Source organism: Thermostichus vulcanus str. 'Rupite' (genome assembly GCF_022848905.1).
In the GTDB taxonomy this organism is placed as follows: domain Bacteria; phylum Cyanobacteriota; class Cyanobacteriia; order Thermostichales; family Thermostichaceae; genus Thermostichus; species Thermostichus vulcanus_A.
In genome coordinates this window covers 54838-112077 of sequence record NZ_JAFIRA010000007.1, presented here as the reverse complement: position 1 = coordinate 112077, position 57240 = coordinate 54838, and the positions used below count along the sequence as shown (strand labels likewise).

Sequence of the window (57240 nt, the reverse complement as noted above, 5' to 3'; positions counted from 1 at the left end):
CCGCCCTTACCCTGGAGCGGCGTTGGCATGTGCGTTTCATTGAGTTTATGCCCATTGGCAACGGTCCTTTGTTTGACCAGATCGGTTGGGTGGACTCAGAAACTTTGCGGCAACGGATTCGTGCTCGCTTCGGCTTAGAACCTGGGTTTGTAGCCGGCAATGGGCCAGCGGATGTTTTTCGAATCCCGGGGGCACAAGGCACGTTGGGGTTTATCAGCCAGATGTCGGAGTGCTTTTGTGATCGCTGTAACCGGATGCGCCTGTCCAGTGAGGGTTGGTTACGACCTTGTTTATTGAATGAATCCGGCCAGATTAACCTTCGGGATCCGCTGCGAGCGGGGATCCCTATTGAGCATCTCCGGCAACAGGTGCAGGATTTGCTGGCCATTAAGCCAGACATTCACTTCAAAGGACGGGACAAAGGGATTCAGGGAGCCTACCGCCGCACCATGTCTCAAATTGGGGGCTAGCCTAGTAGCCCAATAGGGGATCCACCTGCCCAATCAAGGGTTCCCCCAAGGCAAAGCGACGTACATTTTCCCGCACCCGCTCCGAAAGCATCGGGATAGCCATGGCTTCCGTGTTGGCGGTGTGGGGGGTGATCAAGCAATTGGGCAAGCTCCACAGCGGGTGCCCATCCGGTAGAGGTTCGGGATCCGTCACATCCAAGCCAGCCCCTCGGATCTTTCCCTGCTGGAGCGCTTGAACCAGATCTTCAGTCACGATGTGTTTACCCCGCGCCACATTCACCAGCCAGCACTGGGATCCCATCACCTCCAGTTCCGGTCGGGCAATGATTCCTTGGGTTTCTGGGGTCAGGGCCAGAGCCAAGATCACCGCATCTGCAGCGGCCAAGACCGTTTGGCGCTCTGGCAGCGTCACCACCCGCGTTGCCCCCACCACCGGATCAGCCCGGCGCCGTACCACCTCAATTTCACCCTGAAACGGCTGCAACAGGCGAATCAACTCTTGGGTAATCCCCCCGGCACCGAAAATCACCACTCGTCGCCCAAACAGGCTCACTCCCGATCCGCGATGCCAACTTTGGGCCAAAGCCCGGATTTTGAAATCTCGCAAGCCTGCCAACAATAAGGCCAGCGCATGTTCAGCCACCGGCTTGGCATATACCCCCTTGCCACAGGTCCACACATAGGCTGGATCCAAAACCCCCGCTTGAGCAAAAGGTTCAACCCCTGCCCACGGCAACTGGATCCAACGGATCCCAGGGCCTGCCGCCAAACAGCGCTTCAGGTTCGAGACATCAAAAGCATCCGCCCAAACCAAAGCCTCGGCTTCTGCCACAGAGACGATCTGCCCGCCGCCGGCCAAAACAGCCTCTCGGATCCAGGGGCGGATCCCAGCGGGTTCTACGGCAATACGGGTGCCCTGTATGCCCATCCTGCTGGTGCTGATCTCATCCTTTGCCAGAATACTGGAGGATGCCCCAAACAACAGCCTTCCCAGTTAAAGAAAACAGGGCCTCAGAAACAAGCAAGGGATCCCTTACTTTTCCATATCCATCGACAAAACCGCCACCTGAGCCGGTTGAACCGGGAAGGGAAAGAAAGGTTGCTGCACAATTTCGGTTGGCAAGACACTGCGCACCTGTGAAGCCACTGCCACCGCCGTAACATCGTAGGTTTGGGTAGCCAGACGCGGATAGAGGCCAATGCCGATGATCGGCAAGAGCAAACAGAGGGCAACCGCCATCTCCCGCGGGCGCACATCCCCGAGGTAGCTCTCGACCACCAACCCCGGATCCTGAGCACCATAGAAGACTTGCCGCAGCATGGAGAGCAAATAAATCGGGGTGAGAATGATCCCGACCGCCGCCAACAGGGCAATCCCAGCTTTGAAGGCAGGCGTATAGGCATCGCTAGTGGTCAGGCCCAAGAACACCGTCAGCTCGCCGACAAATCCACTCATCCCGGGTAGGGCCAAGGAAGCCAGGGATCCCGCAGTGAACAGGGCGAAGGTCTTCGGCATTTGCTTAGCCAAGCCCCCCAATTTGTCGAGGGAGAGGGTGTGGGTACGCTCGTAGGTAATCCCTGTCAAGAAGAACAGAGCCGCCGCGATCAATCCGTGGGAGATCATCTGTAACAGTGCACCGTTGATGCCCAGCTCCGTGAAAGCAGAGATGCCGATCAACACAAAACCCATGTGGGCAATGGAAGAATAGGCCAAGCGCCGCTTCAGATGGCTCTGACCAAAGGCCGCCAGCGCCCCGTAGATGATGTTCACCACACCCAATACGGCCAAAACCGGTGCAAAGTACACATGGGCTTCTGATAGCATCCCGACATTCATGCGGATCAGGCCATAGCCCCCCATCTTTAGCAGGACCCCAGCCAGAATCATGGAAATGGGGGCAGAAGCTTCACTGTGGGCATCCGGTAGCCAGGTGTGCATCGGGAAAATCGGCAACTTTACCCCGAAGGCAATCAGTAAACCGGTGTAGACAAACAATTCCAGGGCAATGGGATAAGACTTGGTACTCAGCTCGGCCATATCAAAGCTGAAGCCCTCCCCGTAGAAGGCCATCGCCAGGGATCCCACCAAAATAAAGATGGAGGCAGCTGCCGTGTAGAGAATGAACTTAGTCGCCGCATATTGCCGCTTCGGCCCGCCCCAAATGGAGATCAGCAAATACACCGGCACCAGCTCGATCTCCCACATCAAGAAGAAGAGGAGCATGTCCTGCGCCAGAAACACCCCCACCTGTGCGCTATACATCAACAGCAACAGGAAGAAAAACAGGCGCGGCTTATTGGTCACATTCCAGGCCGCCACAACCGAGAGGGTGGTGATCAACCCCGACAGCAGCACCAAAGGCAAAGAAAGCCCATCTACCGCCAGTGACCAGTCAAAGCCAATTTGAGGAACCCAGGCGAATCGCTCCGCCAACTGCAGCGAGAAGTTCTGTAGGTCGTAGTGGCGCCCAAAGGCATAGATCATCAGGCCCAAATCCAAAACCCCCACAGCGAGGGCGTACCAACGAACCCAACGGCTCTGGGGGATCAACGGGATCCCGAAGGCTGCCAGCAGCGGCAGGAGCACCAGCGTTGTCAGCCAGGGAAACTCAAGGGGATTGCTCATGACCAGGAATAAATACTTATGCTCAGTATCCTGATTATATGAAGCTCTGTAAACAAATGGAAAGCGATGTTTACGGAAAAGGCTGCGCTATTGCGCAGATCTCAAGAAGGGTCTTCTGATGGTAACCAGTGAGGGATCCCTATCGATGGCCGCAGTTCAACGAAGTCGGCAGCCGAGCAGCCAACTTTAACAGGGGTTGCCTGCGAGTTACTTTGACACTCCCCCGGTTAGAAACCGGGGGATTCTCCCTTCTAGCTCCCCACAGCTTGAAGCTGTGAGGGATTCATGGAGTTCAGGGGATTGCCAAATACCCCATCCCCTGAGCCGACCCTACCTATTACGGGCAGGGCTTCTTTTAGACTCAAAGGACACGAAAACCCGTCCCACTGGGCAATGTTCATTGCGGCATTCCAGTCGGCATCACAGCAATACCCGTCCTGCCCGGTGAACAAATGCCCACTCCTTTTCCCAATCAATCCTGTCCTGTGGTCAGTTTTGGATGTGTAGGCAGCAGGGCGCTTGTGCAGCGTCCTACCCGCCATTTCCAGTTTGTAGGCAACCTTCCACTCCAGGTCGTAGTACGACCAGGTATGGCGCGATTTCCCGGCATCCGAACGCGCCTTCTGGCTCTGTCTGGATTGGCGGATACCCGATAGGTCTTCCATCCACACATCCGCATTTACCGCATTGGCAAACCGCACAATGCGACGGCTAACGGTGTGGTTGACCGCCCTCATCCAACGGGCTTCTTTGCGCTCCAGTCGCTTGAGTGCTCGGTATTTACCCGCCTGTTGCAACTGGGCACGACGCTTCTGGAAACGACGACGACGGTGGGCTACCTCTCCACCCCCAAAAAACACCGCCCGACCCCAACGGGTGGCCGCCACTGCCAAACGGTTCTGCCCCCGGTCAACACCTAACCGTTCCGTACTCTTCACTTCGGGAACTTCCCAAGTGATAGATACAACCGCGTACCAACAGCCCCGTAGCTTCATGAGTTTCAAGGTTCCCCGTTCACAATCCTGTTCGGCCAGGATGCGCTCAAGACGCTCGGCATAGTAGGAACTGCCAACCTCAAGGGGAACCCGCTTGTCACCCTGAATCGTGGGAAAACTCACCGAGTAGGTGCTGCCTATTTTGTGCAGCTTCCAGTTTTGGTTGTTGACCTCTGGCCAGAACACTTTGAAGTGTTTGACCCGCTGGCCGGCTTTCCCCTTCAGGACACGAATCACCTGGTTGGAGAGGGCCGACTTGAGTGGTGTCACCACTTTGGCGGTTGTTAATGCTTTTCGTTCCTTTGGACTGATGCGGAGCAGTTCGTTTGCCAGTTCGGTTGTCGCACAAACCGTCTGGTCGAACATCTCTGCTTTGACCGCATTGAGGTCAAGAAACTTGAGCTTGAGTGTGGTGGTGACCCGTTTCATGGGGACTATTGTATGTACTATTTCTGTTGCTGAATAAATTCAGCCTGTGCGCTTATATCCCCCGGTTGGAAACCGGGGGCTTTACGCTGCTCTTCGTAAAGATACTTTGAGGCCCACTGTGCAGTTAGAGTTAGGGACAAACTCTAACTCCAGGTCGTGACCGCAGCCCACTCAGCTAGCGACCGCCTCACTCGTCCTCTGCAAAAACAAAGCGATAAAGCTCATCCAAGGTAGGCTCTGGGCTTTCCAGGGCAAAGGTGACGGCATCTTCAATCAGCGCCGTGGTCTCCGCTTGAATGGCTTGAAACTCGGCTTCGCTCATCAAGTTGTGCTCTAGGGCATAGCGTTCCAGTTGTTTAATCGGATCCCGTTGCCGCCAAAACTCCTTCTCCTCAGGGCTGCGCAGCTCGTCTGGATCCGCCAAAGAGTGTCCCCGAAACCGATAGGTAATGCACTCTAGCAGGGTGGGGCCTTCTCCCGCGCGGGCCCGCTCAATCGCCTGTTGGGCCGCTTCTCGTACCGCCAGCACATCCATCCCATCCACTCGATAACCAGGCATGCCGAAGGCCGGGCCTTTGCGATAGATATCGGTATCGGAGGTGGCGCGTTCGTGAGCCATACCGATGGCCCAGAAGTTATTTTCCACCACGTACAGAATCGGTAATTTCCAGAGGGCGGCCATATTTAAGCATTCGTAAAACTGGCCGTTGTTACAGGCTCCATCCCCAAAGAAGCAGGCGGTGACTTGGTCGGTACCCCGGTACTTGGCGGAAAAGGCTGCCCCTGTGGCCACCGGGATCCCTTCCGCCACAAAAGCATAGCCCCCCAGGAAGTTGTGTTCTGAGGAGAACAGGTGCATCGAGCCTCCTCGCCCCTTGCTGCACCCCGTGGCCTTGCCAAAGAGTTCTGCCATCACCGCCCGAGCCGGGATCCCAGTGCTAAGGGCATGGACGTGATCCCGATAGGTACTGCAGACGTAGTCGCTGGGTTTCAGAGCTTTGATCACCCCAGTGGAAACCGCCTCCTGACCGTTGTAGAGATGCACAAAGCCAAACATCTTGCCCTTGTAGTACATCTCGGCGCATTTGTCTTCGAACAAACGGCCTAGCGTCATATCCTGATAGAGCATACGGGCCTCTTCGGCAGAAATGCGAGCCGTAGACAAGGGGGGCGTAAGTTCCTGAACCATGCTGGGAAAGGGCCAAAGGTGACAAATCTTTGCAGTCCATCAATTATCACATGCCCCGGCCAGATTGCAGCCTCACGAAGGGATCCCTTGCCTGGTGGGATGGAGAGGTTGTCCGGCGACCGAGAAGGTTAAACTGAGAGGCTAAGGTAAGGGGCTTTTCCATTGCAGCAGCGGTACAGCTTTTCCCGACTTGATGGAGGATCTGAGGCAGCCTGGAATCCTTCGATTCACGCGACCGGATGCGCATGATGGGAGCACGTTTGGTCAGCGGCGCTGCGGCGATGCTGTTTGCTCTGATGGTCACCCTGCTAGGGGGTTGGTATTTTACGGCGGCGATTGGGCTGATCATTTTTTTGGCGCAATTGGAGTTTTTCCGCTTGGTGCAGGCGAAGGGCAATGCCCCGGCCATGCGCACCACCATGTTTTCCAGCCAGATTTTGGTGATTTTGCAGCAGGTGAAGCCGGAATGGACAAGCCCTGCTTTCATCGTGGCCGGATCCGTGATCTGCTTTTATTTGCTCTTCAAGCCGAAGGTGGCCACCATTGCCGACATTGCCACCTCAATTTTGGGGTTGTTTTACTGCGCGTTGTTACCCAGTTTTTGGATTCGGGTGCGGGCCTTGCCCTTCTCAGAAGCAACCGGAGAAGGCTTACGGATTACCCTGTTGGCGATGGGCTGTGTGATCGCGGCGGATGTGGGGGCCTACCTGTGTGGGCGGGCCTTCGGGCGCACCAAATTGTCCATCCTCAGCCCGAAAAAAACTGTTGAAGGGGCGGTGGCAGGTATTGCCGCCAGTATGTCGCTGGCGGTGGCGGGAGCTAACTACTTGGGCTGGCCTTGGGGCTGGCTCAGCGGTGGAGTCCTGGGTTTTTTGATCGGGTTGACCAGTTTGTTGGGAGATTTAACGGAATCCCTGATGAAGCGGGATGCCGGGGTCAAGGATTCTGGGGATCTGATCCCTGGCCACGGCGGCATTTTGGATCGGGGGGATAGCTATGTGTTCACCGCACCCTTGGTGTTCTACTGCATGGAGTTGCTCAACGCTTACTCTGGATCGTAGGGTCAGCCTGCAAACCTTACTGAACTGGGGAGGGGTTGATGATAGGGTTGCACCCAAATGTGAGCGATAGCAGCACCCGCGCCTGGGGTGTTTCTCTTCTAGGTGAGCTGGATCAATACTTCAGCTCACAGCTGGGTCACCCCATCCCAAAGAAGAGTAGGGTGTTGGACTGCTAATCTATAGGGTGATTCCACACTTTACAACCCTTTACCTGCTCTCCTCATGACCGTCGCGACTCCCCAAGTCTCTAACTTGCCCAGCCAATACAACCCTTTTGAAACCGAGCCGAAGTGGCAGAGCTTTTGGGAGGAGCAGGGCTTTTATGTGGCGGATCCGAGGGCACCAGGGGATCCCTTTAGCATGGTGCTGCCCCCTCCCAACGTGACGGGCAACTTGCACATGGGTCATGCCTTTGCCTTTACGTTGCCGGATGTGGTGACTCGCTATAAGCGGATGCGGGGCTACAACGTCCTCTGGGTGCCAGGTACCGACCACGCCAGCATTGCTGTTCATACCATCCTAGAGAACCAACTGCGCCAGGAGGGCAAAAGCCGTTTTGATCTGGGCCGGGAAGCGTTTCTGGAGCGGGCCTGGGCCTGGAAGGAGCAGTCTCAGGGCATCATTAAGGGCCAGCTGCGGCGCTTGGGTCTATCGTTGGATTGGAGCCGGGATCGCTTCACCATGGATGAGGGCCTCAACCGGGCGGTGATCGAGGCATTTGTGCGGCTGCATGAGGCGGGGCTAATCTACCGGGGCGAGTATTTGGTTAACTGGTGTCCGGCCACCCAGTCGGCGGTATCGGATATTGAGCTGGATGACAAGGAAGTGAAGGGCCACCTGTGGCATTTTCGCTATCCCCTGGCGGCGGATCCCGACCACTACTTGGTAGTAGCCACCACCCGCCCCGAAACCATGCTGGGGGATACTGCCGTGGCCGTGAACCCCTCCGACGAGCGCTACAAGCACCTGATCGGTCAGCAGATCAAATTGCCCATTAAGGATCGGCTAATCCCGATCATTGGCGATGAGTATGTGGATGCCAGCTTTGGCTCCGGCTGCGTCAAGATCACCCCGGCCCACGACCCGAACGACTTTGAGATCGGCCAGCGACACCATTTGCCCATGATCAACATTCTCAACAAGGACGGCACCCTGAACGAGAACGGGGATCCCTTCACGGGGCTGGATCGCTTTGTGGCCCGTCAGAAGGTGGTGCAATGGTTTGAGGCGCATGGCCTCTTGGAGAAGGTGGAGGACTACACCCACACCGTGCCCCACAGCGACCGGGGGGGTGTACCGATTGAGCCGTTGCTCTCCATCCAATGGTTTTGCGATGTGTCGGGCATGGCGGCCCGTTGCCTAGAAGAAGAATACCGCAACAACAGCCCCCGCTTTGTGCCGGAGCGCTGGACGAAGGTTTATACCGGCTGGCTAGAAAAGCTGCGCCCCTGGTGCATCTCGCGGCAATTGTGGTGGGGCCATCAGATCCCGGCTTGGTATCCAGTCATTGAGGGTCAGATTCCCGGGGATCCGCAGGCTTTTGTGGTAGCTCGTCATGAGCAGGAGGCCCTTGTCAAGGCACGGGAAAAATTTGGTCCTGAGGTGGAGGCAGTACAGCAGGATCCCGATGTGCTGGATACCTGGTTTAGTTCCGGGTTGTGGCCCTTTTCCACCTTGGGCTGGCCGGATGACACCGAAGATCTCAAACGCTACTACCCCAACTCCCTGATGTCTACGGGCTTTGACATCATTTTCTTTTGGGTAGCCCGCATGACCATGATGGGATCCCAGTTCACCGGCCAGATCCCCTTCAAGGATGTCTATATCAATGGTCTAGTGCGGGATGAACATGGGGCGAAAATGTCCAAATCTAAGGGCAATGGCATCGACCCATTGGAGCTATTGGACAAATACGGCACCGATGCCCTGCGCTATGCCCTCGTCAAAGAAGTGGTGGGAGCGGGGCAGGATATACGCTTAGCCTACGACCGCAAAACGGGAGAGAGTGCCAGCGTTGAGGCAGCCCGCAACTTTGCCAACAAGATCTGGAACGCCTCCCGCTTTGTGTTGATGAACCTGGAGGGGCAAACCCCCGCCCAGTTGGGATCCCCCTCCCCAGAGCAGCTGGAATTGGTAGACCGTTGGATCCTGTCGCGGCTACACTCCTGCACGGCCCAGGTGATTGAGGAACTGGAGGCTTATGGCCTGGGGGAAGGGGCGCGGCTGCTCTACTCGTTGATCTGGGATGACTTTTGCGATTGGTATATTGAGCTGGTTAAGCCCCGCCTGCGGGGGGAGGATGTCACCTCCAAACGCACCGCTCAACAGGTGTTGGCCACGGCATTGGAAAGCATCCTTAAGCTATTGCACCCCTGGATGCCCCACATCACGGAAGAGATCTGGCAGATTTTGACCCAAGCCCAGCAAACCACCTCAATTTCAGTCCAAGCCTACCCTGAGCCGGATTTTGCTTGGGTGAATCCTACTCTGGAGCGGGAGTTTGCTTTGGTGATCCAGACCATTAGCAGCCTGCGTAACCTGCGGGCAGAAGCGGGCCTCAAGCCCAGTCAGAGCATCACGGCCATCTTGCTAACCACCGATTCAACGGAGCAACGGATCCTCACCGAAGCACGGGCCTACATTCAGGAGCTGACCAAGGCCGAATCCCTGGAAATCACGGGATCTCTGGCCTCCGAACCCAAACAGGTGGCGGCGGGCGTGGTGGGTACCATTCAGGTGTTGATGCCGTTGGCGGGGCTGGTGGATGTGGAGGCGCTGCGGGCCAAGCTGCAAAAAGACATCGCCAAAATTGAGAAAGAAGCCCAAGGGATCCGCTCTCGCCTAGAGAACCCCCATTTCATCAGTCGGGCCAACCCAGAGGTGGTACAAACCCATCGGGAGCAGTTGGCGGAGCTGGATGCCCAGATCACCCTGCTGAAGTCCCGGTTGCAAAAGTTGGGTTGATCCGGCCATCGGAGGGGTCATGTTGACCATTTGTAAAACGGGGTGGGTGAGGTTCTGGCTCTGTGTTATGCTGAGAGTTGAGATTTTTGTCGGTTGCAGTGTTCGTTTCTTCTGGTCTTGACGGGTTTTCACGTTTTGTATTGGCAGACGGCTCTCCGAACATCTCAGTTGTTGGTACTCTCTCTCTTTCGGAGATCTGTTCATGTCGATTTATGTCGGTAACCTTTCCTTTAAGGTAACTGAGGCGGATTTGACCGCTGTTTTTGCTGAGTATGGTTCTGTGAAGCGGGTGCAGATCCCTGCTGACCGTGAAACAGGCCGCATTCGGGGTTTTGGCTTTGTGGAAATGAGCTCGGACACTGAAGAAGAAGCTGCCATTGCTGCTCTGGATGGAGCGGAGTGGATGGGGCGTGATCTGAAAGTGAACAAGGCTCGTCCACGGGAGGAGCGCCCTGCCTTTGGTGGCGGTGGCGATCGTCGTCGCAACTTCCAAAGCCGCTATTGATCTTGCTGGCGGCTGCTACTGGCTCAATCGGTTACTCGTAACCTAGTTTGCTGATAGCAAAGTACTGATCACGGAGGGGTTGATTGAGGGATCCTCGTCAGCCCCTTTGTTCGTTGCTATTGATTTGATTTTTCACTCTGGCTTCGTAGAATGTGTCCCCCAGGGATCCGTTAAATTGGCGGTCAGGGGATCCCATTCCCAGCCCCAGTCTTGGGCAATGGCTTGAGTCAGACCCAGTTGACCGTTGCCGGGGTAGCGCGCCAAAGCCACTAGCAAATCGATCAGTTGATCTCCTGTTGGGATCCGGCCCAAAATATGTAACCCATCCCGAATCTGGGATTCTTTCAGCTCACACAGATAGCCATCCAACCGATTCAGATCTTCCTCTGTTTCCAGATTGAACTGCTCATGTAAATGTTCGGTCTGGGCTAATTCCTGGATTTGGGCACGAATCAGAGGGCAACGTTTGGGATCCAATTGTTCCGCTTGCACATATTCATCCATTAGCCGCTCCAATTCCGCCAAGGGGCCATACAACTCGGCGCGGGTGAGGGGTGGCGTGAGATGGTCAATGATCACTGCTTGGGCACGCCGCTTGGCTTGGGATCCCTCCCCCGGATCATTGACAATAAACGGGTAAAAGTGAGGCATTGGCCCCAAGGCAATCTCTGGGTAACACTCGGCAGACAGAGCGGATCCCTTGCCCGGTAGCCATTCCAGGTTGCCGTGCTTGCCCACATGCACGATGGCCTGTGCTCCAAATACCTGCCGTAGCCACAGGTAAAAAGCCAAGTACTCATGGGGAGGCACCAAATCGGGAGCATGGTAATTCAAGGCCGGATCCCGGTCATACCCCCGTGGCGGTTGGATGCCGATAAACACCTGTCCCAACGGTAAACCGACAACCGGAATATCCTCAGGGGACGGCTCCCCCCATTGCTGGATGAGCTGGGCTTGGATCCCGTCCGGCAGTTGCCGGAACCACTCTTGATAAATCTGGGCAGAAAGAAATTGCTGGGCCGGTCGCAGGGATCCGAGGGGATCGTAGGTGTAGCTCTGGGTGAGCCAGCTGATCAGTTCATCCCCACTTTGGGGGAGATGGGGGATCCCGTAGCCGGCTGCCTGAAGGGCCTGGAGAATCTGGACACAGCTGGCGGGAGTATCCAAGCCGACGCCATTGGCCAGCCGCCCATCCCGATTGGGGTAATTGGCCAAGATCAAGGCCAGCCGCCGCTCTGGAATGGGAGTACGCCGTAACTTCACCCAGCGGGCCGCCGACTCTGCGACAAACTCCACCCGATCCGGCACAGCCTCATAGGCCATCACCTCCGTTTGTAGCCAGGGATCCGCTTGCCGCACCGTCTTGAAAGAAACCGCCCGGCTGATAACTCGCCCATCCACCTCCGGTAGGGCTACATTCATAGCCAAGTCTCGCGCCCCCAGCCCCTGGGGGGAGGCTTGCCAACTGGGCCGGGATCCACCACTTAAGATCACCTGCAACACCGGTACATCCAGTTCTTGCCATAGGCTGACATCCGGTTGGTCCCTGTCCAAGCGGGCCAAAGAAAAACTGGTGGTATTTAACAAAACTTCAATTTTGCCGCCAAAATGATCCCGTATTGCTTGGGGTAGGTCGGGTTCCTGGAGACCGTAGGTGTAGAGGCAAAGGGGCTGTAATCCCCGCTGGGCCAAGGCTGCCGCCAGTTGATCCACCGGCTCCGTATTGCCCGCCAACACATGGGCGCGATAGAGCAAAATCCCCACCTTCGGGGCAGCCGCATCCTGGACGGGGGGTATAGAGGGCCGGTAAATCCCCAGCCGGGGTAGCACCTGGGGATCCCGCACCGGATAGGGATAGCCCAAAAGTTCCGTAGCCAAGAAGGTAAGACAGGCGGCCACGTTCTCGGATCCCCCCTCCAGCCAGTACTGCCACACCCGATCCGCCACAGCCAAGCTGACGGTGGAATGGCTGACCAAATCCCAATCGGGACGATCATCCCCCGGTATCACAATCAGATGGGATCCCTGCTCGGCAGCCACCTGTTTGACCACCTCCAGCCCATAGCTCCAGTAGGCCCGCCCCCCCAACAGCCGAATCAGGATCAGCCGCGCCTGCCGCAAAACGGTCTCGGCATAGTCGTCTATGCTCAAGGGCTGCTGCAACTGCAACAAATTGGCCGCCCGCACCGCCGGGAATCCCTCCGGCAACAGCTGCATCGCCCCAGCCAGTGCCCCCAAGTCGGTATCCGCTGCCGTCAGCACCACCACAGGAGCCGGATCCTGCTCTAGGAAAATCACCCCAGCTTGGGAGGGATCCCATCCCCCCGGTATGGCTGCAATTCGATGCATCGTGAGGAGAGAGGGCTACTGCTGAACTGACTTGATGATGGATGAAAGGGTTCCCTTTCCCACCCCCCTTAACCTGGCTGAGGAGGAGGGCAAAGTTCTTTCCACCCCTTGCCCTTGCTTGGATCGCCTGACCGTTCCCAGTGTCCCCAAGGATATCTCAAGCCCCATCTCCTGATGGGTTCCAAATCCGTGCCGAACTGATAAAACCCCAGGGCTGGCTGGTGATCTGCAAGTGCAAGCAACTTCAATCGTTTCGTCCGGCGTAAGCCAGCACCAGAGCTGGCGTTTTTTGGGGTTGGGAAAGGTTGGAAAAGGGAAAAGTCAAAACCCTGTCTAGGCCACCTGGGGTGTTACCTGGCTCATCAAGCGTGGCGAAAACTGACGGGCTGCCTGCACAAATGCTTGAAACAAACGAAAATGCTCCGCCTCTTCAAAGGTAAACTCCGGGTGCCACTGCACGGCGACTGCCCAAGGGTGGGTTTCGTGCTCGATCGCCTCAATCAGCTCATCAGTAGAGCAAGCGGACAAACGCCACCCCGCCGGTACATCACAAATGGCCTGATGATGCCAAGATACTACCGAGATTTCCTGAGCACCGATGATTTGCTGCAGTCGGGTTGAGTTGAGAAGGCTGACTTTGTGTCGAATCGGCTTGCGATCTTCGGGGTTGAAATGATCCAACTCATCGTACACATCCGGTATGTGCGGGATCAGCTTGCCCCCACTGACCACATTCAACAACTGCATCCCCCGACAAATGCCCAACACAGGGATCCCTTGCATCATCACCGCTTCAGCTAGCGCCACCTCAAACCGATCCCGTTCTGAGTTGACATAGCGCACTTTGGGATGTTCTGGATCCTCACCATAGGTGCTGGGGCAGAGATCGCCACCCCCCGTCAACACCAATCCATCCACCAAAGACAACAAAACCTGGGGTTCACTCTCGCCTGGAGGAAAGAGGACGGGGATCCCGCCGGCAGCTCGAATGGCGTCGATGTAACGGCCCGGCGCGATAAAGTTGCCCTCGTCGTTACGATTGCGAGTGGTAATGCCGATCAGTGGTCGATCCGAGAGAGGCGGTGTTCCTTTCATCTCTATACGATAACCCTATCGTGTGAGCGGTGCGGAGCACCATTTTCTGATGTTGTTAGTGGGTTTTTAGAACGGTGTGCGTCCGATCACAACTTATGGATGGTCCAGACGGGTTGAATCGTTGTCGAACTTGGCTCATCCTTCTGTAGAAGAACGGGATCCCTGCATGGGTGGCGCTCCCCGAGAAATGCCCTATGATGGCGGGGTCGAAGACTGGGGGCAGCATGAATTTGGCTGGACGGGATCTGCTCAAACTCAGTGACCTCACCCCGGCGGAGCTATTGGCTTTGCTGACGCAGGCGGCTGAGCTGAAACGGGATCCCTATCGGGTGGATCTGCGGGGTCGCGTGTTGGGGTTGTTGTTCCAAAAGGCTTCCACCCGCACTCGCGTCAGTTTCACAGCGGCTATGGCCCAATGTGGCGGGAGCACAATCGATTTATTGCCCACCGTCATGCAGGTGAGTCGGGGAGAACCGCTACAGGATACGGCCCGGGTGCTCTCCCGCTACTTGGATGTGATCGCCATCCGCACCTATGAACAGAAAGAGCTAGAAGCCTTCGCCGACTACGCCGATATTCCGGTGATCAACGCCCTCACCGATCAGTTCCATCCTTGTCAGATTTTGGCGGATCTGCTCACCATTCAGGAAACCTTTGGCCAGTTGGCGGGCTTGACCTTGGCCTATTGTGGCGATGGCAACAATGTTGCCCATTCCCTGATGTTGGGCTGTGCCATGAGTGGCATCCATATTCGAGTGGCGACACCGGCAGGCTATGAACCGGATCCAGGGGTAGTGCAGCAAGCCCGTACTTTGGCCCGTAATTCTAATTCTGAGGTGCAGGTCTTACAGGATCCCCAGGAGGCCGTCTCGGGATCTCAGGTGGTCTACACCGATGTTTGGGCCAGTATGGGACAAGAAGCGGAAGCCGAAGCCCGCCAAGCCAAGTTTTTGCCCTACCAAGTGAATGCCGACTTAATGAAACGGGCGGATCCCGAGGCAATTGTGTTGCATTGCTTGCCTGCCCACCGCGAAGAGGAGATCACCACAGAAGTTTTGGAGGGATCCCAGTCGCGGGTCTGGGAGCAAGCAGAAAATCGGTTACACGCACAGAAGGCATTACTGGTGCAGTTGCTGGGAGCTGAATGATGTAGGCATCTGCTCATGCCTTTTTCTTGAGAGCCGAAGGGGCTTTTCCGGCTGGCCCAGCGCCGTTGGCGGGATCCCTGCCAGGATGAGGCCAAACAACGACCTCTCACCCGCGCCGATTTACATTCCAGCACTCAAGAACGCTGGCGGCAGGATCCCACCTATCGGCCTGAGAATCTTAAAGCGTTGCCGGAGTTGGTCAGAGATTTGGAGCAAAGACCCTCTTGAACAACTGCAGAACGCGCACCCTCAACTGCCACTGCTAGGCCGACGAGCCGCAATCGCCAAGCTGACATTGGGCACCCGTTGCAGGGCATCCATCACCTCTACCACTTTGCCGTGAGACAGCGCTAAGTCGGCATTGATCACCACTAGGCGCCGGCCTTCACCAGTTTTTTCCGCCAGGATCCGCTCCACGGCTGGGATCAAACCCGATACATCAGCAATGGTTTCCTGGTTAACCGCGATCTCGCCCTCAGCCGTCACACTCACGGTTACATCCGGTTGAATGCGAGTTTCTGCCGTAGTCGCATCTGGTAGATTGACATCCAGGGCTTCCGAACGGGTGAGCACCAAGCTGGCAATCACGAAAAAGACCAAGATCGAGAAGATGACATCGATCAAGGGCACGATGTTGATCTCGGCGGGTCTAAAATTCTCTTCCGGGATTCGCATAAGGCTCCTGTACCGATTGCTCAAGGGACGAGTAAGGGGGAATGGTCGAGCCACTGGTGGGGCCGGGTTTGATGTAGGGCCGCTGAGAAGACTGTTGGGCTTGCAGCTCCTGCCGTTGCCGATGCAGCAACTCCAACTCGCCACCGTACTCTTGAATTTTGGAGAGTTGCCGCAGGTAGAGAGAGCGGAAGGTGTTGGAAATCAGCAACGTGGGAATGGCAACGATCAACCCAAATGCCGTTGAGTAAAGGGCTTCGGCAATCCCCTGCCCTACCCCCTGCGTATCGGTACCACCAATATCCCCCAACTGGATGGAGCTGAGAATCTGGATGATGCCCGTAACGGTGCCCAACAGACCCAAAAAGGGTGCGATGGTGATCACCGTATCAAAGACCGTATTAAACCGCTTCAACAGAGGTACCTCTGCAGCCAAGGCGGTTTCTAGAGCCAACTTAAAATCTTCCGGGCTAGCTTCGTTCAGGTCTAAACCCGCCAAAAAAATCCGCGCAATGGGAAGATCGGCATTTTGCTCCAGCAGGTACTGAGCAGCACGCGGATTGCGGCGGTACTGACTCAAAGCTTGGCGCACTATCTCCTCTTGTCGGTGGGTGACTTTCCACCAAAACAGGCCCCGCTCGATACAGCAGGCCACTGAGAAGACCGAGAACATCAGCAGCGGGATCGAGAAGTACCAACCCCGGATCAATAACTGTAAAACCGTATCCATCGACCCTCACTCACCCGCGCCCTAGCGGAATTTTACGCTCATCTTGTCATAACATTTTCCCCGAAGGGCTGGGATCCCTTCTTGCGCGGCCAAGGTTGCACCTTTGGGTAATCTTGCCGGAATCCTTCCGGGTGAATTGGCTTGTTCACCTCGTCAATTGCCAATCTAGAGGGCATACTGGTTCCAAACAATCGGATCCCGAGGGCGTGAATTATGAAATTCGGACGCTGGTTGGGTCTTTGCTGCGCCTGTCTGATGGCATTGCTGTTGACGGCTTGTGGCAAGGGATCCACCCCCTACGACAGCATCGTGGTCAATTTTGTCAACACGGCCACCCCCAGTCAGATCTCCGCTATTGCTAAAGAATATGACGTGTCGCTGCGCCCTAGCAGTGCCAGTTCCTTTGCTCGTCAAGAAGCCATCTATCTGTTCGACGTGGATGCCAACCATCAGGGATCCACGCGACGCTTGATGAAGCGACTCACGGATGAGGCGTTGATTGAATATGCCCATCCCAACTACCAGTTCCAGGCGGCGTTTGTGCCCAATGATCGCCTCTATCCTCAGCAATGGAACCTAAAAGCCATCAATATGCCGGAAGCCTGGGATATCTCCCAGGGAGAAGGGATTACGGTGGCGGTGGTGGATACCGGGGTCACCCGAGTCTCTGACCTAGCCCAGACCGAGTTTGTCAAGGGCTACGACTTTGTTGATGACGACGAGAACCCTGAAGATTTACAAGGGCACGGCACCCATGTAGCGGGAACCATTGCCCAATCCACGAACAATGCTTTTGGAGTTGCCGGGATTGCCTTTAAGGCCAAGATCATGCCGGTGCGGGTCTTGGATGCCAATGGTTTTGGATCCCTGTCGGATGTGGTGGAAGGAATCCGCTACGCTGCCGACCATGGCGCAACCATTATCAACCTCAGCTTGGGGAGCCGTGCCTCTGCCCAGTTGATGCAAGAGGCGGTGACCTATGCCCACAACAAAGGGGTGACGATAATCGCGGCGGCGGGCAACGAAAACTCTAACCAAGTCAGCTACCCAGCCCGTTATGAGCATGTGATCGCGGTGTCGGCGACAGGCCCGAATGGGGAAAAAGCCCCTTACTCCAACTACGGCGTGGGTGTCGATATTTCCGCTCCTGGCGGGGCGAAAACCCAAGATCACCCGGAATACGGCATTCTGCAGCAAACCATTAATCGCCGCAATCCGAATGAAGCCCTTTTCGCCTACTTCCAGGGCACCAGCATGGCCACTCCCCATGTGGCTGGTGTAGCCGCGTTGATCCAGGCTCAGGGGGTGAAAGACCCCGACAAGGTGGAAGAAGTGCTGAAGATGTCCGCCACGCCGGTGCGAGACGACAAGCAAAACTTCTACGGTGCCGGTCGTTTGGATGCAGCCAAGGCTTTGGCACGGGCCACCGGTCAGCAGGAGGAAAATCCCCTGGTGCTCTGGTTCAAGGATTTCCTACAGTACCTGAACAACAATGGCTACCTGAATCCCCGCTTCTGGTTTGATGGCGGCCCGATTGCCCTGGTGCCGAAGCTGCTGATGGTGGTGGGTGGCTACATCATCATGGTGCTGATCCGCTGGTGGCTGGCTCCGAAGCGTCTGATCCAATCGGTGCCGTTGGTGGCGGGGATCCTCTTGGGCAGTGCTGGCTTGTTCCCCTTGCAGGGGTTGGCGATTGTCGGTGCTCCCCGTTGGCCCTTCCAGTTGGCGGGTAGTTCCCTGCCGGAGTTGGGTACAGCCTTTGCCCAGAGCAATGCCTTAAACCCACTGTTTGCCAGTGTCTTGATCCCTGGTTTACTGATGCTGCTGTTGCTGGGGCATCGACGCTGGCGCTGGGGGGTGATTGGCCTCTGCATAGGGATGGCCTCCCACTTGCTCTTGTCCGGATCCCTGTTCTATGAGGGGGTGGTATGGTTTGGATCCTCTGCTTGGTTGGGTCGCTCCTTCTTGCTTCTCAATGGGGTGCTTTGCCTGGGCTTGGCCTACTTGGGAGCACAAGCTTCTCTGGAACAGCCCTCTACAGCTACCGGGCTAGCGCTGAGGAAGTGATGCAGGAGTACACAGGTAAAATCGAGTTCCTGGATATTGAGTCGGGGGTGTGGGTGCTGACGGTGCCTTCCGGCGAACACTACGCCCTCTTCCGTGCCCCCAAAGATCTCCTGCAGGAGGGATTGGAGGTGACAATCCAGGGACAGGTGAAAGAAGACATGCTGACGGTGGCACAAGTGGGGCCGGTGTTGGAAGTGAAGAGCTTCAAACTACAGCCCTAGTGCCTATCGGATTACTCTATCGGTTGCACTATCGGCTGAATGAGTCTCATTGGGGATCCCTTCTGGCTGGGTGAGAGGGGATCCTGATTTTTTAAGCTGTTTTCAGCTGAGTGTCTGGCTGGGTGGATCCCAAGAAACATCTCGCTGTTCAAGAGAAGGCTGCTTGCTCTAGAGGATCCTCCCCAGCCCCTAGGAGAACAAAGCCTCCAACCTATCCAAAGCCTTTTTGACTTTGGCCTGGGCGGCTTCTACCTCCGGCTGATCGTAGCCTTTGGCGGCAAAATCCAATTTTTCCAGGCTTTGACCCAATTCCTTGGTCAGCCGAATCACCTCTTGCTTTTGTTCTTTCGGCAAGGTGACGGCCAGCCCCGTCAAGTTTTTACGAGTCAAGCCCATTGGCCCATGAATGTAGGAGCGGATCTCCAGCCAATCTTCCGCATCCACCAACCTTTGCAATTGGCTGACTTGCTGTTCCAGTTCTTGGACTTGAGGGGGCAAACTGGCTGCCTGCACAGGGGATCCCAGCCACAGCCCCAAAGCCACAAACAGCACCAGCAAAAGACTGCGCCAACAGCTCATCATCACACACCTCCAACATGCTTGATTTTTCTTAGCAATAGTTTACCTGTCGGTAGGCCCTTGGTTGGTGGAGCCTTAGGGATGAGATGAATGGAACAGAAAATCGGATCTGTCCTACGCGAACCCAAAACAAACGGTCTCTTAACCTGTACCGGATGGCTCAACAAATGGGCTAGGCTGGGAATGTAAATGTAAAAGAATGTAACTGGCGCTCTCATGCAACGCATCATCCTCATGACCGGCAAGGGTGGAGTCGGCAAAACCTCGATGGCGGCGGCGACTGGCTGGCGTTGTGCTGAGATCGGCCTGAAAACTCTGGTATTGAGTACGGATCCGGCTCACTCCTTAGCGGATAGCTTCGATCAGCCCCTCGGGCACGACCCGATTGAGGTCAAACCCAATCTTTGGGGGGCAGAGCTGGATGCCCTCAACGAGTTGGAGCTGAACTGGGGATCCGTCAAAACCTACATTACTCAGGTGTTGCAAGCGCGCGGACTGGATGGAGTGCAAGCGCAGGAGTTGGCGATTTTGCCGGGGATGGATGAGATTTTTTCCCTGGTGCGGGTGAACCGCCACTACGACGAGGATGATTTTGATGTGTTGATCATCGACTCGGCTCCTACCGGAACCGCTCTGCGGTTGCTGAGCTTGCCAGATGTCTCCGGTTGGTACATGCGCAAGTTCTACAAGCCTCTGCAGGGGCTAGCCCAGATGCTGCGTCCCATTGCCGAGCCGATTGTGAAGGGACTCACCGGGATCCCTTTGCCGGATAACCGGGTGCTGGATGCCCCCTACGAGTTTTACGAGAAAATCGAGCGTCTGGAGCGGATCCTTACCGACAACCGCATCACCTCGGTACGATTGGTGACCAACCCGGAAAAGATGGTGATCAAGGAATCCTTGCGGGCCCATGCCTACTTAAGCCTGTACGGGGTGGCAACCGATTTGGTGGTGGCCAATCGCATTTTGCCGGATACGGTGGTGGATCCCTACTTTGCCACTTGGAAAGCTGCTCAACAAAAATATCGCCGGGAAATTCACGAAAATTTTGCCCCCCTACCCGTCTTTGAGATCCCGCTGTACTCAGAGGAGTTGGTAGGCTGGGAGGCCCTGGCCCGTCTGAAAAAAGACCTCTGGGGGGATCGCAACCCGGCGGAAGTGCTCTACGCTGAGCAAACCATGAACGTGGTTACAGACAATGGCCAATATCGGCTGGATCTCTACCTGCCCGGGATCCCGAAAGAGCAGGTGGAACTGAGCAAAACGGGGGATGAACTGAATATCCGTATTGGCAATCACCGGCGCAACCTAGTGCTGCCCCAGACCCTGGCCGCCATGAACCCAGCCCGCGCCAAAATGGAAGAAGACTACCTGCGCATTCACTTTGCCGCTTGAGGGTCTCTCCTCTCGATGCCTTCACGATCCAAGCAGGATCAGTCAGGATTCTTTTGGAGCAGGACTCTGTGCCAAACCCATCGTGATCCTGGGAGTATCCTGGGAAAAGCCAAAAGGGCATGACTGCGGAACGTTTTCGCAAGAAGCACCTGGATTGGCAGCTTTTAGGACGGAACGGAATGCTTGACCAAGCCGATACATCTGAACCCTCAACTCTTGCCCCCATCCATGTCATTGGCGGAGGGCTGGCAGGAACGGAAGCAGCGTGGCAAATTGCCCAGGCGGGATTGACGGTGATCCTGTCGGAGATGCGCCCTGTGCGTCAAAGTCCGGCCCACCACACAGAACATTTGGCGGAACTGGTATGTAGCAACTCCTTTGGAGCCTTGGCGAGTGATCGGGCTGCCGGGTTGCTCAAGGAAGAATTGCGACAACTGGGATCCCTGGTGATTGGGATGGCGGATCGACATGCTGTCCCAGCAGGAGGAGCCCTAGCCGTAGATCGGGCGGTGTTTAGCCAAGCTCTCACTGAAGCGATTCAAGCCCATCCGCGCATCACCTTACGGCGGCAAGAAGTCACCCACATTCCCGAAGGAATCACCGTCCTCTGTACCGGGCCCTTAACCAGTGATCCCTTGGCAGAAGCGCTCCAAGCCTTCACGGGGTTGAGCTACCTGAGCTTTTTCGATGCTTCCAGCCCGATTGTAACAGGGGACTCTTTGAACCGAGAGGTGGTGTTTCCGGCCTCCCGCTACGGCAAAGGAGAAGCCGCCTATCTGAATTGCCCGATGACCGAAGCAGAGTACGAGCAGTTTTGGCAAGCTTTGGTACAAGCGGAACAAGCTCCCTTGAAAGCCTTTGAGCAAGAAGAACGCTCCTTTTTTGAGGGCTGCCTACCAATCGAAGAAATGGCCCGCCGGGGTAAAGAAACCCTCTGTTTTGGCCCTCTCAAGCCGGTGGGATTGGTGGATCCCCGCACCGGATCCCGGCCTTATGCGGTGGTACAACTGCGGCAAGAGGACAAGGCAGGGCAACTGTGGAACTTGGTTGGGTTCCAAACCAACCTGAAATGGGGAGAGCAACAGCGGGTGTTTCGTCTCATCCCTGGCTTGGAACAGGCCGAGTTCGTGCGCATGGGGGTGATGCACCGCAATACGTTTTTGAATGCGCCGCAGTTGCTGGAACCAACCTTACAATTTCGCAAGCGACCGAGCTTGTTTGCTGCCGGTCAGTTGGTGGGCACAGAAGGCTATGCCTGTGCCGTGGCGGGTGGGTGGCTAGCGGGATCCAATGCGGCTCGTTTTGCCCTAGGTTTACCTCTGATTCAGCTGCCCCCTGAAACGATGATCGGATCCTTGTTTCAATTCATTAGCAGTGCGGATCCCAAATATTTTCAACCGATGCCGGCAAACTTTGGAATTTTGCCCAATTTGGAGGGGCGCAGGATCCGTAGCAAAGCGGAGCGCTATGGTCGCTATCGGGATCGGGCTTTGGCCGCGCTAGCGGCAACGGGGTTGACCCGACAAGTCCAAACCGCCTGAGGAATCCGTGAACCGTTTAAGTCTGTTCCCAACTGTTGCAGGTTACAGTCAAAACTCAGGTTGGCGGTTAGGTTGAAATCAATAAGACCTGCGGAGGCCGATGCGGAAGACGCTCTGTGAATATTCTTGTCATTAATGCCGGTTCTAGCAGCCTGAAGTCCTCCCTTTTTCAGGTGGTTGAGGGCAAGGTCGATGCCACTCCTCTCTGGCAAGCCCAGGTGGATTTCACCTACAGGCCAGAGGAGACCCTGATCCAGACGCGGCGGCGAGGCGGTGGCTGGGTATCTTTTCCTTCTATTCCACCTCAGGCGGGCATCAACGGATTGGCCCCCTTGTTTCAAAGCCTTTGGCAAGGAGAAGAAGCCCTACTGCCAGGGGCCAAGGCCATCGATGCTATCGGTCATCGGGTGGTGCATGGGGGATCCCTTTATCAGCGGCCCACCCAGATTAGCCCCATCGTCGAGCAGACCATTGAGCAGCTCATTCCTTTGGCTCCGGCCCATAACCCCGCCGCGTTGGAGGGGATCCGTCTGCTTGGTCACTTGGCACCCGGGATCCCGCAGGTTGCGGTCTTTGATACCGCCTTTCACCAGCAAATGCCTGCTGCTGCCGCTCTTTACCCACTGCCCTATGCCTGGGCAGAACAAGGGATCCGCCGCTACGGGTTTCATGGCATTAACCACGAGTATTGTGCCCGCCGTGCCGCTGAACTGTTGAACCGCCCTTTGTCGGAGTTGCGGCTGATCACCTGTCATCTGGGCAATGGCTGTTCCTTGGCGGCCATTCGAGGAGGCAAAAGCGTCGATACCACCATGGGCTATACCCCTCTGGAAGGCTTGATGATGGGATCCCGGTCGGGGTCAGTGGATCCGGGCATTTTGATCCATCAGTTGCGGCAGGGGATGAGCGTTGAAGAATTGGATCGAATTTTGAACCGGGAATCGGGCCTCAAGGGGGTTTCCGGCTTGAGTAGCGACATGCGGACTGTGTTGGAGGCGATGGAAGCAGGGCATAAACGGGCGGAACTGGCTTTTGATCTGTTTATTCACCGGCTGCGCAGCCAGATCGGGTCGATGCTGATGAATTTGGATCGGCTGGATGCCTTAGTGTTTTCTGGTGGCATTGGGGAAAACTCAGCGCCGGTACGGGCGGCCACCTGTGCAGATCTGGGTTTCTTAGGGATCCAGATCGACCCCGTTCTCAATGCCGGATCCCCCCGCAACTGCGATATCAGCACCTTCGATGCTGCAGTGCGGGTTTTGGTGATCTCAGCTCAAGAGGACTGGGCCATTGCCACAGCTTGCCAAGCGGTTTTGCAAGGGGAGTAAACGAAGGATCCAAGACCGATTCCGGTCAGATTCTCTCCTTTCTGACCACTAGCTGGGGGAGGATAAACCTCCAACAATAAACTCAACAAACAGAAGCTCATTTTGGGGTGGAGAGGAGATGATGCGGAGAATCGATCAGATCAATCCATGGATCAATGAACGGATCCCATTGTTTTTGCTATTCAGCGGTGTGCTTGTGGGTTGTGGGGGCACGACGGGCGGTAGCGATTTTTTGCCTCTGCCGGATCCGATTCCAGCTCCAGCCCTCACCATTACCGATCTCTCGCCGCGTACGGTCTCGGTGGGGCAAACCCCGACTTTTGTTGTCTCCTTCCGAGTGGAGGCGCCTGCCGGGATCCGCGGTTCTAATGCCTTTCTGGCTTCCGTTACCACTCCACTGGGCAATTTCGTTACCTTAGGGGCTTTTGATGCTTCCCAATTGCCCGGCTGCTCCATTGGGGCCACCGCCTGCACGGTCACAGGACTCACTCTGACGCAAAATAGTTTTACCCCGACTCAAACAGGATCCCATCAATTAACCATCAGTGTTTTCGATCAACGGGATCGACTGGGTAGTGGGAGCCTCACCTTCAACAGTGTGCTTTGAGGATCTTGACCTCATGATTTCCTGGCCTCTTCAGCAACCATGGCTCTTGACATCCTCTCCCAGCAACTCTAGCGACTATGCAAGGAAATTCCTTGGGTCGCCCACTGGTTGATTTTTTAGAGACGTTGGTGGTGTACAAGTTTCCAGGTATGAGTCGGGAGGAGATCGGGGAGATGTTTGGTACACAAGATTTGAGACAGACCCGGTTTTACCAAGAGGTCATTCAAGAAGGCATTCAACAGGGGCTTACTCAAGGGATCCAACGGGAGGCAACCCACCTGACCTTATGGCTACTTCGCAAGAAGGTGGGGGAACTCCCTCTGGAACAGCAAACTCAAATTCGCGCTTTGTCGGTGGAGCAATTAGAAGTTTTGGGAGAAGACCTTCTCGATTTTGGATCCTTGGCAGATTTGACAGAATAGCTGAAAAGATTGAGCTAGGAGGGCTCCCGAGTTGTCAAAAGAATTTTCCCAGCAGTAATCATTTGGGCACTGAAGATCCCACATTAGACCCCATATTTTTGATCCCCTCAACGAGTCAGATACCGTTCTAAGCGTCCCTGAAAAAAGGACAAGATCAAGGTCAGCAGCCAATACCACAAAGCAGCCACCACCAAAGCTTCAAAAAAATGTTGACGTGGCAACCCAGCTTGGCGGGCACGACCCATGAGCTCTTGCAAAGCAATGGCACTGGCCAAAGCCGTATCTTTCTGCATGGCGATAAATTGATTGCCAATATCCGGTAAGACAATCCGAAAGGCTTGCGGCAGAATAATCCGCCACATGGTTTGCCAAGGTTTTAACCCCAGTGCATAGGCAGCTTCCGTTTGTCCGCGATGAATCGCTTGGATCCCGGCCCGAAAGATTTCGCTCATGTAAGCCCCATAGTTCAAGGTCAGGGCCAATACCGCTGAAGCAAAGGATCCCAAAACCAGACCCAATTGGGGTAAAGCCTGATAGATAAACAAAAATTGCAGAAATAGAGGCGTGCCCCGCATCAGAGACACATACAAAGCCGACAGGCTACTTAGGGGAGCCACTTGTGAAAGGCCCGCTAATGCCGACAAAAAGGCCAACGTGGTGGCACAGAGAATCGAGACCAGTGACAGTTGAAAGGTAATGCCCACCCCTTGCGAGATAAACCACCACCATTCCCGCACAAAGTTGCCGTTCAAGCGCAGAGTGCGGACTGGGATCCCGGCCAACTCAAACCGTACCCCACTGAAGGCGAATGCCAACAACGCCAGCCATAGAACCAACCATAACCCTCGCGCCACCGGAAACGGGATCCCTTTCTGAAGGGGGGGCGGTGGCTGGGTGGGCTGCACCAGCGGGATGGAGTCCTTGTTCACTCGACTTTTTTCGTTAAATCAATGCCGTAGTAACGCTCCGAGAGAGCCGTCAGGGTGCCATCGGCGTGCATGGCTTCCAGGATCTCCGTAATTTTGGCTTGCAAACTCTCTGAGCTAGCAGGACTGGAGCGATCCAAGGCTACAGCCAAGGCTTCGTAATAGACAGGATCCCCAAGCGTTTTTAGGGGTAGCCCTTCTTGAATGGCATCTTCTGCCGTCGGTAAAGCGGTCAAAACTGCATCCAGACGGATCCCATCTCCCAAGGCCAAATCCTGGAGGGCCAAACTATCGGTGTCATAAATGCGAATATCCACACTCGGGGCTGGGATTTCTATGGTTTCCCCCTCTAGGGTGAGGGCACCTTCCAAATAAGCCTGATAGGTGGTGGCAGTGCCGACCCCAACCCGTTTGCCCTCCAAACTGGGAATATCAGGGATGGTGGAGGTTTCATGCACCACAAAACTGGCAGGGGTGTAGTAGTAGGGAATGGTGAAGAGCAGGGCCTGTTGGCGCTCTGCGGTCACGGTCATGGAGCCGACATTCACATCCCAGCGGCCATTCCAAGAGCCGGCGGTGATCACATCGAAGTTGATATCCAAAAACTCGGCTTCCACCCCTAGGCGACTGGCGATCTCACGGGCCACATCCACATCAAACCCTTCCCAAGTGCCATCAGGGTTGAGGTAACTTTGGGGGCGGTAATTGGAGTCCGTGGAAACTCGCAGCACCCCCCGTTCTTGCACTTGGGCCAACAGATCGCTGCTTTGAGCCATCAGGGATCCCTGGGTTGTCCCCAAGGTTAGGCATCCGGCGAGGGTGAGCAAAAAGGCTTGTAAGGATCTGCGTCGAGAAACAAACATCGGCAAAACCTCGGCTGAACGTGAAGAGCAACCCCACTGGGATCCATCTAAGATACCAAAGGCTGTCATAGTCTCCGCCGCAAGACGGTATCACCTGACACGAGCCCGTCAGACCTTGCGACACGTCCAGGGTTAGGTTGGGAGCAACAAAGGGGATCAGGACAGGGCACTATTTCTATTTCTATATGTCTCTTATATGTCTCCTCCGAGCCCAATATTAATGCGGGTGACCCAGCACGGTTGAAACAGGCAGGGATCCCGAAAAGAGCGAAGAAAGGCCCTGAGACCAGATAACCCACTGGGATCCTTTCGTTCAGGCGGGAAGAGCCATAGTTAGGGTTGGCACACTCCTACCTCAAGCGTTTGTTAATTCAAACAAAGGGATTGAGAAAAAACCACGCTCGCCATGTTAGATCTACTGCCAGTCCATGCACGGTTACTGCTCTTTTCCTCCTGGCTATGAGTCTGAGCTTGCTGCCAACTCATTTGCTCGTCCCCCAAAAGGAGAGTGCAAAGGCTCCCGCTCCGCAGTGATTTCAGGTTCCCTGAGCCGGATCCCGGAGATGGACATCAAGAGGAGCCGCAGAGCTGAGTGGGCAATCAAGAGGTCAGGAGCGTTTATGGTCAGCACCAGCATCCTTGAGGCGGATCACCAGCCGCGATACCCCCTCAGCGACCATGTGCAGGTGATTCAGCCCTCAATTCCGGTTGAACTGTTGGATGCAGAGTCTTGGCAAGGGATCCAAGCCATTGCCCAATGGCTCCCCGGTTCATTGACCAACTTTTTTGGTTTTGAATGTCGGTTGGGGATCCCGGAGGCAGCGGGAGATTTTCTGATTTGTTTGGATGCCCAAGAAGCGGGCCGTAATACCTTGGCTTCCGCAGAATATGGGGCCAGCCTGTTGCAATCGGAGCCGATTTGGCAGCGGATCCATCAATTGGGTCAACATTGGCAGGCAGCGGGATCCCTCCTGTCAGAGCGGGTTCACAACATGTGGCTGGAGTTTGATGTGGAGCGGTCGGGGTCTGTTGCCACACCTTTGCCCAGCTGTTTCATCGGCTCGTTGCCCATTTATGGAAACCCCACCGAGGGGGATGAGATTCACCATTGGCTGCTCACGGAACCCCTGACTTTACTCCGAGGAGAAGCTCTACCCACCTGCGTGCAAGCGATGGTGTTGCGCTGTCTACAAAGTATTCACAGAAGGTTACACCGTTATCATCAATGGCTTGCAGCAATTCAATGCTTCTTTAGCCTCATTCTGTTGCAATCTGCAAGAGTTTCTATGTCATCGCATTGTTGCAAATTTGTATTTTTCACCGCAGGGATCCAAGGCGCTTTTCCCTCACTACGATACCCATGATGTGTTTGTCCTTCAGGTGGAGGGATCCAAGCAGTGGTACCTATATCCACCCCCGCAGCCGGTGCCGCTACTCAACAGTTTTCAACCGGTGATTCCCTCCGAACGATTGGGATCCCCTCTCAAAGAGGTGTACCTACAAGCAGGAGATTTGCTCTACATTCCGCGCGGATTTGTCCACGAGGCAGAAACCAACGCCCACCCCTCTTTGCACCTCACCCTCGGTGTTTATCCCTTTCAGTGGTTAGATTTACTTACCTCCGCCCTGACGGCCCTGAGCCTACAGGAAGAATCGCTACGCAGAGCACTACCGCCTGGTTTTTTCCGGTTACCCGCCGATCAACTGGAGGAACCCTTTCGGGAACTGTGCCAGCGGCTGGCTCTCCAAACCGATGTGGAGGCGGGGCTATCGCTGCTTCTGGATCAATTGATTCGCCAGGCCATTGTTGCACCGGATCACCATTTCGCTCTCATCCCTCAGCTGGAGGCAGTCACCCTTAACACCGTGGTAGCCAAACGGGCCGGAATGCCATGCCGTATTGTTCCGCAGGGGTTTGCGGTTTCGATTCAGTTCCCAGGTAACACCATCAAGGGACAAGCCCATTTAGAACCCGCCTTCCAGTACATAGCTGCCGCCGTCAGCCCATTCTCGGTCTCAGATCTACCCGAACCCCTCTCAGATGAGGCCAAGATCACCCTGGTTCAGCGACTGATTCGTGGCGGGTTGCTGCGCATCCATACAGACTCCTCGGTCTAGCTCATAAAAACCGTTGCGCAGGCTCAATCTCAAGCCACCAAGGCATGGACGTGATCCTTAAAACTCACTTCTGGTGATCCAGATCAAAGCAAATCGTTCTCCAAACCCGTACATTGAGTTTAGCCAAAAGGTTAATGACAATTTTGGCGAAAAAAGATAACTTCTCCTCTCCCGCACAAGTTATCCGATAGACTGGGGCAAAGAGTAGGGCACGGGGGCACTAAAGCATGGAGGATGAAATCGTGTATCAACTGACGTTGGAATGGACAGAAGCGGAACAATACCGATCCCAAACGCTCTCTTCTAATTTGTCCAAACTAGTCACCATTGGACGGGATCCCGATTGTGATGTGGTGCTCAATGACCAGGCTCGCTCCGTTTCCGGCGTACATGCTGGGCTGTATTTTGATCCCAAAAGTTTAAGTTTTCACGTCCGTAACCTAACTCGAGATCGCCTGCCCCCCAAACAACCCAACCCGATTTGGGTGAATGGCCAAAAAGTCATCCAAGAAGAGCTTTCCATCGCACCCAACAGCCAAATCCAGCTAGGCCGGATGGTACTGAAGGTAAAATCTGTAGAAGCAGTCATGAAAGATCGGGGCGTTACCCTGAGTTGGGGGTCTTTAGATGCCCTGAAAGTTAAGTGTAGCCGTCTGCAGAATCCCCACTATCTGCCACCTGAGTATCAAGGTCAAAACTGCCCCTACTGTGGACATTTGGTGCTCAGTGCTTCTTTGGTCATGCCTCCTCCAGAGCCACCCAAAGCGGCTGCCAATAGCCAAATTCTCTCAGCACAGCCCAAAAGCAGTCCCAAGCCTAGCCCTGCACAACCCCGCCCAGAAGGAAGTGAACTCAATTCTGAAGGCTGACTTCTTCCAGAAACTACTGGAAAAATCAAAAAAAATCGGGATCCCGAGAGTGACATCTCCGATACCTCAGATCCGCCTCATCACTCCAAGTAACTCCAAAAAGACTCGGTTGAGCTAGGGATCCCTTTGGCCAAGAGAAAATGTAAAACTTTGAATCCGGAGTAGAAGGATGCAAATTCAACTGAGCTGGGAAGATCCCATTACAGAGGAACAACAGGAACCCATCTTTCCATTACCTTTTGCTTTCGGGCGGGATCTCACCCAACTGCCCAACGAATGGCAGGGAAAAGAAGTATCCCGAGCGGTATTCACCAGTCAAGAAATTTCTCGCTACCACGCCCTCATTTATCGCAGCGAGGATGGGCAGGTGATCTACGAAGATCGCAGTGCCAATGGAAGTCGCATCAACGGAGAAAAAATTCGGCAGGCACGACGGGTACTTCAAGGTGGAGAAGTGGTGCAGTTCGGTCCCTACAGTGTCACCGTCAGTTTGGTACCCTCTGGGGATCCCAGCGCCACCCTGTTGACCAGCGCCCACCGAGGCACGCGCACCCTCTTGCTAGAACCTCCTACGGATCTGATTCGCCCGAACACCCGCACCGACGTTGACATCCCCCCATCCTCCACCATTGTTTTTGCCCCAGAGCAGTCCCCCGATTCTCGCTCTGCTAGCGAATTCCCACCCCCTCTTTTTCAGGCGGAGCAAATTTCCCTCAGTGCGCTTCAAGCCACAGGGCTGCCTGTCGAGGAGGCGGAGTATCTGGCCTTGGGCGGCGGCATGGGGAGCTTCGTTTGGGTAGATACCATTCGCATTCATGGGGTCAAACCGGAACAGATTCGGGTGATCAGCATCGCCAAAAAGCCCTACGAACGGTACGACCGGCTGCTGAACAATTGCCAAATCCCCCGCTGGAAACGCATTCGGTCTGGGTCGGACTCCTGTCCTGACAACATTTGGGGTTGGCCAGGTTATGCCCTGCGGGATGCTCGGCGTTCCTTTTTTTCGGGCCGTGTTTTGGAGGCTTTGGGCTTCTTATGGCAGGTGTTTAGCGAACCCCTCTTGGCTGATACTTACACGCCACGGGCTGGAGATGTTTTTGCCTCCATGGATCGAGAAGCCGCCCGAATTGGCTGGGATCAAATGCTACGCTACGGCCATATTCGTGCCATTCGCAAAACGGAAGATGGCCGCTATGTGGTGGCCTATTCTGCAACCCGACCCGGCTATACCGATCACCGTTTTATGGTGGCCAAGTACCTTCATTTGGCAACGGGTTACCCCGCTATTAAGTTGCTGAATGACCTACAAGAGTTTCGGGAACGGACTGGAGATCTGAAATCTGTGGTGCATGGATACGAACCGCACCCGCACGTTTACGAATACCTGGAAAAACAGGGCGGTACCATTTTGATTCGGGGGTTTGGTATTGTGGCCTCGCAGGTGATGGATCGGGTGTATGAGGCTCGTAAAATTAACCCTCGCATTTCGGTGGTGCATTTGAGTCGTTCTCCCAAAAGTGGCAATCGCTTTGGGCGGGCTAAGCGAGAGGTGGATAACCATTGGGAGTTTCAACCCTATAACTGGCCCAAAGGCACTTGGGGGGGAGATCTACGAGCCAAATTGGAGGCTGCTACCCCTCTAGAGCGACGAGAATTGCTAGAGGTATGGGGCGGCACCACGACAGCCAGTCGGCGAAAATGGCGGCGGGCGGTGCGGCAAGGGTTACGGGAGGGCTGGTATTCCATCGTCTTCGGCAAGGTGGAATCGGTGGTGCTCAGCGACAAAGGCAAACCCGTCACCTACATTCAGGGCACCCACAACAACACCCAGATGAAAGTTGAGGCGGATTTTGTAATCGACTGCACCGGGTTGGTTTCGGATCCCATGACCAATCCTCTCCTCAACGATCTGATCACTCGCTACAATTTGCCTCTCAACCCCCATGGGCGGCTACATGTTTCCAACGATTTTGAGCTGGTAGAAATGCGAAACCGGGATGGGCGTATGTATGCTGCCGGGATCATTACCTTGGGTGGTCCCTATGCTCCTGTAGATACCTTTTTGGGTTTGCAGTACTGTGCGCATCGTTCGGCGGAGCATTTGGTACGGGTGAGAGCCCCCGGTATGAAAACCCTAGAAGGGATTGGATCCCTGTGGCAATGGTGCAAATGGGCTTTGAACCTCAGACCTTAATTGTTTAAGCATTGATAAGCATTGATCGACTTCTTACCAGCAACCTATTTGGAGGGAACAATGACTCCGACTTTGATTGGTCGTTGGCAAACCCGTGTTTTTCTACTGGCCACCATTGGGGGTTTGGCAACCTTACCTTTTTATTTTGGGCTAACTGGACACGGCGGTAGCCTGATCTATTTTTGGGTGCTGTTTTACGTGGGTTTAATTGGCTGTGGTTGGGATGTGCTCTACAACTTTCTCATGGGTTGGATGTGGGATCACGATTGGCCAGGGTTTTTACAGCTTTTGGCGGGCATTTGGGAAGGTCTGTTTTTGGGTACAGTCCTAACAATTACAGGTCTTCCTTATATCCCAACCCAACGCTTCTATTTGGGGGATTTCATCCTCCACTACAGTTTTGTCTGGGTTTGTATTTACCTCAGCTCCTGGGTGGTGATGCGGATTCTGTTTCCCCGCTGGCGCTTTCGAGGCGGTGAGTGGCTGGGCAAATGGCCTTATTCCCGTGGCTAGGCCAGGTCAGTCGAGAGGGGATCCCGCCGCTAGGGGAGCCATTGCCGTTAAAATCAGGCTGGAATTGCTCCAAGAACTGGTCTGTGTCTGAGTTGACGTCAGCAGGCTGAGGGGAGTGATGACTTGTTAACCCCGAATCCATTCCCTGCGCGGTGCCTCGCCCCATGCAAGCTTGTACCCTGATCGCTCACGCCAAGATTAATCTCTACCTGGAAGTCTTGGGATCCCGTCCAGATGGATATTCAGAAGTGGCGATGGTGTTACAGAGCATTCAGTTGGCGGATCGGGTTGAGCTGAAGCGTCGCCAGCACGGGATCCACCTCAGTTGCAATCATCCGCAAGTGCCTTTAGATGCCACGAACCTGGCCTATCGCGCCGCTGAGCTGCTGCAAAAGGAATCTCATTCCTCGGCAGGGGTGGACATTCACATCGAAAAGCACATCCCAGTGGCCGCAGGGTTGGCCGGTGGCTCAGCCAATGCCGCAGCCGTGTTGGTGGGGCTGAACCAATTGTGGGGACTGGGGCTCACCGTTGGGGACTTACAAACCTTAGGAGCCCGGCTTGGTTCCGATATTCCCTTTTGTGTGCAGGGTGGCACACAACTGGCCACTGGGCGGGGAGAAATTCTAGAACCGCTCATGGATTTGGAAGGGATCCCTTTGGTGCTGGCCAAACCTAGGTCCTTGGGAGTATCTACCGCCTGGGCCTACCAAACCTTCCGATCCCTGCAAGTGGACAGAACCTTGGCTGCTCGGCCCAATGACACAGTTTCGAGCTTGCCGCAGTTGTTGGCAGCCCTTGAACGCCAGGATCCGCAAGCTTTGGCGAACAGTTTGCGCAATGACCTAGAAAAACCTGTGTTGGCCGCACATGCCATTGTCGGGGAATTAAAAACGGCCTTGTGCTCAGTGGGGGCGCTCGGATCCCTGATGTCCGGGTCAGGGCCGACTGTGTTCGGCATCATGCCCAGCTTGGAACAAGCCTCTCAAACACGGGACATCTTGCGGCGACAGTTTCAGGATGTAGATTTTTGGGTGACTCAGGCCGTTCCAACTGGGATCCTGCTAGAACCAGGGCCACCACAGCTAAGCGCCAGCTAGAGGGCTGGAAATGGCTCCTTGGCGAAGTGTTGGAAGGGTGGGATGGAGGCAATGCTGGAAAGCAAGCCGAAGGTTGGAGAAGGACGAAAGATTCCGCAATGAGCAGACAATACTCTAGCCAAGCGAGAGGATACTGAGCAGGGATTGAAAGGTGCTAAGCACGTACATGGTTGAGTCCCGATTTAGTCCAGCAAAGCCAAGTTATCGCGGTGAATAGCCGTATCGACTCCTTCATAGCCGAGAATGTGGGGAATCTCAGCCGTTTTTTTGCCTTTGATCCGCCGCAACTCCTCGGCACTGTAGTTCACCAAGCCTCGCGCCACCTCTTGCCCACTTGGATCGCAGAGGCGCACCGCAGCTCCAGCCTCAAACTCTCCCGAAATAGCCGTGACCCCTGCCGGCAATAACGAGCGCCCTTGTTCGCAGACGGCCCGCACTGCCCCCGCATCCAAAGTCAGGGATCCCTCTGGTACCAACCCATAGGCAATCCAGCGTTTGCGGGCACTGGCGGGTTGAGGGGCGGGATCAAAACGGGTACCAATCGCTTCTCCAGCCAAAATCGCCGGGATCTGTTCCGGTCGTTTGCCATTGGTGATCACGACTGTCACCCCCGCGGCTGTGGCAATTTGGGCTGCCGTTAGTTTGGTAGCCATTCCCCCAGTTCCCCAACCGCTTTTTCCCTGCACCTCCGCCTTCACCCGCAAGGGGATCCCGCGCATCACCCGTTCAATCGGTTCCGCCGCAGGATCTCGGTTGGGATCTGCCGAGTAGAGCTTGTCCACATCGGTGAGCAAAATTAGCCATTGCGCCTGCACCATGCTGGCTACTAGAGCAGAAAGGGAATCATTATCGCCAAACTTTAACTCCTCCACCGCCACTGTATCGTTCTCATTCACAATCGGGATCACCCCCATCTGTAGGAGTTGGGCAAAGGTGCGATTGGCATTCACATAGCGGGTGCGCTCTACCAAATCGGAACGGGTGAGCAAAACCTGAGCAATCGGTTGGTTCAATGCCGAGAACAAATCATCATAAAGGCGCATCAACCGCCCCTGCCCCACCGCTGCCACCGCTTGCTTTTCTGCAATGGTCGTCGGTCGCTGTCGCAACCCTAGGCGGGAACAACCCACCCCCACCGCTCCAGAAGAGACCAAGATCACGGAATGCCCTTGGCCGCGTAAGCGGGTGAGCACCTCGACCAAAGGCCCCAAAACCGAAAGTCGCAACGAGCCACTCTGAGCATCCGTCAGACTGGAGGTGCCGATCTTTACCACCACCGTTACTGCTGCCACCATCGCCCTATTCACCTGGGATCCCAGCCAATATTCCACCATACCGGAGCTGAGTCTCTGTTGGGACGAGAGAAAGTTGGCTTGCTGTCGGGGTCACTGCAAGGGAGAATGAGAATTGATAAACGAAATCTTAAGCTCACGCTCCTCTTCTGCCTGTGAATCCTGTCCGCACTCTCTCCGCGACCAAAGCTGCTTTCTTCAGCGCTTATCCTCGCCCGATCAACTCCGTTTACCGCCGGGTGGTGGAAGAGCTGCTGGTGGAGCTTCACTTGGCTACCGTAAACAGCGCCTTTGTCTACGATCCCTTTTTTGCTCTGGGGCTGGTCACTATCTACGATGGGTTGATGGAAGCCTACCAGCCACCGGAGCAGCGGGAGGGGATCTTCAATGCCCTGTGTAAAGCGCTACAACTTAAGCCAGAGGTGTTGCGGAAGAATGCCCGCGATTTGCTGGAGTTGATGCGAAGTGGGGATCCCAGACAACGATTGAACCTGCTCTGCCTGAAGCCGGAAGCAGAAGATGTGGGTGGGTTAAAAGGGATCCTGGAACGGATGACTCAGCCTCCCTACGCCTACAGTCGGGTATTGGCGGTCGGTCTGTACACTGCTTATGAACAGGTGGCGATCCCTCTGTATGCGGATGTAGAGGAGCGTACCCGCCGCTTCCTGGAAGATGTGGTGGGCAAACTGCCGTTTTCAGCAGAACGAGTCAAAAAAGACCTAGAGCTGTACCGCAACAGCCTAGATCGTATGAAGCAGGCCCGTGCTGTGGTGGAAGAAATGGTGAAAGCAGCCCGTCGCCAGCAGGAACGCCGACAATCTACAGCCACCTTGCCCGAAACTCCGATAGCGGATCCCAGTGAACCTACGACCTAATTGACTTCCTTGATGAGTGCCTGCGATAACCTTCAGGATTCTCAACATCCCATCGATCAGCCTGACTTGATGGTTGTCATGACCACGGTCGGATCCGCGGCGACAGCCCATCAGTTAGCCCATACGTTGGTGGCAGAACGCTGTGTGGCTTGTGCGCAGGTGCTACCTGGTATTACCTCTTTTTATCACTGGCAGGGATCCCTACAAACCGATTCCGAAACGCTGATTTTGTTCAAACTGCCTGCAGGAGCCTATTCCCGACTGGAACGGCGCTTGCGAGAGTTACACCCTTATGATGAGCCGGAGATCCTGGCCCTAACAGCCAGCCAGGTGAGTCCCACCTACTTGGCCTGGGCCTTAGAGCAGGTAGGCTGAGGAATAGCAGCACGTCAAATGGGTGAGCCATGATTGCCCTATACCCCGGCAGCTTCGACCCCATCACACTGGGGCATCTGGATATCATCGAGCGAGCCAGCCCTTTGTTCAGTCGGGTGATTGTTGCCGTCTTGAAAAATCCCAATAAAACTCCCCTGTTTACCCCCGAACAACGGCAAGCTCAGATCGGGCTGGCGACCGCTCATCTAAAAAATGTTGAAGTGGATACGTTTGCTGGACTCACGGTTGCTTATGCCCGTCAGCGGGGGGCGAAGGTGATCGTGCGCGGCTTGCGAGTCTTGTCGGACTTTGACGGTGAGCTGCAAATGGCCCATACCAATAAACTGTTGGCCCCTGAACTGGAAACCCTATTTTTGGCTACCGCTAGTGAACACAGTTTTGTCAGCAGTAGCCTCGTGAAGGAGGTCGCCAAACTGGGTGGCCCGATCGATCATCTGGTGCCTGTCAATGTCATTCAGGATTTACGAGAGTGTTTTCCGCTCGGATGAGGTGGATGGATTCTCAAGGGATCCCTTGTTTGACCGTCCACAGTCTCATAACCAAACTTTTGTCCTTGATTCATGGCCTACGACAACGTCTGCAAGTACCTGGTAGAGCGCTTCTCTGAACAGTTTGCTCAGTGGCTGCTTGGATCCCCTCTGACTTTGACCCAATTGGATCCAACTGAACTGTCGGCAGAGCCAATCCGGGCCGATTCGGTGATACTTCTTGGTGATATTGACCGGATCCTCCATCTGGAGTTTCAGACAGATCCGGATCCCCAATTGCCCTTTCGAATGGCAGATTATCGCCTACGTCTGTACCGCAAATACCCCGAGCGGCAGGTGGAGCAGAGGGTGATCTATCTCCGCCGGAGCAGCTCCCCCTGGGTTTTCGAGACAGAGTTTCGCGCCGATGAACTGCGGCACCGCTTCAGGGTAGTGCGACTGTGGGAACAGGATCCTGCTTCTTTGTTGGCTTTACCCGGGCTGTTGCCGTTTGTGATGTTGACTCAACTTAACCCGGATCCAGAAGCTAGGTTGAGACAGATTGCCCGTCAATTGGAGCAGATAGAAGAGCCTCAGCTCAAAGGGGATCTGAAGGCTTCAACAGCAGTTTTGGCAGGGCTAGTATTGAGCAAGGAAGTCATCAGGCGAATCTTGGGGGAGATGGATATGCGGGAATCAGTGATCTATCAAGAATGGCGAGCCGAAGCTCTCCGAGAGGGGCATCAGGAGGGATTACAACAGGGACTACAACAGGGACTACAACAGGGATTACAACAGGGACTACAACAGGGACTACAACAGGGACTACAACAGGGACTACAACAGGGAGAACTCCAACTCACCTTGCGTCAGCTTAAGCGTAAGTTCGGATCCCTGTCTCCTGAGCTGGAAGCTCGGATCCATGCTTTGCCTTTGAATCGGCTGGAAAATCTGGCCGTAGCTCTTCTGGACTTCACCTCTGAAGCGGATCTGCTGGCTTGGTTCCAAGCTCAGGGTCTAGCCTAATTTTTGCTCACTGTGTGAATACCAGAACGAGCTTGCTGCTGATCCTGGGCCAAGGTTTGGATGAGGATCCCAACCTCGAATTCCTACTGTTTTCCGTTTTCGTTTTCAATTCTTGCTCAGTCCAGTTCAGCTACTGCTCTCGTTCAGAGGTCATGCTGACTCGACCTGCTCATTCAAACAGTTGCATCCCTGCTGCCACCGGATCAAACCCCGGGGAGAAGCAGGTGTTGTGGTCGTAATGGGATCCACTTAAATTGGCCCCCTGCAAACAGGCCCCTTCCAAGTCGGCATAGCGCAGATCCGCGCAGCGTAGGTCAGCATCCGCCAGATTGGCATAGCGCAGGTTGGCGTAGCGCAGATTGGCCCCGTGCAGGTCGGATCCCTGTAGGTTGGCTCGCCGCAGATCGGCCCCCCGCAAAAAGGCATACTCTAGGCAAGATTGGGGAAAAGAGCGATCCCCACGTTGGTAACGGGCTAGCAGCTCAGAGGCGCCCTGCAGGACACATTGGGAAATGGTTTGGGTCATAACGGCTCTCCATAAGATTCAACCCCGATAGTTCTTCTCTATCGGATCGAATTGATGAAGATCAAGCGTCTTTAACAAATGATTTCAGTTTCTACAGAAACCGACCCTTTGCAGTTATTTTCTGAAACATCAATCCCAATTATTAAGAAAAATCAAGAAAAAGGGCAGGTTTTTACAGCTCACAGTCCTGCCCTTAGCTGTTCTGCCATTACCTACTACAACTGATTCAGCCTTCGCCCAATAGAGCGCCTAGCCAACTTTCTTAACCCACTTTTTCCGCTGGGATCGGAGCTGGGGGATCTTTGCGGGTTGTAGAACCAATTTTGCGGAAGACAAGGCGTTCGTTGGCCACATCCACCTGAATCGTGTCTCCTGGCAAGAACTCGTTCTCTAGCAGCTTGGTAGCGATGGGGTTTTCGATTTCCCGTTGGATCACCCGCTTTAGGGGGCGAGCCCCAAACACCGGGTCGTAGCCCACTTCCGCAATGTAGTCCTTGGCTTCCTCGGTGAGAATAATCTCAATCTGTTGATCCGAGAGCAGTTGCTCCACCCGCCGCATTTGCAAGCTGACGATCTGGCGAATTTCGGCTTTCGTGAGGGCATGGAAGATGATCAATTCATCCACTCGGTTCAAAAATTCTGGCCGGAAATTGTGCCGCAACATGGTCAACACTTGCGTTTTCATCTCCTCATAGCGGCTTTCATCGCCACCAATTTCCAGGATTAAATCACTACCGATGTTGCTGGTCATGATGATGATCGTATTTTTGAAGTCTACCGTTCGCCCCTGCGAGTCGGTAATGCGGCCATCATCCAACACCTGCAACAAAATGTTAAACACGTCTGGATGGGCTTTCTCCACCTCGTCAAAGAGCACCACGGAGTAGGGCCGCCGCCGCACGCTTTCTGAGAGCTGCCCCCCTTCTTCGTAGCCCACATAGCCGGGAGGGGCTCCCACCAGCCGCGAGACGGAGTGCTTTTCCATGTACTCGGACATGTCGATGCGCACCATCGCCTCGGAGGTATCGAAGAGGAACTCCGCCAAGGCACGAGCCAGCTCGGTTTTCCCCACCCCAGTTGGACCCATGAATAAGAACGAACCAATCGGGCGGTTGGGATCCTTCATGCCGGCTCTGGCCCGTCGGATGGCTGCTGCGACGGCTGCAACGGCTTCCTCTTGACCAACCACCCGTTTGTGCAGATGGGCCTCCAAGTGCAGCAATTTTTGCTTCTCCGACTCCATCAGGCTGGTGACCGGGATCCCTGTCCAGCGGGAAACGATCTCGGCGATATCTTCCTGGGTGACCTGCTCCCGCAAGAGGGGATCCCCGCTGCTCTGCTGGCTGGCTAGGTGGGCTTCCTGCTCCTGAATTTGCCGTTCTAGATCCATCAATTTGCCGTATTTCAGCTCGGCAGCCCGGTTGAGATCATATTTTTGTTCGGCCTGTTCAATTTGCAGCTTGACGGCATCCCGTTCGGCTTTTAGAGCTTGCAGTTTCTCAAGGCCCTCTTTTTCAAATTGCCAGCGGGCATTGAGTTCCCGTTGTCGCTCCGTCAGGTTGGCTAGCTCCTGCTCAATTTTGCTGAGGCGATCTTTGGAGGCGATATCATCCTCTTTTTTCAAAGAGAGTTCCTCCATTTGCAGTTGCATGATGCGCCGGTCAATCTCATCCAATTCCACCGGTTTGGAGGTGATCTCCATTTTCAGTTTGGCGGCGGCTTCATCCACTAAGTCAATTGCTTTATCCGGCAGAAACCGTTCGGAAATGTAACGGTTGGAAAGGACAGCAGCAGCCACCAAAGCCGAGTCGGCAATTTTGACCCCATGGTGCAGCTCGTAGCGTTCCTTGAGACCCCGCAAGATGGAAATGGTATCTTCCACCGAAGGTTGATCCACAAACACCTGCTGAAAACGACGTTCTAGGGCAGCATCTTTTTCGATGTGCTTGCGGTATTCGTCTAGCGTGGTGGCACCAATGCATCGCAATTCACCCCGGGCCAGCATCGGCTTGAGCAGGTTGCCGGCATCCATCGCTCCTTCGCCAGCTCCGGCCCCAACAACCGTGTGCAATTCGTCGATGAACAGCACGATCTGCCCTTCCGACTCGGTCACTTCCTTAAGCACCGCCTTGAGGCGATCTTCAAACTCACCGCGATATTTCGCCCCGGCGATCAGGGCTCCCATATCCAACGAGATCACCCGTCGATTTTTTAGGGATTCCGGCACATCGCCCCGATTGATCCGTTGGGCTAAGCCTTCCACAATGGCGGTTTTACCCACGCCCGGCTCCCCAATCAACACGGGGTTATTCTTGGTGCGACGAGACAGAACCTGAATCACCCGGCGAATTTCTTCATCCCGTCCAATCACCGGATCCAGTTTGCCCTCACGCGCTGCTTGGGTGAGATCCCGACCGTAGCGCTCTAGTGCCTCGTAGCGGGATTCTGGGTTTTTATCGGTGACCCGTTGCTTACCCCGTACCTCTTGAATAACGGGTTTGAGCCGTTCTACCGTCAGGCCCAGCGGCGCCAACACCCGCTTGCCGACCCGCTCATCCTGCAGGGATCCCAAAAACAAATGCTCGACGGAGATGAAGTCATCCTCGTATTCCTTGCGGAACTCCTCAGCTCGATCCAGGGTGGTTTCTAGGCCCCGGCCCAGATAGAGCTGGTCTACCCGCGCCAACTTGGGTTGCTGGTTGATGAAACTCTCTAATTTGTCCCGTATCAGCTTTGGATCGGTACCAGCCCGCTGCAGGATGGTTTGGGTAAGCCCCCCCTCCTGATCCAGCAAGGAGAGGAGCAGGTGCTCGGTTTCCAGTTGTTGCTGCTGGTACTGCCGAGCCACATCCTGAGATTTGACGATGGCACCCCAGGCTTTTTCGGTAAATTGATTCGGGTTGGTGGGCTGCATAGAAGTTTAGGAGGAGCTTGGTATTCAGTATAAGAAAGGATAAGAAGCGGTTTGGGTCAACAGCCTTTGCCGCCGCAGTTGAGGGAGGCCAGGTGGGATCCCATTGATTCGGATCCCACTAATCTAGGTATCGCCCATTTTGCAAGACTAGGAGTTCCAGAGAACCGTCCTCACCTCCCCCACCCTGTGGAGGGATCCCCGCCTGTTAGTCCTCCTCTTCGTAGGGCCGCCCTTCCCCAATCACCGCCAGATCAATTTGCTGCCGATAGTAGTCCACATTTTTGATCTGCACCTCTACGCGATCCCCAAGGCGGAACTGCTGCCGACTTTTGCGGCCCACGAGCGCCTGCTGGCGGCTGCGATACTCGTACCAATCATTTTTCAGGGAACTAACCCGCACCAACCCTTCTGCCAGGATGGGATCCACCTGCACGAAAAAGCCATAGTTTTGCACGCCGATGATCAGGCCAGGGAACACCTCCCCTAGATGTTTCTGCATAAATTCGGAGCGCTTCAGACCCATCAGCTCCTGCTCAGCCTTGAGCCGTACCTGGTGCCCCTCCCGCAGCGGTTCCAGTTGAGCCTGGAGAAACTCTTGCCATTCCTCTTGCACCTTCGGTGGTAGCACGTTCCAGTTGATCTGCCCGTGACAGGTGTGGCTGTGCAGATCAACGCCGGTTTTCACTCGTGTACTGCGGCGATCCCGCCCTTTGCTGAGGGCGAGATGGAGGGCCCGCAGGTTGAGCAAATCGCTATAGCGACGCAGGGGGGCAGTGAAGGTGGCATAGGGTTCCGTCAGGCCCAGGCCAAAATGGCCGAGAGATTCTCCTTCTGGCAGCGGCTGCAGGCGATACTCCACCGGGGGCAAGGTGGCCAACAACTGCGCCACCAAAGCTGGGCTGGCTCCAGAAGCCAAGACATCGGGGGCAGTGATGCGGGCACATATGCGTTGCCAATCCGCCAGTGTCACAGTTTCGGGATCCTGCAAAGTCAGATCCAACTTCATGGAGTTGACCAGGCGCAAAAAGCCCTGGAGCGCTTCAGCACTCGGTGCCGGCTGCACTCGCGCCAAGGAGGGGATCCCCAACTGGCGCAAATGGTTGCCAAGGGTCTGGTTGGCCAGCAACAAAATCTCCGTCATCAAGGCATGGGCGCTGAGGCGGTCACTGATGAGCAGGGGACCATAGCCGCTCTCATCGGCAGAGTGGGGGGTGAGCAAATCCAACAGAGGCAGATCGAACCCGCCTGCTTGGTGGCGTTTCACCCTCAGGATCTGGCTGAGGCGCAATAGATTTTGCAGCAGCGCCATCAACTCTGGTACTTCTTCCTCAGGGTTGAGATCGGCAGCGGTGGCGAGAAGGGCCTGCACCTGCCCATAGGACAAATGCGCCCGCGACTGCACAACGCTAGGCTGAATCTCGAAGCCTTCTAGGACTCCCTCTGGGCTAATCCTCAAAAGCAGGGAATAGGCCAGCCGCTCCTGTTGCGGCAATAGGGCCAGACGAGTGTGGGCCTCCGGCGGAAACAGCGGCAGCACCATCGTGTCTAAGTAAACCGTAGCGGTACGCTGCTGGGCTTCTTGCTCAAGGGGGTGTAGCGACTCTCTGTCCCCTGTGCGGCTCGGTTCCAGCCAATGGGGCACATCGGCGATGTGAACCCCCAGGAGCCAACCCCCTTCCGGTTGGGCTTGTAAAGACACCGCCACATTCGGCTCTAGGCCATGGGGATGTTGCAAATCGAGGGGTTCTAGCGTGACACAAAGCCAATCCCGCAGGTCACGGCGGCCCTTTTGATCGGCACGGCTTAACTTCTTGGGCAGAGCGGTGGCCGCTTCCACGACTGCGGCGGGAAACTCTTGGGGTAGGTTGTACTTGCAGCAGACAAGATCAGCATCGATGGAGGCATCGGGGCCATTGCCTAGAATTTTGCGAATGGTGCCGGTGGGGGGTAGATCCGCCAGAGGATAACGCTCCACTTCCACATAGGCAACTCGACCCTCTGCCAACTCCACTGGGGATCCGGATCCCTCTGAAGAGGCAGGGATCCCGGGTTCGGAGAGGGCTAGCTCGAACAGCAACCGATCATCCAAAGGCACCACTCGAAAGCCCTGTTCCGTTTGTTTCAGGCGGCCCACCAAGGTGGAGTTGACCCGCTCGATCACCGCTGCCACTTCTCCCTCGGGGCTACGGCGACGATTGCCATCTTTGGTGACCCGCGCCAACACCTGATCGCCATTCCAAGCGCCACTCAAATTACTGCCGTGAATATAAATATCCTCTACCCCCGGCTCGTCCCGAATGGCAAAGCAAAACCCTTTGCTGGAGCAACGCAAACGCCCCACCACCAACGACTCATCCTGCCGCCGGCGATAGCGGGGTGGATCCCCGGGCTGCTGCTCTAGGAAACCCACCCGCACCAGGCCGTCGAGAGCGATTTCTAGCATCTCTTGGGCTTCTAGGCCCTGGGCTTGCAGGAGGGAGAAAAGAGCCTCTTTATCGGTGAATTGGTCAGGCGTTTGGGAGAGAAAATGATGAAAAAGCCGAGAGAAGTCCATTGCGGGTATTGGCGGAAGAAGAGGTGGAGAAACGGATGCATCAGAGCAGGGTAGAGCAGGCCAACCTCGGCTGGAGTTAATCGCGGTGACCGGTGACGATAAAAGCCACGCGCTGGCCGATGTTGGTGCTGTGGTCAGCCAGACGTTCGAGGTAGCGGATCGACAGCAACATCAACAGAATAGGCTCGATCGATCCCTTAATGTCAGACTGCTGCGCCAACGTATTGTAAAGGCTTGTGTAGTCCTCATCAACCGCATCGTCTTCCCGCTTCAGCTGGAGGCCCAGGTCAGCGTCCAGTTCCGTCAGGGCCACCAGACTGTGGCTGAGCATTTTCTGGCAACGCTGCATCATCACCTGGATGCGGCCCAACTCTGGGGGTGGCGGATACATCACCAGACGCAGGGCCACTTCTGCCAAGTCTTTGGAGTAGTCACCAATCCGCTCCAGATCCCGTATCAGCTGCATCAGGGTGCTAATCCAACGTAAGTCGCGCGCTACAGGGGAGCGCAAAGCAATCAGATTGATGCAATCTTTCTCGATTTGACGGTAGAAATAATCAATCTGTTTGTCCTGGGTCATCACCTGTTCAGCTGCTGCCAAGTTTTGCTCAAACAGCGCCTGCTGGGCCAGCACCACCGATTTTTCGGCCAAAGCTCCCATGCGCAGCACATCCTGCTGCACCCGTTTGATGTGGAGCTGAAGCTCAACTTGCCCCATTGTTCTCCCCGCTCAGGGTGATATTGGCAGAGAAGGGATCCCTGCTGAGGCTAAAGCCCCTTTATACTCATGATGACAAATTTTCCTGGTTGGGAGGGCGGAGCAGGCCGCAAATTTGAGGGAGGATGAGAAAGAATCCGTATTCCAGTCAGAGGGAGTGGCTTTTTTGCTGATCTTTTCACTCTCTTCTTCTCTGTTGTTGCTCCAGCCTATCTTATGACCTTTCCCCCAATCGTTGTGTTGGATGATGACCCAACGGGATCCCAAACCGTTCACAGTTGCTTGCTCCTCACCCGCTGGGATGCGGACACCTTGAAACTGGGCTTGCAGGATAACTCCCCCATTCGTTTTATCCTCACCAATACCCGGGCCCTGCCATCGGCAAAGGCAGCTCAGGTAACCCGCTCCGTTTGCCAAGCCTTGAAAAAGGGGATGGCGGAAGTGGGGCTTTCGGAGGCAATTGTTGTCAGCCGTTCCGACTCGACCTTACGCGGACATTACCCCCTAGAAACCGATGTGATAGCGGCGGAATTGGGGCCTTTTGATGCCCACTTTTTGGTGCCGGCCTTTTTTGAGGGGGGCCGGATCACGCGCGCGAGCGTTCATTACCTACGGGTAGGTGAGGAATGGGTGCCAGTTCATGAGACTGAGTTTGCCCGTGATTCCGTTTTTGCCTACCACCACAGCTATTTGCCGGATTATGTGGAGGAGAAAACCCAAGGCCGTATTCCAGCTGCACAGGTGGAACGGTTTACCCTAGAGCAGATTCGTTCCGGCTGTTTGCAGAAACTCTTGGCGTTGCAAGGGAATGTCTGCTGCGTGGTGGATGGGGAAACCCAGGCGGATCTGGATCGCTTTGCCAAGGATGTCTTGGCGGCGGCCTCTCAAGGCAAGCGCTTCTTGTTTCGCAGCGCCGCCAGCCTGTTGACCGCTTTGGCCCAGTTGCCCCCACAACCGGTTGCCCCCGAACAGATGGGGCAGTTTGTCCGGTCCAAGCAGCCAGGGGTGGTGATTGTTGGATCCCATGTGCAGAAATCCAGCCAGCAACTGGCGCAATTGTTGCAAGAGCCTGGGATCCAGGGCATTGAGGTGGCAGTGCGGTTATTGTTGCAGCCGGGGGCAGAGGAGGATTTGCTCCAGGGGATCCTAACCCAGGTGCAGGCTGCTTATGAGTCAGGGCAAACCCCTGTGGTTTATACCAGCCGGGAGGAGCTGACTTTTGATGGGGAGGGGGCTTCGGCCATAGAAACCCGCTTGGCTTTTGGGCAAAAGGTTTCCAGGTTACTGATGCAGGTGGTGCAGGGCTTGCCTGCTGGGATTGGCTACCTGATCAGCAAAGGGGGCATTACTTCCAATGACACCCTCAGTGTGGGTTTGAACCTGTCGGCGGTGCGCTTGTTGGGGCAGATCCATCCAGGAGTCTCGATGGTGATTACACCGGCGGATCATCCCCGCTTTCCCCATTTGCCGGTGGTGTTGTTTCCGGGTAATGTGGGTGAGGCGGATACACTGGCTGTGGTCTATCGCCGTTTGTCGGGCCGAGGGCGGGTTGAGCTGGTTTAGGCTAAAGAAGGGCTTTCTTCACCACTCCTCCTTCCTCTATCTAATGGCCGAACTGCTTACTCCTGAACTCGTTACTCCTCCAGAAGCTCTGCCCGACTGGGATCGCTGGTGGGGATCCCTGCGCCAGCAACAGGGGGGATCCCCAAAACCTCCCCAACCGGTGGTGCAAACCCGTTCCGAAAAATTGGGAGCCGTGAAGGCCGATGTGGTGATTGCCGGAGGTACTCTGGGGATCCTGTTGGGGGCAGCTTTGGCGAAGCGGGGTTGGCGGGTGATCCTAATCGAGCGCGGCATCCTGCGGGGCCGAGAGCAGGAATGGAACATTTCCGGGCAGGAATTGCAGGTTTTGTTGGAGCTGGAACTGCTGACCCCCGCAGAACTGGAACAGGTCAAGGTGACTCACTATTCCGCAGGGCGCATTGGCTTTGGGGATGGGCCGCAGTGGTGGGTGGAGGAGGTGCTGAATGTGGGGGTGGATCCGGTCGGTCTGCTGGAATGCTTGAAGAACCATTTTCTGGAATGGGGGGGGCAGTTGCTGGAGCAGCAGGCTTTTGTGGGGGCAACCGTTCACCCGGATGGGATCCAAGTGCAAACTACCGCGGCCACTGTGGGAGCCCAACTGCTGCTGGATGCCATGGGACACCGTTCGCCGGTGGTGGCACAAGCCCGCGGGGGACAACCGCCGGATAGCGTCTGTTTGGTGGTGGGATCCTGCGCCCAGGGGTTGCCGCACCTGGACTATGGGGATGTATTCTACAGCTTCTCTCCGACGCAACCCAGCTATCACCCCTTTTGGGAAGCCTTCCCCGCCCGCGATGGCCGCACCACCTACCTGTTTACCTACTGCGATTTGGATCCGGGTCGCCCCAGCCTTGCGACCCTCTGGCAAGACTATTTGCACCATCTGCCCACCTATCAGGGGGTGGACTTGGCGGAGATCACCTGGGTACGCAAGCTATGTGGGGTTTTTCCGGCCTATCGCCGCAGCCCTTTACAAATGCCCTGGGATCGCCTCTTGGCAGTCGGGGATAGCAGCGGCAGCCAGTCACCTCTCAGTTTTGGCGGGTTTGGGGCGATGCTGCGCCATTTGCACCGCCTGCAACAAGGGATCCATGAGGCCCTGAGTCAACAGGAGCTGGATCAAACGGCTCTCGCTCTGCTGCAACCCTACCAACCCAACCTGGCGGTTACTTGGTTGTTTCAAAAGGCGATGATCCCACCCCTCAAGGTAAAGCATTGGGATCCAAACAGCATTAACCGCCTGTTGAGTACCGTGTTTGGGGCCATGTTCGCCGCTGGCCCACAGGTGATTAAGCCCTTTTTGCAGGATGTGGTGCAGTTTGGCGGATTGGCGCAAGCCTTGTGGGGGGTAATGAGCCGGGATCCCTGGCTAGTGGCCCAACTGCTGGGCCAAATCGGGCCGCTAGAACTGACCCAGTGGGTGGGGCATTTTAGCGCTTTGGGTCTATACAGCCTATTGGATCGCCTGGCTTCAGTTCAGAGTCAGGAGGAAGGCGAGAAATCCGCCGATTATTTCCGGCAACGTCGCCACCAGGCTTGGCAATACGGAGCGGGCCGAGATCGCCATCCATAAAGGGAGATCACAGGGAGGTGACAACTCCCGCCGCTAAGCTGCGCTGTAGCGGGGGCCTCTCAAATTCACAAATGAGAGTTGCTGCTTCACAGGACTCGTACCCAAGGATCCTCCACAGCCAGCAAACGCCTGTCCCAGCGTCCGTTGTGCCCGATGCAAAAGGTTCCGTGCCGCGTTCCAGTCTCGATCCATCTCCAACCCACAATGAGGGCAGTGGTCGCGCCAGCGGTGCGGAGCACTTTGAACCCGGTCTGTCAGCGTCTTCTGCACTTGTTCACCACATCCCGAACATGCCTGGCTGGTACCGTTGGGATTTTCTGCTAATACTCTCTTGCCGCGTTTGACCGCCACTGCTTCGAGGATACGCAGAAATGGTTTCGTTTCTGATGACGATCTTCAAATTCATGAAGTTCTTCTTCCTCTTCTTTGCTGGCTAATACTCTGTTTCGGCAGCGCTGGCGACGGCAGCCGCGGCAGTATCGGCTGGCTCCGGCAGATACAGCCGTTCTTCAAAAGCATCGTATTCAAACAACTCCGCGTAGCGGCCCCAGTCAATGGCAGTGGCAAACTGACGTTCCGCCTCTGCATGGGGAAAATGCTCATCCCACAAATCCAAAAAAAACTCTCCCCGCATCGAGCGGCTGCGTTTCTCTTCAAGGGTTTGCAGAATACTCTTGAACACCGGCACCCGCTCCAACAGCTGCTGCCGGAAGAGGTCTTTGCTGCGCAGAATGGTGGTGGTGGCAAAGTCTCGGCCAATGTCTGTGAGGTGAACTTCCCCTTCAGAGATCTGGGCAAACCCCAGCAAGACTGCTGCATCCAAAATCGGTAGCAGATCGTCCACCGCCAGCCGGATCCGTTCCGCTAGAGCGGCAATATCCACCCTCCCTTCCGGCTGCTCCACAACCAGTTCCAAAAGGCCACTGATCCCCCCCACCCGCGCATAGGGCAGCGGACGAGCGTAGGGCGAGAGGATCTTCTGAGCAGCGGCCACGGGAGCTGGCACCGCCACTTCTCCCGTCACCTCGATCTCGGGATTGGTCATGATCGTGTAGATGTACTCTACCAGAGACTTAAAGCGGGGATCCGCCCGGTCATGGGGCCGGGGTAGGTCAATTTTGACTTCTCCGCGCACCCGTCCTGGATTGGCCCCCAAAATCACCACCCGATCCGCCAGAAAAACCGCCTCCTCGATGTTGTGGGTGACGATCAAAATGCTCTGGGAAGGGAAGGATTGGGCATTCCAAAGATCGTCAATTTCTCCGCGCAGGTTTTCGGCAGTCAGGACATCCAAAGCACTGAAGGGTTCATCCATAAACAACACCTTCGGCTCCAACACAAAGGCGCGGGCAAAGCCCACCCGTTGTTTCATGCCGCCGGAGAGTTCCTTGGGATAAGCACTTTCAAATCCATCCAACCCCACCAGGTCGATCGCCTTCAGGGCCCGCTGCCGTCGCACCTCCCGTGGGATCCCTTGGGCTTGCAATCCCAACTCCACATTTTCTTGCACCGTCAACCAGGGCAGCAGGGCAAAACTTTGAAACACCATGGCCACATCCGGGTTGGCCCCACGCAGGAGCTTACCGCTGCTGAACACTTGCCCCTGACTGGGGGGGATTAACCCCGCCATGATGCGCAGTAGGGTGCTTTTGCCACTGCCACTGCGGCCCAACAGCGCCAGGACTTCCCCGCTTCTCACCTCGAGGCTGATTTGACTTAATACGGTAAACTCACCTTTGCCTTCCGGTAGCGGAAACCGCTTGTGGACATCCTCGACCTGAATTAATGGACGAACCGAGTTGAGATGCATACAGCACTTTCCTTCTACCCAAAGTTCTCTAGAGGTGATATTTTTCTTCCGCCAATTGATAGAGCCGCCGCCACAACAATCGATTGAATCCCACCACAAACAAACTCATCATGCCAATCCCCAAGGTGATGCGGGGCCAGTCTCCCACCGCAGTGGCTTCTGCGATATAGGAACCTAGTCCAGTGGCAGTGAGGGTGGTGGATCCCCAGGTTACGATTTCCGAGACAATACTGGCGTTCCAGGCGCCACCACTGGCGGTGACCCCCCCAGTGACCCAAGCAGAAAAGATCCCAGGGATAATCAACTGGCGCCAGCGCTGCCAACCCCGCAACCCCACATCCACTGCCATTTCTCGCAAATCCGTAGGGATGCTCTGAGCACCTGCAATGGAATTGAAGAGAATGTACCACTGCGCTCCCAAAGACATCAGCACAATGCTGCCCCATTCAATGCTGATGTGGGCCCGAATAAAAAATAATGTGGCAAAAGGAAAGATAAAGTTGGCCGGGAAAGCCGCCAGAAACTGCACTACTGGCTGGAGTAATCTCGCCAGTTGTGGATTGAATCCAATCGCCACTCCAATCGGTGTCCAAACCACAGTGGCCAAAACCAAAAGCAACGCCACCCGCAGCAGGGTAAGGATCCCGAGGCCAAACGTGAGCAGAACCTCTCCCCAACCCACAGTAGTGGTGATGAAGTTCAGGATCCAAACCAAAATCGCTCCAATCACTACCAACAGGATCTGGGTCAACAGCCGATCCTGGCGCTGCTGCCGTTCTGGATCCCTGAGGGGCACCCCCTGCGGACGAGTCAGGGCCGACAACAACCGATCCAGCAGCTCGCGGGTTGGGGTGAGCCAGCTATTGAGCAGTCGCGGAATCCGAGCCGTGGTCAACAGATCGTAAAGCCAAGATTCCGGGACAGACATCCCGGCGCTCTGCTCCAAGCGAAACTTATCCGACCAAACAATCAAAGGTCGCCAAAACAGTTGATCCACCAGCACAATCACCAGAGCAATGGTCAACAAAGCCCAACCCAGTTTCGGCAGATCCTCCGCTCGAATAGCCGCCTCCACATAGGAGCCAATCCCCGGCAGTGTGTAGTCTTGATTGAGCACACTAATGGCTTCGCTGGCCGCCACAAAAAACCACCCGCCCCCAAAACTCATCATGGCGTTCCAGAGCAGGCCGACCATGGCTGAGGGAACCTCCAATTGGGTAAACCGCTGCCAAGCAGATAAGCGATAGAGGGTGGTGGCTTCCGATAATTCTTGGGGAATGGTGCGTAGAGATTGATAAAAGGAAAAAGTCATGTTCCAGACTTGGCTGGTAAAGATGGCAAAGATAGAAGCCGCCTCCAACCCCAGCAAACTGCCTGGAAACAAGGCAATAAATCCCGTAACCGTGATCGATAAAAAACCCAAAACCGGCACCGACTGCAGAATATCCAGCAGCGGAATCATGATCCGTTCAGCCCAACGGCTTTTTGAGGCAATGTAGCCGTAGACCAAGGTAAAAGCTGTGGAAAACCCGAGGGCAATGAACATGCGCAAGGTGGAACGCGCCGCATAGTAAGGCAGGTTGCGCGGATCCAAGTCGATCTGAGGCACCACGGCGGGGGGTTGAAAGCGCACAAAAGCCCCTGTCCCCACCTGGGCAATCAATGCCAGCAGCACCAAGGTGCCGAAGACAATCGCCACATCGGCAACCCCAGCCGGCAGCCGCCGTAACGCTTCAGGGGAGGGAAAGGTTTGCATGCCATGCACCGACTCGGCACTACCCAGGCGTTATTATCTGCTCTTTTGGCCGCTCTGCACCAGGGTCGCTTGCCCCTCGGTGGGCTACCCGCTGGCTAGTCTTCCGGTAAGTCTGGCGGTGGCTCCTGCCACTGGGGGTCATCCAAAATGGCTTTCTTGGTTTCTTTGAGTTGTTTCCACAGCTCTTTAATTTGTCGATAAGCTTCCTCAGGCTTCAGTTTTCCGCCAGTTTCCAAGCTACAAATCAGGGCCACTTTATTGCTGAATTCCTGTAAATTGGCATCAAAAATCAAATTCTGGGGTTTCACCTCGCCCCAGTAGGGATAGCGGGGAGAGAGAAACTCATCTTTCCTGGGATCTTTTGGGGGAGGAGTGGGTTCCGGCACGGCGAAGAGGGGGTAAGTGGATTTTCTTTTACTGAGCAAAGGGAAGAACTTTATCCTTTATTTATCAATCAATCAATGTTCAGGACTTATGGGCGTTTTTTCTTAATCGGCTTGGGAACCTTGGCGGGATCCCGTGGGGAATAAAACTGCTCTGGAATGGACTCCCCACTGCTGGCGGGTTTACTGAGGGCTTTCTTAATTTGGGGGCGCGGGGTTGAGCGTGAGCGTTTCAGGCGGGGGCGTGGGGGCGTTTTGATCACAGGGCCAATCGGGGTACCCGCTTCCACATAGAGTAGGGATCCCTGACGGCGCACCTGTAAGTCCCAGAAAGTTCCTACCCCTTTGCTGGGTAAGGATCCCATGAGGCGCAGTTTGAAGGCTTGAGGTTTGCTGCTGGCCAGGGCAGCCTCGTTCCGGTTGGAGGAAGCTTTTTTCCCAGACTGACGAATCTTGACAATGATAAACCCCTTTTCTTGGGATTGAAACACCACCTCGCCGCGGATGGAAAACCAATCGGGTACAACAGGAGAACGGGATCCCTGGGGTAGCGGCTGACCCATTTCTTCGGGTGCCCAGACTCCCATTAACTGTACATGCAGATCCTCCGTTTTCTCACGGGTGCGAGGATAAACCACCCACAAGTAATTGCGCTCTGGCCGCAAATGCTTGCGCACCAGGCTCATCACCCGGCCCAACAACACGGCATCCAAATCCAAGCCATCTGGTGTGCGCAAAACCCCACGGGTAAATTGCTGGGGGGAGGGGATATACTGCCCTTCGATCAGGCCAATGGCCCGATATTGCATTTCTTCCCCAGGCGGAGGGATCGGCTCCAGATAGGTTCGTTCTGTTTCTAAGTCTTCTGACTGTGCTGCTTTGATTGCTGCTGCAGAGGCTGGGCTACTGGGCTGAGCAGGAGCAGCGGGCTCTGAAGAGTGTTGAGGTTCCTCTGGGGGGTTTAGCCCTGCAAGGTTCCTGTCGGTCTGTTGCGACGACACCTTCCCACTGGCTGAGCTGGGTTTGGGGGGCCGCACAGGACGAAAAGGGGGTCTCAGATCAGAGGACATTGTGACGGTTCCGTTGCAGTCAATCGAGAATGCTTAGCGGTGGGCAACAACATTCGCAAGAGCGGTGCAAAGTGCTTTCTGCCACAAATAAATGAGCCTGTTCTTTACCCAAGACCTGCTCAACACACCACTCAGCCTAACCACCTGCTCCCATTCTGCTCACGCTAGCGTGCCAGAGGTACCTCACGCCACCTTGCCAGCAGCCAGGAATCCAGGGGTTGTCAACACTGTAGCCGATGATAGCAACTGCAATGGGCTCTATTCCCGCGGGCCAGACAGGGATCCCGGTAAATCCGGAACGGGATCGTAGCCCCCCGGATGCCAGGGATGACAGCGACAAATGCGACGGATCCCCAGCCAACCTCCCCGCAAAGCTCCATAGCGCCGCACGGCTTCTAGGGTGTAGTGAGAGCAGGTGGGGGAGTAGCGACAAGTGGGAGGAAATAGCGGCGAAATCCCGACCTGATAGCCCCGAATCAGGGCAGCGAAGCTGCGGGTTAACAGATCCGACCGTTCAGACATGGATAGGAGAAAAGGGCTTGCCTTACAGGGTAACTTTGCACTTTTGGCTCTGTCATGATAGCTCTGTCAAGGTCAATCCCGACCGATGACCCTCCTCCACAATACGGTTACAATCGAGAAGGTTAGCACCTAAATTATTTTTGGCCTAGGGATCCAAGGGATCCGGTGGAGCGTGGGTTTCTTCGGGATCCCGGCTAACCAGCCTTTGAACGCTAAAGATCCAAGCTGGGTGAGGAGTCTTCGTGAGGGTATTTCGGCAACTGCAACCTGCACAACGCCGCAATTTGAGCATTCTGTTCATAGCCGGGCTGCTTTTCTGGGCCAGTTTATCCTCTCTGTTGCCCACCCTACCCCTTTATGTCAGCGATGCTGGCGGTACCCCTCAGCAGATCGGGTTGGTGATGGGGGCCTTTTCGATTGGGTTGTTGGCCTCTCGCTCATGGTTGGGGCGTTTGGCGGATCGGCGCAGTCGGCAGATCGTACTGCTCATCGGCATGGGCGTGGTGGGGTTAGCGCCGCTGGGGTACTGGCTCTCCGATTGGATCCCGTTGATTGCCTTGGTGCGAGCCTTCCATGGTATCAGTATTGCTGCTTTTGCCACCGGCTATGTGACTTTGGTGGTGGATTTTGCCCCGGAGGAAAAACGCGGCGAGATCTTAGGCTACATGAGCCTGGTTAACCCGATTGGGGCAGCGATTGGCCCTGCTTTGGGAGGGTTTTTGCAGGAGTTTGCCGGTTACTCCCCTCTGTTTTTGTTCTCTGCACTGTTGGGGTTGGTGGGGTTTGTGTGTACGCGGGCGGTACGGGAGCAGCGTCCTGAACAGATGGGATCCCTGTCGGTGGATTTGCCCTTCTGGAGCCTCTTGGGCAGTCCAAAGGTGCGCTCCCTAACCCTGGTGATGTTTTTGGTGGGCTTGGCGTTTGGCACCCAAACCACGTTTGTCGCCCTGTTGATCCAGGAAACCGCAGTGCCCATGAACCCTGGCCTGTTCTACACGGCAGTGGCTTTTGCCAGCTTTGGGGTGCGCTTGTTGGCGGGTCGAGCGTCGGATCGGTTTGGGCGAGGGCCTTTTATTTCCATCAGTTTGGCCACCTATGCCTTAGCCATGCTGATTTTGTTGGGGGCCAATAGCATGGGGGCCTTTTTGCTGGCTGGTGTGGTGGTGGGATCCGGTTTTGGCACTTTGATCCCGCTCATTTCCGCCTTGGTTGCCGATCGCTCTAGCCCGATTGAGCGGGGGCGCTTGTTTAGCTTGGTGATGTGCGGGTTTGATCTGGGGATTGGCTTGGCGGGCCCGGTTTTGGGCACCCTCGCGGTGGGATCCGGCTATCGGGCCATGTTTGGCTACGCGGCACTGCTATCTTTGGCCTCTCTGGTTTATTTTCTGGCCTTTTCCAATCCCGGGCGGGGTGCATCGCTGCGCTTTGCCCTGGGGCTGGGGCCGGATGAGTTCAGCCAAAGGGAAGTGGTTGATGATCCTCAGGGTCGGGCAGGGCCCAGTGAAAAGCTGCCAGAACCCTCTGCTCCCTCCCGAGAGGGATCCCCAACCGCCGTTCGCAGCCGTCGGCTTTGACTCTCTACAAGTTTTCTGTCCAGATTTTGTGTTCAGAGCCGGATCCCGTCTGCAGGCTGCCCATTTCCCCGAACTTGCACTATCCTTAGCTGGGGAATGTGCAAAAAATAACTCTGGAACCAACTCTGGGCACAGCTGATGAAGGCATGGCGATGGGTGGGGCTAACGGGATCCCTGGTTTTGGGCGCTCTGCTGGGGTGGATAGAGGCGGCTTGGGCCGGGGTAACAGTGCGGGTGGAACTGGCCAATAGCCGTGCCCCTTTGGTAGTGGGGGTGTCTGTGCCTGCCCAGTTGACCAATAGCCGGGGAGAGATCCTGGCGGAGCTGCCCCCGATGCAAGGGTTTATGGCTCAACCCAGCCCCCAAGGAGTACGCCTGCAGGGGGTGGTTTCTCCGGTTTTGTTTATCAAGCCTGAAGAGGGTGGCATGGTAGCGGTGAACGGCCACTGGTACCCCGGCGAGGTGCTCCTAACCGGTCATAACTTGCTCATGGCCATCAACTACGTAGATCTAGAAGACTACGTGGCCAGCGTGGTGGATGCGGAAATGGGGGCTAGGTTTCTCCCGGAGGCGCTGAAAGCGCAGGCGGTGGCGGCCCGCAGTTATGTGCTTTATCACCGCAATTCCCGCGGCTGGTTTGACGTGTTTAGCGACACTCGCTCCCAGGTGTATCGGGGCCTATCGCAGCGGTCGGTTGCAGCTCTGGAAGCGACTTGGGCCACTCGTGGGGTGGTGATGGTCTACGGAGGGCAGTTCGTCAACGCCATGTACAGTGCCAGTAGTGGCGGCCAAACGGTTGGGGTGAGCGGGATCCCTTATTTGATGAGCCTGCCGGATGTCAGCCCTTATCCCAAGCATGGGCATGGCATTGGCATGAGTCAGTGGGGCGCACAGGAATTGGCCCGCCAAGGGTGGAATTACCGACAAATTTTGGCCTATTACTATCGAGGGGTGAGGTTGGGGCGGTTGCCGGAGTGAGCCAACCTGAGGGGTTGGGATCCTCACATGCCCACAGGTTTATCCGACATCCCCATTCACCTAGTCCATCTATTCCGTGTCGGGGCTGGCCATGTAACAGCCCTGCTGACGGAACAACTGCTCCAAAGGCCAAAGGCAATGGCCACAGCGGATCCCAGATTGGCAATGAACCTGCATTGCTTCCTCAAACGGCAAAGGATCCCGTTGCTGGCGGCTGAGAATTTCCGCGTGTTCCACTTCGCTGCAATAGCAGTAGGCGGGGCGACGGGCCGGCGGACGACGACGGACAGCAGAACTTGTCATGGGCAGGGATCCGTTTGCACTCTCAGTCTAGGTCGCTAGGCCAAAGCTGCCAACTTGCGGTTAAAAGCCGTGATTGCCTGCGATTCCAAATCCGCCACTTGCAAGGCATAATGGCGGGCACGCGCCTTCTGCTCATCAGTTTTGCAATAGCGGCTCAGGATTTGTCGTCCCAAATTCAGGTGAAACTGCTCATCCGGCATAATTTTGCGCATCGTCTTCTGCAAATCGGGCGGCAGATGCGGCAAAATACTGGCAAAACTGCGGCAGGCTCCCGATTCTCCGGCTAGGTTGTGCGCGGCCAAACGGGAAATGGTATCCGGCAGGGATCCATAGAAGGTTTCCACCCAGGCTTTGATCTCCGGGAGCGGCTGCCAATCCTGCAAAGAAGCCCCCATCGCCTCCAAATGGCGGTTTAGCCAACGGAAATGGTTGCTTTCGTCCTCAATTTGATGGCAAAGCAACACCAGTGCATCGGTTTCTGGCGTATCCTGCAGCCACCTGCTGATGAACAAAATCGCCTGATATTCGTAGTAGGTCTGAAAGCTGAGCCACTCGATTAATCGCTCTTTCGGCCAGGGCTTAATCTCCGTTTCGGGCGGGGCAAAGGCTTGTTCCCGCGCTTCTGTGAAGGCGCGATCCCGATGGGCTTCAATTTCCGACTCAATTTCCTGCACAAAGGCCGCCCAAGTGTAGGCCGTAGACACATTCTCTGGAGATAACTCTGGAGATAAAGTTGCCGTCATTAGGGGATCTCCTCGTTCACATGTTCTGCACCGACCCAGGCCAGCTGGCGTATCTCTAAATCGGATTTTGAATGGGGGAGGGCATAGGGAGTATGGTCAATCTTCCGGAACTGACCGGCCCGACAAACGCCGCGCACCTTCAGCATCTGGTTGACCGATAAGGTACCCCCTCGACCATCCGTCAATTCTGCCTCTTCTTCCACCAACTCGGCCATGGTCAAATCCGCTTCCTGACCCACCTGCAGGGATCCCAGTTGATCACTTTTCTGAATCGCTCGCGCCGCTGTTGCAGTCACAGCCTGGATCACCTCCGCCAGGGTCATGCCTAGGGCCAAAAACTTGCTCATTGTTGTGGCCAAATCCACCACGATCTCCGTGTTGAAAATATTCAGATCGGTGGAAATTGTATGGGGGCGAATGCCTTGATCCAGACCTAGGCGGGCCGTATTGAAGGAAAAGTCGCTGCCACTGTGGCCGACATCCAGAAGAACCCCTCGCTCCAAAGCCCGCCGTGCTGCTGGCAACAGGGATCCCTCCGCATCGAAGAGACCAAAGCGGGGCTGATAGGTATGGGTGACAATATCCCCCGGACGCAGGCGATCCAACAAATCCGAGGGATCCAACACCCCATCCATGGGGAAGCGACCCAGGTGGATCATAATGGGTAGCTGATATTCCTCCGCCAGAATGAGGGCAGAAGTGAGGGTGGGAGATTCTATCTCTCCAAGCTTGACGGTGGGGCGAGCCTTGAAGCCGACAATCACCTGCCGATGGGCCTCAATCACCGCTCGGGCCCGATCCAAGTCTTGATTTTTCGGATCCACCGCAAAGCCAAGACGGTGAGCGATGAAATCAGAAGTGGCAATGTAGAGCAGCGAGGGATCGATGAGGGCGTAGACCCGCGTTTGAGCAGTTTGGGCCGCCGTTTCTCGAAAGGCAGGGAAGGTAAGAGTGCCAGAAGTCCCCGCATCCACCACCGTGGTGACACCAGACTGGATCCCCACCTCATCGGCAGGCAGACAGAAATCCCCCACCGCCGTAAAAACATGGGTATGAATATCGATCCAACCAGGGGTGAGCAGCTGCCCCCTCAAATCCACCACATCCGCTCCCTCCACAGGCAACTGGGGGCCAATCGCAGCAATCTTGCCCTCCTCAACCCGTACTTGACCCAGTTCATCCAACCCCTGCGCAGGATCG

At 55.6% G+C, this 57240-nt stretch carries 52 protein-coding genes (2 of these 52 cut by a window edge); 27 read left to right on the top strand and 25 right to left on the bottom strand.

The annotated features are described in order from the left end of the window. Positions 1-470, top strand: partial view of a GTP 3',8-cyclase MoaA gene (moaA, locus tag JX360_RS04880; RefSeq protein WP_244349472.1) — the end only. 508 nt of this gene lie to the left of the window's left edge; only the last 470 of its 978 coding nucleotides appear in the window; its start codon lies beyond the left edge, outside the window; the stop codon is at positions 468-470. 1 nt (position 471) lies between these two features. On the opposite strand, the gene JX360_RS04875 is transcribed toward moaA, so the two are convergent. The 4 genes from JX360_RS04875 to pdhA all read right to left on the bottom strand — a co-directional run bounded on the left by JX360_RS04875 (position 472) and on the right by pdhA (position 5709). Then, a complete protein-coding gene (locus tag JX360_RS04875; RefSeq protein WP_244349471.1) occupies positions 472-1398 on the bottom strand; it encodes a D-isomer specific 2-hydroxyacid dehydrogenase family protein in 927 nt (308 codons plus the stop codon). Between the two features lie 105 nt (positions 1399-1503). Further along, entirely contained in the window at positions 1504-3096 is a 1593-nt protein-coding gene (locus tag JX360_RS04870) for an NAD(P)H-quinone oxidoreductase subunit 4 (protein ID WP_244349470.1), read from the bottom strand. A 251-nt stretch (positions 3097-3347) separates the two neighbouring features. After that, complete coding sequence (locus JX360_RS04865) at positions 3348-4520, bottom strand: RNA-guided endonuclease TnpB family protein (RefSeq protein ID WP_244349469.1); 1173 nt, start codon at positions 4518-4520, stop codon at positions 3348-3350. Positions 4521-4707: 187 nt separating this feature from the next. Next, positions 4708-5709, bottom strand: a complete 1002-nt coding sequence (gene pdhA, locus JX360_RS04860) for a pyruvate dehydrogenase (acetyl-transferring) E1 component subunit alpha (RefSeq protein WP_244349468.1) — start codon at positions 5707-5709, stop codon at positions 4708-4710. A 245-nt stretch (positions 5710-5954) separates the two neighbouring features. On the opposite strand from pdhA, the gene JX360_RS04855 reads away from it, so the two are divergent. The 3 genes from JX360_RS04855 to JX360_RS04845 all read left to right on the top strand — a co-directional run bounded on the left by JX360_RS04855 (position 5955) and on the right by JX360_RS04845 (position 10239). Continuing rightward, positions 5955-6770 (top strand): phosphatidate cytidylyltransferase, encoded by an 816-nt coding sequence (locus JX360_RS04855; protein WP_244349467.1) that lies wholly within the window; start codon positions 5955-5957, stop codon positions 6768-6770. A gap of 222 nt (positions 6771-6992) precedes the next feature. Beyond that, positions 6993-9734: a valine--tRNA ligase gene (locus JX360_RS04850; RefSeq protein WP_244349466.1), complete on the top strand. Its 2742-nt coding sequence runs from the start codon at positions 6993-6995 to the stop codon at positions 9732-9734. A gap of 202 nt (positions 9735-9936) precedes the next feature. Then, positions 9937-10239, top strand: coding sequence for an RNA recognition motif domain-containing protein (locus JX360_RS04845; protein ID WP_244349465.1), 303 nt, complete (start codon positions 9937-9939; stop codon positions 10237-10239). Between the two features lie 132 nt (positions 10240-10371). Here the strand turns inward: JX360_RS04845 and cobN are convergent, their stop codons facing one another. Then, positions 10372-12588 carry a cobaltochelatase subunit CobN gene (gene cobN / locus JX360_RS04840; RefSeq protein ID WP_244349464.1) on the bottom strand — a complete coding sequence of 739 codons (2217 nt, stop codon included), beginning with the start codon at positions 12586-12588 and terminating at the stop codon, positions 10372-10374. Positions 12589-12921: 333 nt separating this feature from the next. Then, on the bottom strand, positions 12922-13683 hold the full coding sequence (locus JX360_RS04835) for a gamma-glutamyl-gamma-aminobutyrate hydrolase family protein (RefSeq protein ID WP_244349463.1): 762 nt from the start codon (positions 13681-13683) through the stop codon (positions 12922-12924). Between the two features lie 121 nt (positions 13684-13804). On the opposite strand from JX360_RS04835, the gene JX360_RS04830 reads away from it, so the two are divergent. Then, positions 13805-13945, top strand: coding sequence for a hypothetical protein (locus JX360_RS04830; RefSeq protein WP_244349462.1), 141 nt, complete (start codon positions 13805-13807; stop codon positions 13943-13945). After that, a complete protein-coding gene (gene argF, locus JX360_RS04825) occupies positions 13908-14831 on the top strand; it encodes an ornithine carbamoyltransferase (RefSeq protein ID WP_244349461.1) in 924 nt (307 codons plus the stop codon). Before JX360_RS04830 ends, argF begins: the two co-directional genes overlap by 38 nt. Before the next feature lie 249 nt (positions 14832-15080). On the opposite strand, the gene JX360_RS04820 is transcribed toward argF, so the two are convergent. Both JX360_RS04820 and JX360_RS04815 read right to left on the bottom strand, forming a co-directional pair. Next, entirely contained in the window at positions 15081-15506 is a 426-nt protein-coding gene (locus JX360_RS04820; RefSeq protein ID WP_244349460.1) for an ExbD/TolR family protein, read from the bottom strand. After that, positions 15481-16233: a MotA/TolQ/ExbB proton channel family protein gene (locus tag JX360_RS04815; protein ID WP_244349459.1), complete on the bottom strand. Its 753-nt coding sequence runs from the start codon at positions 16231-16233 to the stop codon at positions 15481-15483. The genes JX360_RS04820 and JX360_RS04815 overlap by 26 nt, the downstream gene beginning before the upstream one ends. 213 nt (positions 16234-16446) lie before the next feature. Here JX360_RS04815 and JX360_RS04810 point away from each other — a divergent pair, with 213 nt between their 5' ends. Next, positions 16447-18300, top strand: a complete 1854-nt coding sequence (locus tag JX360_RS04810) for a S8 family serine peptidase (protein ID WP_244349458.1) — start codon at positions 16447-16449, stop codon at positions 18298-18300. Then, positions 18300-18521 (top strand): hypothetical protein, encoded by a 222-nt coding sequence (locus JX360_RS04805; protein WP_244349457.1) that lies wholly within the window; start codon positions 18300-18302, stop codon positions 18519-18521. The genes JX360_RS04810 and JX360_RS04805 overlap by 1 nt, the downstream gene beginning before the upstream one ends. Positions 18522-18710: 189 nt before the next feature. On the opposite strand, the gene psbQ is transcribed toward JX360_RS04805, so the two are convergent. Then, positions 18711-19103: a photosystem II protein PsbQ gene (psbQ, locus tag JX360_RS04800; RefSeq protein ID WP_244349456.1), complete on the bottom strand. Its 393-nt coding sequence runs from the start codon at positions 19101-19103 to the stop codon at positions 18711-18713. 213 nt (positions 19104-19316) lie between these two features. Here psbQ and JX360_RS04795 point away from each other — a divergent pair, with 213 nt between their 5' ends. The 5 genes from JX360_RS04795 (at position 19317) to JX360_RS04775 (ending at position 24393) form a co-directional block, all read left to right on the top strand. Further along, complete coding sequence (locus JX360_RS04795) at positions 19317-20495, top strand: TRC40/GET3/ArsA family transport-energizing ATPase (protein WP_244349455.1); 1179 nt, start codon at positions 19317-19319, stop codon at positions 20493-20495. Positions 20496-20674: 179 nt separating this feature from the next. Further along, positions 20675-22036 carry an FADH(2)-oxidizing methylenetetrahydrofolate--tRNA-(uracil(54)-C(5))-methyltransferase TrmFO gene (gene trmFO, locus JX360_RS04790; RefSeq protein ID WP_244349478.1) on the top strand — a complete coding sequence of 454 codons (1362 nt, stop codon included), beginning with the start codon at positions 20675-20677 and terminating at the stop codon, positions 22034-22036. Between the two features lie 116 nt (positions 22037-22152). Next, entirely contained in the window at positions 22153-23364 is a 1212-nt protein-coding gene (locus JX360_RS04785; RefSeq protein ID WP_244349454.1) for an acetate kinase, read from the top strand. Between the two features lie 118 nt (positions 23365-23482). Next, entirely contained in the window at positions 23483-23971 is a 489-nt protein-coding gene (locus JX360_RS04780) for a hypothetical protein (RefSeq protein WP_244349453.1), read from the top strand. Between the two features lie 77 nt (positions 23972-24048). Beyond that, positions 24049-24393, top strand: coding sequence for a DUF4351 domain-containing protein (locus JX360_RS04775; protein WP_244349452.1), 345 nt, complete (start codon positions 24049-24051; stop codon positions 24391-24393). Positions 24394-24500: 107 nt separating this feature from the next. On the opposite strand, the gene JX360_RS04770 is transcribed toward JX360_RS04775, so the two are convergent. Both JX360_RS04770 and JX360_RS04765 read right to left on the bottom strand, forming a co-directional pair. Further along, positions 24501-25322 (bottom strand): amino acid ABC transporter permease, encoded by an 822-nt coding sequence (locus JX360_RS04770; RefSeq protein ID WP_244349451.1) that lies wholly within the window; start codon positions 25320-25322, stop codon positions 24501-24503. Continuing rightward, entirely contained in the window at positions 25319-26182 is an 864-nt protein-coding gene (locus JX360_RS04765; RefSeq protein ID WP_244349450.1) for an ABC transporter substrate-binding protein, read from the bottom strand. The genes JX360_RS04770 and JX360_RS04765 overlap by 4 nt, the downstream gene beginning before the upstream one ends. Positions 26183-26802: 620 nt before the next feature. Between JX360_RS04765 and JX360_RS04760 the strand changes: the two genes are divergently transcribed. The 6 genes from JX360_RS04760 (at position 26803) to ispE (ending at position 32976) form a co-directional block, all read left to right on the top strand. Further along, positions 26803-27546, top strand: coding sequence for a hypothetical protein (locus JX360_RS04760; RefSeq protein ID WP_244349449.1), 744 nt, complete (start codon positions 26803-26805; stop codon positions 27544-27546). Further along, the gene (locus tag JX360_RS04755) at positions 27491-28300 is read left to right on the top strand and encodes a JmjC domain-containing protein (RefSeq protein ID WP_341830529.1); all 810 of its coding nucleotides are present in this window, start codon (positions 27491-27493) and stop codon (positions 28298-28300) included. The genes JX360_RS04760 and JX360_RS04755 overlap by 56 nt, the downstream gene beginning before the upstream one ends. Positions 28301-28527: 227 nt before the next feature. Then, positions 28528-29169, top strand: coding sequence for an FHA domain-containing protein (locus JX360_RS04750; RefSeq protein WP_244349448.1), 642 nt, complete (start codon positions 28528-28530; stop codon positions 29167-29169). Between the two features lie 169 nt (positions 29170-29338). Continuing rightward, positions 29339-31363, top strand: coding sequence for an FHA domain-containing protein (locus tag JX360_RS04745; protein WP_244349447.1), 2025 nt, complete (start codon positions 29339-29341; stop codon positions 31361-31363). A 60-nt stretch (positions 31364-31423) separates the two neighbouring features. Beyond that, entirely contained in the window at positions 31424-31876 is a 453-nt protein-coding gene (locus JX360_RS04740) for a hypothetical protein (RefSeq protein ID WP_244349446.1), read from the top strand. 164 nt (positions 31877-32040) lie between these two features. Then, entirely contained in the window at positions 32041-32976 is a 936-nt protein-coding gene (gene ispE, locus JX360_RS04735; RefSeq protein WP_244349445.1) for a 4-(cytidine 5'-diphospho)-2-C-methyl-D-erythritol kinase, read from the top strand. 182 nt (positions 32977-33158) lie between these two features. Here ispE and proB read toward each other — a convergent pair whose 3' ends face one another. Further along, on the bottom strand, positions 33159-34310 hold the full coding sequence (gene proB, locus JX360_RS04730; RefSeq protein ID WP_279611251.1) for a glutamate 5-kinase: 1152 nt from the start codon (positions 34308-34310) through the stop codon (positions 33159-33161). Positions 34311-34423: 113 nt separating this feature from the next. Here proB and psb29 point away from each other — a divergent pair, with 113 nt between their 5' ends. From psb29 to JX360_RS04710, 4 genes are all read left to right on the top strand, one after another. Then, positions 34424-35143, top strand: a complete 720-nt coding sequence (psb29, locus tag JX360_RS04725) for a photosystem II biogenesis protein Psp29 (RefSeq protein WP_244349444.1) — start codon at positions 34424-34426, stop codon at positions 35141-35143. 12 nt (positions 35144-35155) lie between these two features. Then, positions 35156-35518, top strand: a complete 363-nt coding sequence (gene cutA, locus JX360_RS04720) for a divalent-cation tolerance protein CutA (RefSeq protein WP_244349443.1) — start codon at positions 35156-35158, stop codon at positions 35516-35518. Positions 35519-35547: 29 nt separating this feature from the next. After that, positions 35548-36027, top strand: a complete 480-nt coding sequence (gene coaD, locus JX360_RS04715; RefSeq protein WP_244349442.1) for a pantetheine-phosphate adenylyltransferase — start codon at positions 35548-35550, stop codon at positions 36025-36027. A 72-nt stretch (positions 36028-36099) separates the two neighbouring features. After that, entirely contained in the window at positions 36100-37032 is a 933-nt protein-coding gene (locus JX360_RS04710; protein WP_244349441.1) for an Rpn family recombination-promoting nuclease/putative transposase, read from the top strand. Between the two features lie 169 nt (positions 37033-37201). Here the strand turns inward: JX360_RS04710 and JX360_RS04705 are convergent, their stop codons facing one another. From JX360_RS04705 to phoU, 4 genes are all read right to left on the bottom strand, one after another. Further along, complete coding sequence (locus JX360_RS04705) at positions 37202-37558, bottom strand: pentapeptide repeat-containing protein (RefSeq protein WP_244349440.1); 357 nt, start codon at positions 37556-37558, stop codon at positions 37202-37204. 262 nt (positions 37559-37820) lie between these two features. Beyond that, entirely contained in the window at positions 37821-40472 is a 2652-nt protein-coding gene (clpB, locus tag JX360_RS04700) for an ATP-dependent chaperone ClpB (protein ID WP_244349439.1), read from the bottom strand. A 205-nt stretch (positions 40473-40677) separates the two neighbouring features. Then, entirely contained in the window at positions 40678-43026 is a 2349-nt protein-coding gene (locus JX360_RS04695; protein ID WP_244349438.1) for a ribonuclease R family protein, read from the bottom strand. Between the two features lie 76 nt (positions 43027-43102). Then, positions 43103-43744: a phosphate signaling complex protein PhoU gene (gene phoU, locus JX360_RS04690; RefSeq protein ID WP_244349437.1), complete on the bottom strand. Its 642-nt coding sequence runs from the start codon at positions 43742-43744 to the stop codon at positions 43103-43105. Positions 43745-43960: 216 nt separating this feature from the next. Here phoU and JX360_RS04685 point away from each other — a divergent pair, with 216 nt between their 5' ends. Together JX360_RS04685 and JX360_RS04680 are read left to right on the top strand one after the other, a co-directional pair. Further along, entirely contained in the window at positions 43961-45307 is a 1347-nt protein-coding gene (locus JX360_RS04685; RefSeq protein WP_244349436.1) for a four-carbon acid sugar kinase family protein, read from the top strand. 43 nt (positions 45308-45350) lie between these two features. Then, positions 45351-46901, top strand: coding sequence for an NAD(P)/FAD-dependent oxidoreductase (locus JX360_RS04680; protein WP_244349435.1), 1551 nt, complete (start codon positions 45351-45353; stop codon positions 46899-46901). 33 nt (positions 46902-46934) lie between these two features. On the opposite strand, the gene JX360_RS17835 is transcribed toward JX360_RS04680, so the two are convergent. The 6 genes from JX360_RS17835 to yidD all read right to left on the bottom strand — a co-directional run bounded on the left by JX360_RS17835 (position 46935) and on the right by yidD (position 52442). Further along, on the bottom strand, positions 46935-47264 hold the full coding sequence (locus JX360_RS17835; RefSeq protein WP_425244358.1) for a zinc ribbon domain-containing protein: 330 nt from the start codon (positions 47262-47264) through the stop codon (positions 46935-46937). A 70-nt stretch (positions 47265-47334) separates the two neighbouring features. After that, positions 47335-48711, bottom strand: a complete 1377-nt coding sequence (locus JX360_RS04670; protein WP_244349433.1) for an ABC transporter ATP-binding protein — start codon at positions 48709-48711, stop codon at positions 47335-47337. A 28-nt stretch (positions 48712-48739) separates the two neighbouring features. After that, a complete protein-coding gene (locus tag JX360_RS04665) occupies positions 48740-50467 on the bottom strand; it encodes an ABC transporter permease (RefSeq protein ID WP_244349432.1) in 1728 nt (575 codons plus the stop codon). A 95-nt stretch (positions 50468-50562) separates the two neighbouring features. Continuing rightward, positions 50563-50853 (bottom strand): DUF7219 family protein, encoded by a 291-nt coding sequence (locus tag JX360_RS04660; protein WP_244349475.1) that lies wholly within the window; start codon positions 50851-50853, stop codon positions 50563-50565. 86 nt (positions 50854-50939) lie between these two features. Then, positions 50940-51920: a hypothetical protein gene (locus tag JX360_RS04655; RefSeq protein WP_244349431.1), complete on the bottom strand. Its 981-nt coding sequence runs from the start codon at positions 51918-51920 to the stop codon at positions 50940-50942. 258 nt (positions 51921-52178) lie between these two features. After that, positions 52179-52442, bottom strand: a complete 264-nt coding sequence (gene yidD / locus JX360_RS04650) for a membrane protein insertion efficiency factor YidD (RefSeq protein WP_244349430.1) — start codon at positions 52440-52442, stop codon at positions 52179-52181. A 242-nt stretch (positions 52443-52684) separates the two neighbouring features. On the opposite strand from yidD, the gene JX360_RS04645 reads away from it, so the two are divergent. Then, positions 52685-54016: an MFS transporter gene (locus tag JX360_RS04645; RefSeq protein WP_244349429.1), complete on the top strand. Its 1332-nt coding sequence runs from the start codon at positions 52685-52687 to the stop codon at positions 54014-54016. Between the two features lie 138 nt (positions 54017-54154). Beyond that, positions 54155-54994: a SpoIID/LytB domain-containing protein gene (locus tag JX360_RS04640; protein WP_244349428.1), complete on the top strand. Its 840-nt coding sequence runs from the start codon at positions 54155-54157 to the stop codon at positions 54992-54994. Between the two features lie 69 nt (positions 54995-55063). On the opposite strand, the gene JX360_RS04635 is transcribed toward JX360_RS04640, so the two are convergent. The 3 genes in view from JX360_RS04635 to JX360_RS04625 are tightly spaced (at most 35 nt apart) and all read right to left on the bottom strand, a layout consistent with a single transcriptional unit that may run on beyond the window. Continuing rightward, positions 55064-55297, bottom strand: coding sequence for a hypothetical protein (locus JX360_RS04635; protein WP_244349427.1), 234 nt, complete (start codon positions 55295-55297; stop codon positions 55064-55066). 35 nt (positions 55298-55332) lie between these two features. Further along, a complete protein-coding gene (locus JX360_RS04630; protein WP_244349426.1) occupies positions 55333-56040 on the bottom strand; it encodes a ferritin-like domain-containing protein in 708 nt (235 codons plus the stop codon). Further along, a protein-coding gene (locus tag JX360_RS04625; protein ID WP_244349425.1) for an amidohydrolase/deacetylase family metallohydrolase crosses the window boundary here: on the bottom strand, positions 56040-57240 show its 3' portion. 35 nt of this gene lie beyond the right edge of the window; only the last 1201 of its 1236 coding nucleotides appear in the window; its start codon lies beyond the right edge, outside the window; the stop codon is at positions 56040-56042. The genes JX360_RS04630 and JX360_RS04625 overlap by 1 nt, the downstream gene beginning before the upstream one ends.

Excerpts from the sequence above, each read along its gene's own strand:
- JX360_RS04875 (WP_244349471.1), bottom strand. The coding sequence starts at position 1,398 with ATGGGCATACAGGGCACCCGTATTGCCGTAGAACCCGCTGGGATCCGC.
- JX360_RS04870 (WP_244349470.1), bottom strand. The coding sequence starts at position 3,096 with ATGAGCAATCCCCTTGAGTTTCCCTGGCTGACAACGCTGGTGCTCCTG.
- JX360_RS04865 (WP_244349469.1), bottom strand. The coding sequence starts at position 4,520 with ATGAAACGGGTCACCACCACACTCAAGCTCAAGTTTCTTGACCTCAAT.
- pdhA (WP_244349468.1), bottom strand. The coding sequence starts at position 5,709 with ATGGTTCAGGAACTTACGCCCCCCTTGTCTACGGCTCGCATTTCTGCC.
- JX360_RS04855 (WP_244349467.1), top strand. The coding sequence starts at position 5,955 with ATGATGGGAGCACGTTTGGTCAGCGGCGCTGCGGCGATGCTGTTTGCT.
- JX360_RS04850 (WP_244349466.1), top strand. The coding sequence starts at position 6,993 with ATGACCGTCGCGACTCCCCAAGTCTCTAACTTGCCCAGCCAATACAAC.
- JX360_RS04845 (WP_244349465.1), top strand. The coding sequence starts at position 9,937 with ATGTCGATTTATGTCGGTAACCTTTCCTTTAAGGTAACTGAGGCGGAT.
- cobN (WP_244349464.1), bottom strand. The coding sequence starts at position 12,588 with ATGCATCGAATTGCAGCCATACCGGGGGGATGGGATCCCTCCCAAGCT.
- JX360_RS04835 (WP_244349463.1), bottom strand. The coding sequence starts at position 13,683 with ATGAAAGGAACACCGCCTCTCTCGGATCGACCACTGATCGGCATTACC.
- argF (WP_244349461.1), top strand. The coding sequence starts at position 13,908 with ATGAATTTGGCTGGACGGGATCTGCTCAAACTCAGTGACCTCACCCCG.
- JX360_RS04820 (WP_244349460.1), bottom strand. The coding sequence starts at position 15,506 with ATGCGAATCCCGGAAGAGAATTTTAGACCCGCCGAGATCAACATCGTG.
- JX360_RS04815 (WP_244349459.1), bottom strand. The coding sequence starts at position 16,233 with ATGGATACGGTTTTACAGTTATTGATCCGGGGTTGGTACTTCTCGATC.
- JX360_RS04810 (WP_244349458.1), top strand. The coding sequence starts at position 16,447 with ATGAAATTCGGACGCTGGTTGGGTCTTTGCTGCGCCTGTCTGATGGCA.
- JX360_RS04805 (WP_244349457.1), top strand. The coding sequence starts at position 18,300 with ATGCAGGAGTACACAGGTAAAATCGAGTTCCTGGATATTGAGTCGGGG.
- psbQ (WP_244349456.1), bottom strand. The coding sequence starts at position 19,103 with ATGATGAGCTGTTGGCGCAGTCTTTTGCTGGTGCTGTTTGTGGCTTTG.
- JX360_RS04795 (WP_244349455.1), top strand. The coding sequence starts at position 19,317 with ATGCAACGCATCATCCTCATGACCGGCAAGGGTGGAGTCGGCAAAACC.
- trmFO (WP_244349478.1), top strand. The coding sequence starts at position 20,675 with ATGCTTGACCAAGCCGATACATCTGAACCCTCAACTCTTGCCCCCATC.
- JX360_RS04780 (WP_244349453.1), top strand. The coding sequence starts at position 23,483 with ATGATGCGGAGAATCGATCAGATCAATCCATGGATCAATGAACGGATC.
- JX360_RS04775 (WP_244349452.1), top strand. The coding sequence starts at position 24,049 with ATGCAAGGAAATTCCTTGGGTCGCCCACTGGTTGATTTTTTAGAGACG.
- JX360_RS04765 (WP_244349450.1), bottom strand. The coding sequence starts at position 26,182 with ATGTTTGTTTCTCGACGCAGATCCTTACAAGCCTTTTTGCTCACCCTC.
- JX360_RS04760 (WP_244349449.1), top strand. The coding sequence starts at position 26,803 with ATGGTCAGCACCAGCATCCTTGAGGCGGATCACCAGCCGCGATACCCC.
- JX360_RS04750 (WP_244349448.1), top strand. The coding sequence starts at position 28,528 with ATGGAGGATGAAATCGTGTATCAACTGACGTTGGAATGGACAGAAGCG.
- JX360_RS04745 (WP_244349447.1), top strand. The coding sequence starts at position 29,339 with ATGCAAATTCAACTGAGCTGGGAAGATCCCATTACAGAGGAACAACAG.
- JX360_RS04740 (WP_244349446.1), top strand. The coding sequence starts at position 31,424 with ATGACTCCGACTTTGATTGGTCGTTGGCAAACCCGTGTTTTTCTACTG.
- ispE (WP_244349445.1), top strand. The coding sequence starts at position 32,041 with ATGCAAGCTTGTACCCTGATCGCTCACGCCAAGATTAATCTCTACCTG.
- proB (WP_279611251.1), bottom strand. The coding sequence starts at position 34,310 with ATGGTGGAATATTGGCTGGGATCCCAGGTGAATAGGGCGATGGTGGCA.
- cutA (WP_244349443.1), top strand. The coding sequence starts at position 35,156 with ATGAGTGCCTGCGATAACCTTCAGGATTCTCAACATCCCATCGATCAG.
- coaD (WP_244349442.1), top strand. The coding sequence starts at position 35,548 with ATGATTGCCCTATACCCCGGCAGCTTCGACCCCATCACACTGGGGCAT.
- JX360_RS04710 (WP_244349441.1), top strand. The coding sequence starts at position 36,100 with ATGGCCTACGACAACGTCTGCAAGTACCTGGTAGAGCGCTTCTCTGAA.
- JX360_RS04705 (WP_244349440.1), bottom strand. The coding sequence starts at position 37,558 with ATGACCCAAACCATTTCCCAATGTGTCCTGCAGGGCGCCTCTGAGCTG.
- clpB (WP_244349439.1), bottom strand. The coding sequence starts at position 40,472 with ATGCAGCCCACCAACCCGAATCAATTTACCGAAAAAGCCTGGGGTGCC.
- JX360_RS04695 (WP_244349438.1), bottom strand. The coding sequence starts at position 43,026 with ATGGACTTCTCTCGGCTTTTTCATCATTTTCTCTCCCAAACGCCTGAC.
- phoU (WP_244349437.1), bottom strand. The coding sequence starts at position 43,744 with ATGGGGCAAGTTGAGCTTCAGCTCCACATCAAACGGGTGCAGCAGGAT.
- JX360_RS04685 (WP_244349436.1), top strand. The coding sequence starts at position 43,961 with ATGACCTTTCCCCCAATCGTTGTGTTGGATGATGACCCAACGGGATCC.
- JX360_RS04680 (WP_244349435.1), top strand. The coding sequence starts at position 45,351 with ATGGCCGAACTGCTTACTCCTGAACTCGTTACTCCTCCAGAAGCTCTG.
- JX360_RS04670 (WP_244349433.1), bottom strand. The coding sequence starts at position 48,711 with ATGCATCTCAACTCGGTTCGTCCATTAATTCAGGTCGAGGATGTCCAC.
- JX360_RS04665 (WP_244349432.1), bottom strand. The coding sequence starts at position 50,467 with ATGCAAACCTTTCCCTCCCCTGAAGCGTTACGGCGGCTGCCGGCTGGG.
- JX360_RS04655 (WP_244349431.1), bottom strand. The coding sequence starts at position 51,920 with ATGTCCTCTGATCTGAGACCCCCTTTTCGTCCTGTGCGGCCCCCCAAA.
- yidD (WP_244349430.1), bottom strand. The coding sequence starts at position 52,442 with ATGTCTGAACGGTCGGATCTGTTAACCCGCAGCTTCGCTGCCCTGATT.
- JX360_RS04640 (WP_244349428.1), top strand. The coding sequence starts at position 54,155 with ATGAAGGCATGGCGATGGGTGGGGCTAACGGGATCCCTGGTTTTGGGC.
- JX360_RS04635 (WP_244349427.1), bottom strand. The coding sequence starts at position 55,297 with ATGACAAGTTCTGCTGTCCGTCGTCGTCCGCCGGCCCGTCGCCCCGCC.
- JX360_RS04630 (WP_244349426.1), bottom strand. The coding sequence starts at position 56,040 with ATGACGGCAACTTTATCTCCAGAGTTATCTCCAGAGAATGTGTCTACG.